The organism is Arthrobacter sp. P1_C12_2 (assembly GCF_056406415.1).
Genome location: NZ_JBFUAF010000001.1, coordinates 170,069 through 224,517, shown reverse-complemented (window position 1 = coordinate 224,517; position 54,449 = coordinate 170,069). Strand labels below are relative to the sequence as shown.

Below are 54,449 nucleotides of genomic sequence, written 5' to 3'. Positions count from 1 at the left end.
CATTATGACCGAGGAATCGTCGCACCCTTGCACATCGGTATTCTCTATCATTTCGACGCCGAGCCCTGAAAGCCGTTTCATTACCGCGTGTCGGCCGGCGCCGGAGAGGCTGTCGGCAATGGCTCCGCGGGAAAGGAGATGTACCTGTAGCTGCGGATACTTTTCCGCGATTTCGGCAGCAACCTCGATACCCGTCAGGCCAGCTCCGATGATGCTGACGGTTGAGCCTGGCTCCAGTTGCGAAATCCTGGCCTGCAAACGGTTCGCGTCGTCGGGATCCTTCAACCCGTACGCGCCGGTCGGAATCTTCCCCGGTGCCTGGGTACTGCCCACGGAGTACAGCAAGACATCGTAGTCGAGCGGTGCGCGGCCGCCTGATATGTGCACGGTGCGGTTTTCAGGGTCGATACGCGACGCAGTGCCTTCGACGATGTCCGCACGCTCATGCAGAAGCGACCGCATCGGAACCCGGGCTGATTCCCGACTTCCTGCCGCGACCTCGTGAAGGCGAATCCTTTCCACGAAATCGGAAATCGGGTTGATGACGGTAACGCTGATGGAGTCAGACAGTCGCGGACTTCCTGCGAGCCTGTTCGCGGCCATGACTCCGGCATACCCGGCGCCGATAATAACCACACGACAACGTACTGACACGGTAACTCCTATCGCTAAACGAACGTTTGAACATAGGACACCGCAGAGGCCCGAAATGTGACACACCCAAGAAGGCCGGCGGCACGTTGACCGGCGGGAGCGAAACGAGTGTTGCGGCGGGGGACCTGGCCTATGGGACGGGCGGAATGAGGCTGCGGGTGATGCCGTCATCTGGCGGGGCGGCTCACTGCCTCAACTCCTGCGCGGCCCGTTCGGCGAGGACGGCGATGGCCAGGGAGAAGCGGCCAGGTAACGGAGAAAGTGCCAGACGGAGCCAGATGGCGTCCGAGTACGCATCGAACCGGCCCGGACTGACGTGCAGTTCGTCGGCGGTGGCCAGCACCTGCGTGTGAGCCGTCAGGTATCGTGCGAGGGTTATGCGGTTATTTCGTAGATGAAGCTCCAGATGAACGTCCAGGCCGGCCAGATCCCGGGCGGCCTCGTGTCGGGCCGTACTGTCGAAGTCCAGCAATGCGGGCAGGACGTCGCCGTCAGAAACGATGATTTGCCTGTCGTAAAGGTCTCCGTGGGCCCATACGAGCGGATCAGGTGCCGTCCGAAGCAGGTTCGTGGCCACTTGTTCTGCAGCGGTGCGCAAGGCATCGCGCTGAGACGATAAGCCGGGGACGTTTTCATTGTGCCGCAACCAGTCGTCCACCCGTCGCCGCACCTTTGTGGCTTCCCACTCTGGTGAACGGAGCGGGAGGCTGTCGAGAACGCTTTGTGCCGCTGGACCATAGGAGCCGTTAAGTTCTGCGACCCAGGCGCGCGACCATTTCTCCCACGCCCTGGCGAACGCTTCATCGCAGCCGGCGCCCTGCTCCCGGCCCAGCTCGTTCAGAGTCGGTCCCGCGATGGCGCTGAAAACGATGACGTCCTCCTGGGAGCTCTGACGGAGGATTCTGGGTGTTGTGAAGTTGCCGGCGTCCAGTAGGACGTCCACTTGTGCGCAGCGCTCGGCCGGTACGACGGCGCCGCCGGGCCCGAAGATCTTTATGTAGTGGCCATCAGCCCGGACGACCGCCTGGGTGTAGGGCCAATACGAAATCAATTCCCCCTTCTGCGCCTCCCCCCGCAAGGCGGGCAGTCCCGGATCGTCCAACGGGATAAGCTCGAACTGCCCGTGGCGCAGATGCGCTCCCCGGACGCCGGGCCGTCCCGGTGTCAGAACCTCCAGTACAAATTCTCCTGGCGTCTTGTCTGGCCACGCCCGCTGAACCAGCCAGGATGTGCCGGTATCGTCGTCGACAGACGTCGGAACGGGGGAGGGCCAGTCCATGGAATCAATTCCAGGATCCATGCCCCTCCTCCCCATACGCAGGCTCTTCCGGCGCAAGCCGCTTCGTGCGTCCAGCTTGAACTACAACGATGAGGCACGGATGAAACGGTCATGAAGAAACTTTCATCGATGCCTTCTTCCCCATCCACTCCTCAATCGGGTGACTGACGTTTGATGGAAGCTGAAATTCGATCCTCCATTGCTCGAACGCCGCCTACCGCCGCTGGACCCATCTGCTGTCTTGCACGGTTCACAGCGTCGCGGACTTCGCGACGCACCACGCGTTCATTCTGACTCGACGACTTTTCCCTGGTTTCTCGTGCTAAATCGAGCAGAGCCTGCGGAGCGTAATGATTGACGCTCATGTCCGTGAGCAGGGGTAACTGCACCCTCAGATCCTGCTCGATGGCAGTGCGAAGGGGGCCCAAGCGAAGCAATTGGGTGAGGAAATCCGGACTCAAAACGGGCGACGGAGGCGCATGGGGGCCAAGGCGTTCCCGGAGGTGGTCCTTCATTTTCATTGCTGTTCCATCGAACGTCAGCCACCATGCCAGGTAGCCCATGGGTGATGGCCCAATCGTCCGACGGTACTCGATGACGCCGACTGAGTTTTCAACGTCGTGGGCAACCAGACGGGACCGCGTCCCTTGCTCGGCTCCGTAGTCACCCCGTTGACGCCTTCTCTCGTGAGTCTCATTCCACAGTTCCTGAACTGCGCCCCGAAGTTCGATCGATGCGGCATCGGAGTACTCCAGGAGACTTTTGGTCTCGATAGAGAATTCGTCGGCAAGGTAGTCGCTGACGTCCTGCAACGGCTGTTCGCGTCCACAGATGTGCCTTTGCCAGTCCAGGAATTCAGTCTCCGGCCGGCCCGAGAGCACGAAGGCCGAGTAGAGGAAGGGGACTCTTCCCGTCCAGGCCGACGTTCTGTTGTGACCATAGGCAACGGCCAGGTTGAGGTGTCTTTCAACCTCTTCTACGACTCCTTCCGTTACGAAGAGAAGCAACCCGGCGTCTGCCGCTGCTCGCATCAAAATCGTAAAGTGGCGCTCTTCCGGATCGTCTACCAGGGTCTCCCCGATAAGCGGCAGGATCGCGGTGGTGTCCATCCATATGTCGCCTTCGCTGAAGACGTTGAGCATGACTTTCTGGACGTCCGGGGTTTGTTTCAGGAACGCGAAAAGCGTGTATGCGTCAGCTAGTCGCCGAAGATGGGACTGCGTTTGAGGCGAGGGCTGCTCCAATACATGCATTATCGCCGCGGCCGCGGCATCAGAGCTGAGCTCCGTGATGCCTCCACCTGCGGTAATTTTGTCCGCTATGGCTACAGGGCTGAGCTGGAACGGTTCGCCTGTTTCCACGGCTTCGGCGAAAGACTCCCCTCGTTCCAGGAGTGTTTCATCCAACGCAGTCCGTAGCTCCCGAGAAATCTCTGTCAACTGCGCCTCATCCAGTTCCTTCGGTACTTCGAGGGCCCGAACCGCCACAACGAGTTCCGCATCTAGAGCAGCTTCATCGAGAAGGAACTTGGCTGTCTGATCATTTATCTTTTTGGCCTCCTCAAAACTGAGATGGTAAGTGTCCTCAGACACGGACGCTGATTTGTGTTGTTTAACGGGCCCCTTCCGAGACAGGCGGTTCAAGGTGCTCAGGGTCAGAGCATCGATCTGCCCTCGCTTCCCCACGGGCATGCGGAGGGCGACTCCGTCCTGGATCTCGCGCAGGCTGAGTCTGTTGTCTGTGCTCGAATCGTGAAGCGCCGCCAGGACCAATGAATCGAAGCAGCTCTTGGTAAGACTCTGATCGGTTGCCTGATCCTCGCCGTCGAGTGCCAAGTGCAGCACCGCGACCTTACTCTCATCCGCCGTCAGGGTCGATGTTCTGTCGATGACCCCGCGTTTGGACAGGAGCGGATCGACAAATCTCCTAGCCAGCTCTTCACTTGCCACGCGTCGTTGAGGATAAGACTGCACACGGTCCACAAACCACGACCGGTCCCGGATATCTACGGTTATATTCCGATCACGCCGGGACTCTTCCCTGAGTTCATCGGCAGCCGGGCCAATCACCTGGTTGGTCAGGTAGATCACGGTGCTGACCGAAGGAAAGTTCCTCTTGAGGGTGTCCAGCGTGCTGGTAATTTTCGTCCTCCAACGCGCCGTGACAGAGTATTGAAATGCAACTCTTGGCACACCGTCAATCGTGAACATTTCGGCGTCTCTGCCCTTGTCTCCGTTCGGAGCTGCCATTGTCCGCAGGGCTGGATATTCGACCGCTAAGAACTCCGACGCGAATTTTTCGAATATCTCCCAGTCCCCAGGGCCAATTCGTTCTAGGGCGAGAGACAATCGCGCGTTCGGCATGACAGAATCATAACCACCACAAACCTTCTTTGAACATCGCTGCTGGGTTTGAAACCTGATTGGTGGTGGGGGGAGCGGCGGGCCGGTTTCGGTTCTAGCTCACACCCCCGGTTGGCTGCTCTGGTCCTTATATCCGCTCGGAACCACATGTCAACAGGCGCCGTTGACTTTCCTGTCTCGTGCGAGGACGATGACGAGTGAAAGTCAATGATGGGGGGATAACTCAGAGACTGACCTGCCAAAAATACGCATGTGTGCCGATTGTTCCCGCATTAAATTTTGACTCTGCGGTGGAATATCGCTGGGCGCGAAGCTCATGCTTCAGCATCTGTTAAACAACTCCGAATCTGGGGATCAACGGAGATAAAATGATTAAGATTTCTTTTAAGCCGGTTGCAGACGCGCCCGGTGCTTTTACATCTGAACCTATCGAATCCCGCCAAAGAGATCGAATTCGTGCAATGGTGCACGGTCAAACAGCACTACTAACAGCCGAACGCAATGCAGAAGGCAACACTCCAGGTCTCGGGGTCCCAAGGACAGCGAAATCTGGGTTTGACGCAGTTGCGTTGAGTCTGTCGGGTATATGGGACGCGGCTAAGGACCTCACCGGTCGCGCTTGGGACGCAATTAGCGATGTGCCGACTAATGAGGGCGGCGGCGGTGGCGGTGGCGGCGGTGGCGGCGGTGCCCGCATGTTTACTCCGCGCTTCTAGACACTAATGGACGACGGCGGGACGTCCCGCCGTCGTCCGCTCCGTAGCAGAGTTCACACCGACCCCTGGCCTGTTCATGCGCCCCGGCGTTCGTGTTGGCTATGGCCGGAAGGGCCCTGTTTCTACGGCGCCGGCCGCCGTAGGCTATGGGCATCCATCACATCGAGGAGGCACTCATGCGCACGGCAACACCCAAGACGCAGGTTGATCAGATCCGCCATCTTTCAGAGAATCTCGTGTCTCAGCTCACCGAAGGCAGGGAGTGGGCCACTCCCGGGGTCGAGGCGGCATTGAAAAGAGTGGTGGCCGGGCTAGATGCCGGGATTGAATCGGCGTCCCCGAGGATCCAGGCCGGACTACGGCGGCTCGCTGACGATCTCGCCGGTGAAGTGGAAACTTTGGCTCCCCGTGTTCAAGAGGGCCTGAAGCGGGTTGCACCGCAACTTGTCCCGGCACGCGCCCGGGCTAAGTCGCGGCGGACGGCGTCCGGGAAGGCCTGGGTGATTGCCGGCGTGGCGGCCATTGCGGTGACCGCGGGAGTCGCGGCCTGGCTCTCTTTCCGCCGTGCGGATAACGAGCCGGTGCCGTCCGGGGATGCGCAGCGTTCCAGCAGCGCGGACCCCGACCTGCGCGCCCCCTCCACCGAGGTCCAGCCCTGAGGCAATCAGGCGGCATAGGCTCGCCGGTCAAGCTCGGTGGAGAGCGATGCTTGGCAGGGATGTTTAGGGCAGACTGGTGGCGTGAGCGGAATCCGGTGGGTGCTGCACGTCGATCTCGACCAGTTCATCGCGGCGGTCGAGGTGCTCCGGCGGCCGGAGCTTGCCGGCAAGCCGATCATTGTCGGCGGTCGGGGCGACCCCACGGAACGGGCTGTGGTGTCGACCGCATCCTACGAAGCCAGGGCGTTCGGCGTGGGCTCCGGAATGCCCTTACGCATTGCGGCCCGGAAAGTGCCCGACGCTGTGATCCTGCCCGTCGACCATGAAGCTTACCTCGCGGCCTCTGAAACGGTGATGGCTACCCTGCGCGCGCAGCCCGGCGCCACCGTGCAGGTGCTGGGTTGGGATGAAGCCTTTGTAGGCACTGAGACAGAAAACCCGGAAGCCTACGCCCGGCAGGTGCAGGCCGCTGTCCTGGAGCGAACGCGGCTGCATTGCAGCGTGGGCGTCGGCGACACCCTGGTCCGAGCCAAGGTCGCCACCGGTTTCGGCAAGCCGGCCGGCGTCTTCCGTCTCACTGCCGGGAACTGGCTCGACGTCATGGGCAGTCGGCCCACCAAGGACCTGTGGGGCGTGGGAACCAAAGTGTCGGGCCGGCTGGCCAAACTCGGCATCAACACGGTCGCCGAGCTCGCCGCGTCCGACCCCCAAGACCTGGTCCCGGAGTTCGGCCCCAAGATGGGTCCTTGGTACGCGGAGCTCGGACGCGGGGACGGCGCCAGCGTTGTGGACGATACCCCGTGGGTTGCCCGCGGGCATAGCCGGGAGACCACCTTCCAGCGCGACCTGACCGAGCCTGCCCAGGTGGACGACGCCGTGAGGGAGCTGACAGCGCGTGTCCTTGAGGATGTTGTGGCCGAAGGGCGGCCCGTGGTTGGGCTGACCCTCAAGGTTCGGTATGCGCCGTTCTTCACCACGACCCACGCAAAGAAGATTCCCGAGACATTCGACCGGAACGAAATCCTCGCGCGGACTTTGGACCTCGCAGCCGGAATTGAAGCGGGCCGTCCGATCCGACTCCTAGGCCTTCGGGCCGAAATGGCAATGCCCGACGATGCCCGAAAGGGACATACGCCGACGCGCGGCGGTTGGTGAGGGCGCTGCCTTCCTGTGGGGGTAACGGCGCGCTAGTGGCCGGCGGGTTGGAATAGCTCCACCACGTTGCCGGACGGATCTTCGAGCAGGATCTGCTGTCCGCCTGGGCCGGTGACGATGTCGTTTCGGAACGTGAGGCCGGCGGCGCGCAGCCGGTGCACTTCGGCCGCGATATCGCCCACGATGAGGTGGATGCGATTCCATCCTCCCGGCGCGGGGACCGTGCCGTCCGGCATTGGCCGGCCTGCCGAACTGCTCGGCCCGCTCAGGAGGAGCCTCAGCTGGCCGCGGGTGACGTCGGCGAACGCCGGTGCGGCGCTCATCCTGAGGGTGAACCCGAGGTGCTTTGTGTAGAAGTCGATCGCCGCATCGACGTCGGCCACCATGTATCGGACGCTGACCAGCTCCGTAAGGTCGTTGGGCATTTCTAGCTCCTTTCCGAACTCGTTTGGGAGTATTCGATTGCGTAAAGCAGGAACTGGATCCGGGTGTTCAGTTCCTCTGCTGTGCGAACAAACGCCGGATAACTGTCCTGACTGGCTGCCTCGGCCGCCGGATCAGGGATGCTCCAATTTACCGTCGCCGGCGCCTCCGGGAAGCCCGGGCACACAACGGCGGGCATCTGTGCAATCGTCTTCGGAAAAGACTTCCCGTGTCCATTAGTGTCATGTACCATTGCACATATGATGTGACACAGCCCACAGGGGTTGTGTTTACCTAGTCCACACAGGGAAGATCGCTATGACCCTTTCAGAAATCGCGAACGGCAAGCTCGCCCCCCGTACCGGCATCAGGCTGGACAATATCTCAAAGCGTTATGGCGACCACGTCGTCCTTGACGATGTCTCCCTGCACGTCGAGCCCGGGACGGTAACAGCGCTCATTGGCCCCTCCGGCGCAGGAAAGAGCACATTCCTTCGGTGCATCAACCTCTTGGAGCGGCCTGACTCCGGCACCATTCAGGTGGGCGACCACACCATTCAGCCGGGCAACGATGTCAACGCCCGGGACCTCGCCGCGCTGCGGCGCACGGTCGGCATGGTTTTTCAGTCCTTCAACCTCTTTCCGCACATGTCCACGCTGAAGAACATCAGCTTTCCGCAGCAGAAGGTTCTCGGCCGCAGCAAGGAAGAGGCCGATGAGCGTTCGATGCAGTTGCTTGAGCGGGTGGGCCTGAAGGAGAAGGCGGGCCAGCACCCCGGCCGGTGCTCGGGAGGTCAGCAGCAGCGGATTGCCATCGCGCGGGCTCTGGCCCTGGACCCGGACATCATGCTCTTCGATGAACCGACTTCAGCCCTCGACCCCGAGGTGGGGCTAGAGGTCCTGGCCGTGATGCGCGAGTTGGCAGCAGATGGGATGACGATGATCGTTGTAACCCACGAGATGCAGTTCGCCCGTGACGTCTCGGACACGCTTGTCGTGATGGCCGACTGCAAGATCATTGAGCAAGGCGATCCGCGGGCCATCATGAGCGATCCTCAGGAGGCCCGTACCCGCCGCTTCCTGCGCGCCGTGCTGGAGCGCTGACATGGATGCTCTCTCCGCCGTCCTGCAGGGGCTGCCCCTGACCCTAGGGCTGACGCTGTCGGCATTCGCCATCGGCCTTGCCGGTGCCGTTCCCCTCGCCGTCGGCCTGTCATCATCAAATTTGCCGGTGAAGCTGGCCTCCCGGCTCTTCGTTGACCTTGTCCGGGGAGTACCGATCATCGTGTGGCTGTTCCTGCTCAAGTTCGGCATCCAAATCGGCACCTTCAAGTTCAACCCGATCGGTGCGGCCATCGCAGGCCTCAGTATCGTCTCCATGGCCTACCTCGCCGAGATCCTTCGGGGCGGTCTGCAGTCTGTCCCCCGCGGCCAGGGCGAGGCGTCACACGCCCTGGGTCTGGCCCCGGCCGCCACATTCCTCGGCGTGCTGGCCCCACAAGCTTTCCGCACCGTATCCCCGTCCATCGCGACCTACCTGACCGGCCTGCTGAAGGACTCCTCGATCGCCTCGACGATCATCGTCACCGAGATGGTGTTCCAGTCCCAGGCTTTCGCACGGCAGCACCCCACGGTCGAGGGGATCCTGCCGTACATCATCGTGGGCGTCCTCTACATCGTGCTAAGCCTTCCGGTCGCCTATCTGTCCCGTCGACTCGACTCCCGCATGAGGAAGGCCATCTACGCATGACTTGGCTTACAGAATGGGTGGACTACCTCCCCCAGATGATGTCCGGCCTCGGCGTCAGTCTCCTGATCGCAGGCATCTCAATCCTCTTCGGTTATCCGCTGGGTCTGGGTCTCAGCCTGATGGTGACCGCCAAGAACCTTGCCGTCCGTACTCTCGGACTAGCCGTAGTCGAGATTGGCCGCGGCGCACCTGCCCTCGTGATCCTCTACCTCTTCTACTACGGCCTGCCGAAGTTCGGGATCGCATTCGAGAGCATCACAGCTGCATGTCTCGCCCTCACCTGGAACTCGGCAGCGTACTCGAGCGAGATCATGCGAGCGGGCCTCCAATCCGTCGCCCGCGGACAGCAGGAGGCCTCTAGCGCCCTGGGCCTGTCGCAGCGCGACACCTTCTTCCGGGTCATCATGCCGCAGGGCATGCGGTCAGCGATCCCCGGACTGATGGGCGTCGCGATCCAAGTATTCCAAGGCACGTCGCTCGCTTACGGCATCGCCGTCCCCGAATTGATGAAGACGGCGTACAACATCGGTAGCCAAGACTTCAACTACCTGCAAATCTTCACCCTCGCTGGCCTCTGCTATGCCGCCATCTCGATGCCGGCCACGTGGATCACCGTCCACTTCGAAAAGCGCATGGGCCGCCACACCTGACCGTTTCACCCCAGCTAGTCCGCACCATCCCCAACACACCCAGGAGGAACCATGAAAACACACCACCTCAAGAGCGCCGGCATCCTGACAGCCACCGCGATCACCCTCGGCCTCGGATTGACGGCGTGCGGCGGATCCACGGATGCGAGCACAGCGTCGTGCACACCCAAGCATTCAGGAATCCAGACGGTCGCCCCGGGGAAGCTCACGGTGGGCGTCATCGATATCCCGCCGTTCAGCAGCTACAACAGCGGCAAGCCCAACGGCATCGACATCGCGATCGTCAACAAGATCGCCAAGGACGAGTGCCTCGAACCGGCCTACCAGCAGGCCACGTATGCGGATGCCGTCCAGTCCATTTCCGGTGGCAACATCGACCTGGCCATCGGCACGATCGACGCAACCGAGAAGCGCCTCAAGGCCGTTGACTTTTCCGCCTCCACCTATCTGGACGGCATGGGCATCGTCTCGAAGACCGGCGCAACCACCGTTGCGGACCTCGAGAAGATGAACAAGGTGGGCACGATCGACGGCTACTTGTGGGTTGAGGACCTCAAAAAGATCCTGGGCGACAAGCTTGTCACCTACCCAAGCAGTGTTGAGCTCAAGGCCGACTTCGACGCCGGCCGCCTCGACGCGGACGTCGACGCCTATGGCGTGCAGGTGCTTCAGTTCAAGGATGCCGCTGGCGTCAAGGTGGCGCTTGCGAATGAGAATCCGGACCCTCGGGTAGGGGCAATCGCCAACGCACCCGAGGCCGCTTTCCCGATGACCAAGGGCAACAAGAGCCTGGGCGAAGCACTCGACGCCGGCATCACCGCACAGCGCGCGGACGGCACCATCACCAAACTCTTGACCGACGCCGGCCTGTCCGAGGGGCTAGGGAAGGTTGCCTCGACGCAGTACGTCGTTCCCGCAAGCTGACCCCTCGACCGACCCCGAGTGCCGGGCTTCTGCCCGGCACCACATTTAGACCACCTGTGCAATGTCACATGGTAAACTGGGCTGTGAGGCATCTCACGGCATCACAATGACGGCGCCGCGCGTGCCCCACGAAAGGACATCATCATGACCGAAACCCGCAAGCCCTGGCACGGCGTACTCGTCGCCACAGCGTTGCCGTTCAATGACGACCTGAGCATCGACTACGACGCCTATGGCGAGCACGTTCGGTTCCTGGCCAGTGCAGGCTGCGACGGCGTGGCCCCCAACGGCTCCCTGGGTGAATACCAGACCCTGAGCGAGGAAGAGCGCGCCCGCGTCATCACGACGGCGGTCGAGGCGGCGCCCGAAGGCTTCACCGTCATGGCTGGAGTGGGCGCCTACGGGGGGCTGCAGACGCTAAAGTGGGCGGAGCAGGCCGCCGAGGCCGGAGCCGGCGCGCTGATGTTGCTCCCTCCCAACGCCTACCGGGCCAACGACGACGAGGTTGTGGACCACTACCGCCGCGCTGCCGCCGTCGGGCTGCCCATCGTTGCGTACAACAACCCCATCGACACCAAAGTGGACCTGACCCCGCAGCTTATTGCCCGTCTTCACGGCGAAGGCCTCATTGTTGGCGTCAAGGAATTCACCGGCGATGTGCGCCGCGCCTACGAGATCAAGGAGCTCGCACCCGAGGTCGATTTGCTTATCGGTACGGACGACACCGTAGTCGAGATGGGCCTGGCCGGTGCCGTCGGTTGGGTGTCCGGCTACCCCAACGCAATTCCGGAGTCCACCCTCGAGCTCTACCGGCTCTCCACCTCAGGCGACCTCTCGGATCTGGAGCGCGCCCGTGAGATCTACCGTGATCTGCACTCCCTGCTGCGTTGGGACAGCAAGACGGAATTCGTCCAGTCCATCAAGCTGTCCATGGACGTCGTCGGCCTGCGCGGTGGCGTCTGCCGCCCGCCGCGCGGACCGCTCACCGCTGCAGTGCGCGACGCCGTCATCCGCGACACCGAGGCGGCCCTCGCCAAGGGCTACAAATAGCCTCAGGTCGAAGCCAGATTCCAGGCCAAGCCTGCCTTCCCGGTGCGGCGCCGCGCGCCGCACCGGGACCCGACACCACAGGAATCAAAGGAGAACCCGATGAGAACCAACCGCATTTTCCACGCCGTGGACTCGCATACCGAGGGCATGCCCACGCGCGTCATCACGGGCGGCATCGGGAAGATCCCCGGCGCCACCATGGCGGAGCGCCGCCTGTGGTTCATGGAGCACAGCGATTGGATCCGCACCCTCCTCATGACCGAGCCGCGCGGCCACGCTTCCATGAGCGGGGCCATCCTCCAACCGCCCACACGGCCGGATGCGGACTTCGGCGTTCTGTTCATTGAAGTGTCCGGGCTCTTGCCCATGTGCGGGCACGGAACCATTGGCGTCGCCACCGTGCTCGTGGAGACCGGAATGGTCGAGGTGGTCGAGCCGGTGACGACGGTGCGACTGGACACGCCGGCTGGCCTTGTGATCGCCGAAGTAGCCGTCGAAGACGGGAGGGCGGCGTCTGTCACGCTGCGCAACGTCCCTTCCTTCGTGGACCGGCTCGATGCCACGGTGGAAGTCCCCGGCTTCGGCACCGTAGCCTATGACCTGGCCTTCGGCGGGAACTTCTACGCGATCGTAGACCTCGACAGCCTGGGACTGCCCTTTGAACGCTCGCGCAAGGATGACATCCTCAAGGCCGGCCTCGCGATCATGGAGGCCATTAACACCGCGGACGAGCCCGCGCACCCCGAGCGTGCCGACATCCGCGGATGCCACCACGTCTACCTCAAGGCCCCAGGCTCCACCGCCGAGCACTCCCGCCACGCCATGGCCATCCATCCGGGCTGGTTCGACCGGTCTCCGTGCGGCACCGGCACCAGCGCCAGGATGGCTCAGCTGCACGCCCGCGGCGAGCTCGCCCTGGGCGCCGACTTCGTCAACGAGTCCTACATCGGTTCGCGCTTCACCGGCAGACTCATCGAAGAGACCCAGGTGGCCGGCCGCCCGGCAGTCGTCCCAACTGTGACAGGCAGTGCTTGGCTGACCGGCACGGCGCAGTACTTCCTCGATCCCAGCGATCCCTTCCCCGCGGGGTTTCTGCTGTGAGCCTTCCCTACTTTGACGCTGCGGCCGTGCGCACGGCCGCCCCGTGGACGACAGCGATCGCGGCCTTGGAGCGTGCCCTCCGGAACGGCGTGAATCCGGAGGAAGACAGCCCGAGGCTCTTCAGCCCTGCCCCGGGCGGGGAGTTTCTCCTCATGCCAGCGGTCGGCCGCATCTACAGTGGCATCAAGGCCCTCACCGTTGCCCCGGGCAACCCCGCGCGCGGGCTGGAGAAGATCCAAGGCGTCTACCTCCTCGTCGACTCCGACACCCTGGCGCCGCTGGCTGTGATGGACGGCAACGAACTCACCGCAGTCCGCACGCCTGCCACCACACTCCTGGCCGTCAAGCACGTCCTGGTGGCCGCGCCCGGCGGCGCTCCCGAGACTCCCCGTGTGCTCGTGTTCGGCGCCGGAACCCAGGCGCTGAACCATATTCGCGCCGCGTACGCGGTCATCCCTGATGCAAAGTTTTCAGTCGTCGGCCAGCGCCCCGAACGCGTGCAGACGCTCACAGCGCAGCTGGCCACAGAGGACATCGAAGTCCGCCCAGGAACCGTCGCGGAGGTGCCCGCGGCGGACATCGTGCTCTGCACGACTTCCTCGCGCACTCCGCTCTTCGACGGCAACCTGGTGGCCCCCGGAGCCGTGGTCGCCGCGGTGGGTCAGCACGGACTGGACGCGCGCGAGGTCGACGCCGCACTCGTGCGCCGCAGCGACGTCGTGGTGGAAGGACGTGCCTCGGCCTGGCGCGAGGCCGGAGACCTCATCCCGGCCCGAACCGTCCAGGAGTGGGAAGCCATCCGTCCCGCCAACCTTCAAGATCTGGTCACTGGACGGTTCAATCGCACGCCCGGCCGCCCCTGTCTGTACACCGGTGTTGGCATGGCATGGGAAGACCTCGTCACGGCCGCCGTCGTGTATGAAGGAGGCACCACGCCATGAAGACCGCACAAGGAGCTCACACTGTGTTTGCCAACAACGAAGTCCCGATAGCACCGCTCGGCCGCCAGTACAGCCTGCGCGAGTCCGTCACAGAGTCTCTGCGCACCGCCATCATCGCCGGCACGCTCAAGGAGGGCACCCTGTACTCGGCGCCCGCCCTCGCCGCGGCCTTCGGTGTCTCAGCCACGCCCGTGCGGGAAGCCATGATGGACCTGACCCGTGAAGGCCTGGTCGAGACGATGAAGAACAAGGGATTCCGCATCACCAGCATGAGCGACCGTGAGCTCGACGAGATCACAGAGATCCGGCTGCTCCTTGAGCCTCCCGTGATGGCAGACATTGCCGGGACCATCCCGCCCTCAGGCATCACCGCACTTCGCTCGATGGCAGAGGCCATCGTCAGCGCCGCGCGCGAAGGGGACCTGGCCAAGTACCTGGCCGCTGACCGCGATTTCCACGCAGAGCTCCTCCGTTACGCCGGCAACAACCAGCTCGTTGAGCTCGCGACAAGTCTTCGCGCGCGAACCCGGATGTACGGCCTCAAGACGCTGAACGAGAGCAACCGCCTGACCGACTCGGCCCAAGAACACCACGAACTGCTTGACCTCATTGAAGCAGGCGACGGAGCTGCAGCATGCGAGTTCATGCGCCGCCATATCGGCCACGCCCGCGGCATCTGGGCAACAGGCGGGCACGAAGAACCACACCAGGAGCAACAGCCATGAACGCAGCCAGCGACGTACTCGTCATTGGCGCAGGAGTCATCGGCGCGGCCACCGCGTACTTCGCCACGCAACAAGGCCTGACCGTCACAGTCCTGGACGAGGGCCTGCCCGCCAGCGGCACTTCCTCCGCATGCGAGGGGAACATCCTTGTCTCGGACAAGGAACTCGGCCCCGAACTCGAACTCACACGCTACTCCCTCGGGGTATGGCATGAAGACCTAGGCGAACACAAGAAGCTCTGGGAATTTGAGTCCAAAGGCGGGATCATCGTGGCCTCCCGCGAAAGCAGCCTCGCATCCCTTCACCGCATCATGACCATCCAGGCCGGCTACGGCGTCGCCGTCGAGGAGCTCGACCGCGACGCGCTCCGTGAAGCCGAACCACACATTTCCCCCGAGGCCCTCGGCGGCGCCAGCTACCCTGAGGACTGCCAGGTCCAGCCGATGCTCGTCGCGGCCCACCTCGTCCGACTCGCAGCCAAGGCCGGTGCCCGCTTCCTGGCCGAGACGCCCGTGACGGGTTTCCTGCGCAGCGGCGACCGCGTCACCGGCGTGCGGACCCCTCGAGGCGACTTCGCCGCCGGTGCCGTCGTGAACTGCACCGGCACCTGGGCAGGCGAACTCGCCGCACTGGCCGGCGTCAACGTTCCGGTGCTGCCCAGACGGGGGTTCGTCTTGGTCACCGAGCCGCTCCCGCCGATGGTCCACCACAAGGTCTACGCGGCGGAATACATTGACAACGTCGGCAGCTCAGACACCGGGCTGCAGGCCTCGCCGGTGGTCGAGAGCACCCCCGGAGGAACCATCCTGATCGGCTCGACGCGGGAGCGCGTGGGTTTCGACCGCTCGGTGAGCACCAGCGCACTGCGCCTGCTTGCCCGCAACGCGACCGCCCTCTTCCCCTTTCTCGAGGACGTCAAGGCCATCCGCCACTACCACGGCTTCCGCCCATACTGCCCGGACCACCTGCCGGTGATCGGCCACGACGAGCGCGCCCCCGGGCTATGGCACGCCGCCGGGCACGAGGGCGCCGGCATCGGCCTTTCCGCCGGAACCGGCAAGCTCCTGGCCCAAGCCCTCGCCGGCCAGTCCCCGGATCTGGACCTTTCCCCCTTCGCACCGGCCCGCTTCGGCTCGCCGGCCGAGCCCACCCCCACACGCCACCAGGAGACGACCGCATGAGCACCCAGGCACAGGGCGCGGCAGAGACGCCCGGCGGGTCCACCAAGGCACTAACCCTCAGCTTCGACGGCCACCCGATCAAGGCTGTACCTGGCCAAAGCGTCGGCGCCGCCCTGACGGCCCACGGAATCACCGCATGGCGGAGCACGCGCAAGGGAGCGAAGCCCCGCGGGCTATTCTGCGGAATCGGCGTGTGCTTCGACTGCCTGGTCACTGTAAACGGAGCGGCCAACCAGCGAGCGTGCCTTGTTGAAGTAAGCGATGGCATGCAGATTGACGGCTCGTACCCTCAATCTGAGGGAGGCCGGCAGTGAGCCCCGGCGAGGCCGGCAGCACCATGAAGGCTGAAGTAGCAGTCGTGGGCGCCGGACCCGCCGGCCTGGCCGCGGCCGTCGCGGCCGCCGAGGCGGGGGCCCTGGTGGCAGTTGTGGACGCCGGCGCCCAGCCGGGCGGGCAGTTCTGGCGCCATCGCCCCGAGACCGTAGTGCCGGAGCCAGACGGGGCCGGGCACCACAACTGGCGCAACTACGTTGACCTTCGTGCCCGCTTCGACACGGCGCGCCGTCGTGGGCAAATCACCTACTTTCCTGGCCTCCAGGTCTGGATGYCGGAGAAGACCGACACCGGCTTCACTCTGCGCACGACACCAACTGTGGCCGGGGCAAGATCCGAAGGCGCGGCCGGCAACGACCCAGCAGGCGCTGGCGCCGGGCGGACCGTCATCGCGCGCCGACTGGTGCTGTGCCCCGGAGGCTACGACCGGCAGCTGCCGGTCCCCGGCTGGGAGCTGCCCGGGGTCATGGCCGCCGGAGGCATCCAGGCCTTCCTAAAAGGAAACGGAACACTGCCAGGGCGCAGATTCGTCGTCGCCGGCACCGGTCCGTTCCTGCTCCCGGTGGCGGCCGGAATCGCGGAGGCCGGTGGCCAGGTCCTTGCAGTGCTCGAGTCTTCCTCCCCGACAGCATGGCTGCCCCATCTGCGCGCGGCCGCCGGCGTTCCCGAGAAAGCCCTTGAGGGGGCCCAGTACGCAGCAGTATTCGCCCGGCACAGGATCCCGTACCGGACCCGCAGCATCGTCACCGAGATCCTCGGCGAGGACCGTGCCTCAGGCGTGCGAACGGCCAGGGTCGATGCCGAGGGCCGGGTCCGCCCCGGCACCGAAGGCATCTACGATGACGTCGACGTGGTCGGCTTCGGCTGGGGCTTCACTCCCCAGATGGAACTGCCCGTAGCCCTCGGAGCCGAAACCAGGCTCGACGCCGACGGCTCCCTTATCGGCATCGTCGATGAGCGTCAGGAGTCCAGCATCCCCGGCCTGTTCCTGGCGGGGGAGGTCACCGGCGTCGGAGGGGCATCCCTGGCAGTCATTGAAGGTCTCACGGCAGGCGCGGCGGCAGCCCGGGAGCCCGGCCCGGGGGCCAACGCCGAACCGTCCCGCGCCGCACGGCATCGGCGCTTCGCCGAGGCCATGCACCAGGCCCACCCGGTGCCCGCCGCTTGGCAGGAATGGCTCACACCCGAGACGACCGTGTGCCGGTGTGAGGAGGTCACAGCCGGCCAGATCACGGAGGCCCGCGAAACCCTTGAGGCCCGCGACAGCCGCAGCCTAAAATCCTTCACCCGTGCCGGCATGGGCTGGTGCCAGGGCAGGGTCTGCGGCTTCGCAGCGGCCTGCCTCGGGGCCGGGCCAGGTGCTTCGGCTTCCGCCCAGTCCCTGAACGACGCCGCCAAGAGGCCGCTCGGCGCGCCCGTCAGCATCGGTGAACTCGCCTCCCTCGAAATTGCAGACAGCTGAAACCCAGACCACTGACCCGTCCCGGAAGGACACCGCACATGACCGCGATCGCCCCCGCCATAGCAGCGCCCACCACTGATGCCGAACTTGAGGTGTTCCTCGCCGCCGCGCATCTGGCCGCCGCGCCGCTCGCAGCCTTGCGCCCGGCCGAGCGCGCCACCCTGCTCGACTGCGTGGCGGACGCCCTCGACGCAGCGGCAGACCAGCTGATCCCCGTGGCCGAACGCGAGACCAACCTGCCCGAGGCCCGTCTCCGGGGCGAGCTAAAGCGCACCACCTTCCAACTGCGCCTCTTCGGAGAGGTGCTCCGAGATGGCGCCTACCTGGACGCCCGCGTCGACCACGCCGACGCCGACTGGCCCATGGGCGCACCGCGGCCAGACCTGCGCCGCATGCTGGTGCCCCTGGGCCCGGTCGTCGTGTTCGCAGCCAGCAACTTTCCCTTCGCGTTCTCGGTGGCAGGCGGCGACACCGCCTCCGCCCTTGCCGCGGGCAGTCCTGTGCTGCTCAAGGCCCATTCCGGGCACCCGGGTCTCTCCCGGATGACGGGTGAGGTGGTCACAACCGCCCTCGGCGCGGCCGGAGCACCAGAGGGCGCCTTCGCTCTTATCACCGGTACGGCCGCGGGCTCTGCGGCGCTGCAGGACCCCCGGGTCAAAGCCGGAGCCTTCACCGGCTCCATCCCCGGCGGACGGGCACTCTTCGACATCGCAAGTTCCCGGCCCGAACCGATCCCCTTCTTCGGCGAGCTGGGCAGCAACAACCCGGCATTCGTCACCGAGGCCGCAGCCGCGGAACGTTGTGCGGAGATCGCCGAAGGGTTCCTTGGGTCCTTCACCCTGGGGGCCGGGCAGTTCTGCACCAAGCCGGGCATGCTGTTCGTCCCGGCCGGCTCGGGCGTCGTGGAGGCGCTGCGGAATGCCACCCTGCCGCCTGCCGCGCTACTGCTCAACGAACGGATCCAGTCCGGTTACACCGCGGTGCTCGCTGGCTTGCAGGCCAATCCCCGCATCGACGTCCTGGCCCAGGGCCCGGCGCCTCTGGCCGCCGCTCCCAGCCCTACCCTCCTGCTTACAACGGCCGCGGACGTGCTTGCTGCGCCGCAAACGCTGCAGATCGAATGCTTCGGCCCGGCGGCCGTCGTTGTGGCATACGACGACGAGTCCCAACTCCCGGAACTTGCCGAGACCTTCGAGGGACAGCTGACCGCTACGATTCAGGGCACGGAATCGTGCAATGTCGCAGACCTGGTCGAGGTCCTCGCCCGCAAGGCGGGGCGCGTGGTCTGGAACCAGTGGCCCACAGGCGTCTCGGTCACCTACGCCCAGCAGCACGGTGGTCCCTACCCGGCGACGACCGCTGTTGGCAGTACTTCTGTCGGCTCGGCCGCGATCGAACGCTTCCTCCGACCCGTCGCGTACCAGGGCTTCCCGCAGCACCTGCTGCCCGAAGCCCTGCGTGAGAAAAACCCACTCGGACTGCCGCGCCTCGTAGACGGGCACCGGAACGGGTAGCCACACCAAGCCGTCAGCCGCCATGGAAGGCGGAGTGCGCAACCTTGAGTGGAGTGCCACCTGCAGGGATACCCCGCGGGGCGCCCGAATTGCCGAACACCGGGCTTCCTCTGCGCGAGCAACACGAAAGGAACTGAAATGAGGGTTGTTTCAAACTGGCTGCACGCGGCCGCCTCGCAGCTTGCGCGCTGGCGACGCCCGCAGTTGAGCCCGGGACAAGACATCCTTAGCGGACGCCTCGATGGCGAGGACCCCTTCTGGTGGATACTCGCCGGCGGGATACACGTTCCGGGATTCGGCGCCTATGCAGCGAAGCAGCCGGGGACCGGAGTGTCCCGTCCCACCAAAAGGTAAGCCATGCAGTGAGAGCTGGCTGATCGCCTTGCGTCGAGGGCTCACAGGCCCGGCTTGAGGCTCTCTACGTTGCTTTGAAAGCCCTGTGCACGGCACCTAAAGCTATTGAGCACCGGGTTTAACCAGATCAAAACGAAAAATTCGCTACAACAACAAGCACGCCACAAATGTGGGGAGGGACTCCTGTACCTCGCATTGAGGTGGAGATGGGAAAACAAACTCGCATGACTTCAACAGACGCCACCGCCACCCGTTCCATGCCCGCACCCCTTGAGCCGGACCCCCGCCTGCCCCGGCTGGCAAACATCCCGGCATTCGCCGCGTACATGAGCCAGGGATGGGGCACCCCGGACCGGACGCCGCCCGTCGTGGCCGGTGCTGCAGCAGCGGCCGGGGAGCACCGGGCCAGGGCCTCCGAGGCGTTCCGGGGGCAGACCCTGGTCATCGGCGCCGGAACGGCCCCCGTGCGCAGCAATGACACATATTACGACTTCCGCCCGGACTCCGATTTTTACTGGCTGACCGGTGCCCCCGTCGACGGCGCGGTCTTGGTCATGGCGCCGTCGGCCGCCGGGCACGACTCCGTGCTCTACATCCCGGCGCCTTTTTATGCCGACAACCCCGAGTTCTTCACAAATGCCGCCCACGGGGAGATGTGGGTTGGCTCGGCACCCGACTTTTCCGACTGGGCCGAAGCCTTGGCGCTGCCCGTGAAGCCGCTGGCCGAGCTGGACGCCGGCATCACCGCAGCCATGCGGCACGGGTCCGCCACCTTGGGCGCCGGCATCCTGCCTGCCGGGCTTGCCGCCCGCCACGGCATCGACGCCGGTGCCGTGCTGGGCAGGGTGCTCTCCACCTTGCGCATGGTGAAGGACCCCTGGGAGATCGCCCAGTTGCGCGAGGCCGTGGACCACACGGTTGATGGTTTTGCCGCTGTGCTGGCCGAGGTGCCCACCGCCATTTCCGGCCGCGGCGAACGCTGGCTGCAGGGCACCTTTGACCGGCACGCCCGTGCCTACGGCAACGGCGTCGGCTACGCCACCATTGTGGGCAGCGGAAAGCACGCCCCGACGCTGCACTGGGTACGGTGCGACGGCCCCGTCCTGGAGGACCAGGTACTGCTGCTGGACATGGGCGTGGAAACCAACAGTTTCTACACCGCCGACGTCACGCGCACGTTCCCGGGTTCGGGTGCATTCAGCCCCGTCCAGCGCCAGGTGCACGACCTCGTGGAAAAGTCGCACAGGGCCGGACTTGCCCAAGTGGGGCCGGGCAAGTACTTCGCCGACTTCCACCAGGCCTGCATGGAGGTCATCGCCAACGGCCTGCACGACTGGGGCCTGCTGCCGGTCTCCGTGGACGAGGCACTGTCCCCGAACGGCCAGCACCACCGCCGCTACCTGGTGTGCGGAGTGGGCCACCACCTGGGCTTGGATTGCCACGACTGTGCGCAATCCAGCTATGAAAGCTACCAGGGTGCTCCCATGGTGCCGGGCATGGTGCTGACGGTGGAGCCGGGGCTGTACTTCCACGAACACGACCTCACCGTTCCGCCGGAACTGCGCGGAATCGGTGTCCGGCTGGAGGACGACATTGTGGTTACCTCCTCAGGCTCTGACGTCATCTCCGACGCCCTGCCGCTAGATGCCACAGGCATTGAAGAATGGATGAAGTTGGCACAGCAAACCTCAGGTCCACGGTAACTCCACGAACGCTAGGCTCGGGAGGCGCCGGGGCCGGACTCCAGTAGCCCGCCGCCGGCCCAGCGCCTCAGCGCGAGTTTTTCGGCGTCGTCGAACTCCATGAGGGCCAGCCGGCAGAGCTCTTCCACGTTTCTTGTCCACGCGGCGGCGAGTTCCGCGGCCGTCATCTCGTCCGTGAGCGAACCGCCGGCGTACACCACGCCTTGGATCACGAAGTTGACTGCTGAGCGGGACACCGGCTGCCCGGCGGCAACGCAGTCGTCCCGGACAGTGCGGGACAGCTCGCTTCGATTGACCGGCTGCTCACAGAGCCTGGCGGCCAGGGCCTCGATCAGTTGACGGAACTGGGCCGCGGAGAGCGCGGGCACGTCAGTGACCCGGGCGACCCGTTCGGCGATGCCGGGCTCGATCTCAGCTCCGGCGGGCAAATCGTCGTCGGAGAACCTCTGCGCATCCCAGACCCAGCCACCCCGCGCAGCTGAATATTCAACACCGTGGCCGATCTGGGCCACCCAGGTCCCGAACTTGCCGCAGCCGCCCCAGTCCGTTTTCAGGGAGGGGTCGGCCGTGAGTGCCCGGTGAGCCACCATGGCCCCGACAACTGGACCCGGGGCAGTCCGGACAAAGTCGCAGACCTCTTGGGCCGCGCCGGAAAGAGTCGTGGCTGTGGACTTCGCCTTCACTGCCCCTTCTGCCCGCGGCGTATGGACGGATGCCACCGCATGGACCGACTCGGCCGCGGTCCCGTTGAGGATTGCCACGAAGTCGTGGGACTCCACCACGCTGTCGGCCATCTCCCGGTACGCAAACGCCACGGCACCGGCAGCGATGACGGTGGTCATGCGGTCCGCCGCCCGGAACCGCTGGACCAGCGACGTGAAGTCCGCGTCCGCCGACGCGACGAAGAACTCCTCAATATGTGCCGCGCCGGACAGGGCATCCATTGCGTCCAGCACCAAGTTGATGTCGGTGCTGGACTTGCCCCGCTGGGTCAGGGAGGGGCAGTCGATCACGCGGAAGCCCGCACGCGTCCAGTACGGCCGGTACTTGGAGTAGATCACCGGATTGAGATAGCAATTGCGGATCAGGAAGCGCCGGGATTCCTCGCCGCCGCCGCCATCGGCCAGCGCCTCCGTCCAGTGCTTGGGGTCCTCGGCAAATCTCTTGGCGGCCGCCGGGTCCAAGGCCATCAGGCCCGTATACACGTTGTCGAAGTCCACGAACATCGCGGCACGGATGCCCGGCCGCCGGGACTGGGGGAGAGGATCACTCATCGGCTCAGTGTGCCAGCAAGAGGGGGGACGTACCAGATGTGACCTTCACTTTGGTGACGTTTCTGGATCAGCCTTCGGCCGGCACCGGTTCCCGGTCCTCGGCGAACCCGGTCAGGGCCGCCGCCAGGTCTCCTGCCGCCGCCACAACCTTCTCAGCCGGCACTCCGGCTGACAGGGCGGCAATGATCTGCACGTCGCACGCGGCTTTCGCCTGATCAAGGGCCCACTCAGCGGCCTCGACCTCGCCGACACGGGTAATCACCGCGACGAGCAGCGCCTCGCGCAGGGCCAGCAGGTCAGCCGCCTCCCGTTCGGACCCGGGCGAGGCCGGCTCGGGTTCTACGTATACGGTCGAATCGACCTGGGCGATAGACAAAGGGGGAGTGATTGAATCGCTGAACGTATCCACGGGGGCTGCCTTCTAAGACTGTCCTAGCAATGCTCCCGGTCGCTGTGCGGAATAAGGTCTCAGAGGACCACCAGACTGAACAAGTCTGTCTACTAAGAAAGAGACTACAGCAACCAGGTTCTACTCGGTGTGAGCATTTTGTGATACTTCCTTACACGACACGTCGTCTGTTTGCGGAAGGGGAGTCGCATGCCAAACTCGGTCAGGGCCAGGGCCAGGGCCAGGGCCAGGGCCAGGGCCAGGGCCAGGGCCAGGGCGGTATCGGTAGTGAGCACAGGGATGGTGGACATCCGCAGGCAGCCGGTGCCGCCAGCCGCCTCACAGCCGCCGGCGGGGCGTTCACAGGGCTGTCGGGTAGAGGGCGGACGTGAATGCCGTCAGGCCGTCAAGGGATTCCCGGATGGCCGGGGCAGCGAAGTGGAGCGGATTCCACACGCCGAAGAGGGTGAATACGAGCGCTTTCCCGCGGCGGCTGATGGGCATGGCATGGAGCCCGAAATTCGGGTCGTCGGATAACACGCACACGCCTTTGTCTGCGGCGGCCAGGGCCTGGCCGACGATTGCGGAGCGGACCTCGAACCCGGCGGTGTAGGTGAGTCGCTCCATTCCCACGGCGTCATCGAACATCCTGCGGACGCCGAAATCCGGGGTCATGGTGATGAGTGGCCACTGGACAAGTTCCTGAAGGCTAACCGTTTCCTTGGAGGCGAGTGGATGGGTGCTACTGCACTGGGCCCAGAGAAAAGCCTGTCCGACGACGACCGATGCCAGCTCGGACGGCGGCGGCTTGGTCCCGAGAGCAAAGTCCGCATCGCCGGCCTTCAGGGCGGCATAGACGAACTCGGGTGTGGCTTCCACGACGTTAGTAACTTTGCCCTCCGCGCCTTGGGAGACGATGAACGGCGCGACGATGTCGGTCACGGTGGCCGAGGCTGCGGCAACGGTGAGCCGATCGACCGATCCGTCGGCCATCGCCCTGGCCGAGGACCGGACTTGGTCCGCACGGGAAACCAGATCCTGGGCTATGGGGAGGAACGCAGCCCCGGCCGCTGTTAGTGACAGCTTTTTGCCGGATCTGTCGAACAGCGTGAGTCCGATGTCCGCCTCCAGAGCCCGGAGTTGCCTGGACAAAGACGGTTGCGCCACGAGCATGGAACGCGCGGCAGCGCTGATGGAGCGTTCCTGCGCGATGCTCACGAAATACGAAAGATGCCTGAGATCCATCCATGCCTCCAAGTTATGGGGATTACTCACTATAGGCATTTCTCAGGCATATGTCGGCGTGGCTAGACTAATCGAACTTTCCTCGTCAGACACAAAGGAGTTTCTGTTGGCAATTCTTGCTCGGCACCCGGCACGGACTGTGCTTGTCACGGCCGCAGCCGCCGTCGTTGCCCTTAGCGCGGCGGGATGCAGCCCTTCAGCACCCAAAGCTTCTTCCGGCCCCGCCGTATTCTCTGTGGCCGCATCTGGCGCCATCACCACGTGGGATCCGGTTCGGTCGTTTTCCACCGAGGCCCTCTACATGGGCAACATCTACGAACCCCTGCTGTGGAAAAACCCTGAAGGTTCCGCCGAAGCATATACGCCTGCTATAGCCGAGTCCTGGAGCGTGAGTGGCGACGGAAAATCCTGGACATTCAAGATCCGCTCGGGCGCCACCTTCCACGACGGCGAGCCGATCAATGCCGCGGCGGTCAAAGCCAGCATCGACGCCGCCAAGGACCACGCGGCCGCATCCTTCATTTGGGCGCCGGTGGAGAGCGTTGCCGCCCCTGACGACTCCACCGTCACCATGCACCTGAAATACTCCGCGCCGATGGACCTCGTCGCCTCCTCGACCTACGGCGCCTGGATTGTTTCCCCGAAGGCCCTGGCCGCATCCGCCAAGAATGACAAGTACTTCGAGGCCGGGATCGACGCAGGCTCCGGCCCGTACACCATCGGCTCCTACAAGCCGGGCGCCGAAGTGGTGCTGAAGAAGTACGACGGCTACTGGAACCAGAAGGCTGCATCGCACTTCGACGTCGTTGACATCTCTATCACCCCGGATGCCGTCACGGCCCAGCAGATGCTGACCGCCGGTGAGGTGGATTACGCGACCAACATCCCGCTCGAAAACGTCAAGACCCTGGCCGAGAACCCTAAGTTCAAGGTCAAGGACTTCAACTCGCCGTTCAACTTCCTTGCGATGTTCAACACCAAGCGCCCTCCCCTGGATAATCCTGAGGTCCGCCGCGCCCTCAGCTATGCCATTCCGTACCAGGAAATCATCGACGTCGGAGGCCAAGGCTTCGGCACGCAGGCCCACGGTCCCGCCCCACGCGGCATCTTCCCCTTCAGCGAGGATGTCCCGCAGTACACCCAGGACCTGGAAAAAGCCAAGCAAATGCTGGCTGCCGCCGGCCACGCCGACGGCATGAACCTCAAGCTCAGCTACGCCTCCGAGAATTCCGCGGAAGCACGATTCGTGCCGCTGATCAAGGACGCCTTCGCCAAAATCGGTGTGAAGCTGGACGTGAAAGCCGCGCTCTTCAACCAGCAATGGGACAGCGCAAAGGCTGATCCTCAGAACGCCCAAGACATCTTCTTGCTGTATTACTGGCCCACCTACAGCGATGCCGGCAGCGATAACCTCACGTCCCTGTTCCATTCCAGCGAGAAGCCGTTTTTCAACCTCAGCTACTGGAACTCCCCGGCGTACGACAAGCTGGTGGACGAAGCCGCAACCCTGACTGGAACAGACAAGGATGCAGCTCAGCGCAAGTACCAGGAAGCGATGGCCCTGCTGGTCAAGGACGCCCCTGCCGCCTTCCTCTACGACGCCCGCGCAGTCTCAGTCCTGCCGGCCGGGTTGGAAGTTCCCACTTTCAACGAAAACTACCCGTTCACGGTCTTCTTCGCCCCCATCAAACGCGCCGCCTAAGCGCCAGGACGCAGGCAGGGCCCGGGCTGCACCAACAAAGCCCGGGCCCTTGTCCTGCCCGCCCATCCCGCCACACCAATCAAGAAAAGGAGAACCATGTTGCGTTTCGTCGCCMGGCGGCTCATCACCTCGGTGCTGGTTCTCGCYGTGCTTACCGCGATCGTCTTCATCCTTGCCCGCATCGTTCCCAGCGACCCGGCCGTCATCTACGCCGGCCCGAAGGCGCCCCCAGCCGAGCTGGACAGGGTCCGGGAGCACCTCGGCTTTAACCGTCCGGTCCTGGAACAGTACTTCGACTACGTCGCCAAGCTGATCACCGGGGACTGGGGCCAGTCCCTGGCCACGAAACGCCCGGTTCTCGACGAACTGGCTGCACGCCTGCCAGCCACCCTCGAACTCATCGGCGCTGCCATGGTTTTTGCCGTGTCGGCAGGAATCATCCTCGGTGTCGTTGCCGCCCGCCGCCCTGGCAAGATCCTGGACGGAACCGTGCGCTTCCTGTCTATCGGAGGGATTTCCGTCCCCGCCTTCTGGCTGGGGCTTCTGCTCCAACTGGTATTCGTCGGCGGCCTTGGGCTGCTGCCCGCGACCGGACAGTTCAGCAACACCATAAAGTACTCAGACCCCATCACCCATGTGACCGGCCTGCCCCTGTTTGACAGCCTGATCACAGGGAACGCAGCAGCCTTCACCGACGGGCTCCAGCACCTGATCCTGCCGGCCCTGACGTTGGCGGCGTATCCCCTTGGGCTGATTGCACGCATGACCAGGGCTTCGATGCTCGAGGTAATGAGCCAGGACTACATCTTCACCGCAACCGCCTACGGTCTGCGGGAGGGCGCCATAAGGTGGCGAATGGCGTTGCGGAACGCATTGCCCCCTGTGCTGACCATCGTCGGCATGGCCTGCGCCTACGCGCTGACCGGCACCTTTTTCGTTGAGGCCGTCTTCAATTGGCCGGGCATCGGGCAATTCGCCACATCATCGATGCTCGCCGTCGACTACCCCGCCATCATGGCCATCACGTTGCTGGGGGCCACCGGGTATCTGCTGGCCAATTTCATCGTTGACATACTCCAGGCCCGAATCGATCCCAGAGTGAGCGCATCATGATCCCGATCACCCCAGCCGCGCCGACCGGCCAAGCACCTTCCCCGGCCCCGAACGGCCCGGGCCCGGCCCAGAGCGCACCGGGCCCGGCCCAACTGCTCCTCCGGGCCCTGCAACGGGACCGTCTGGCAGCCTTCGGTGCCGCCATCATCCTCCTGGTCCTGGTCCTGGCCCTGTTCGGCCAATGGCTGGCACCGTACCCCGAGCAGGGGATGGGAGCTACGAACGCTTCGGCACGGAACCTGGCCCCCGATGCGGCGCACTGGCTGGGCACGGACCAGCTCGGACGCGACGTCCTGAGCCGCGTCATCATGGGAGCCAACCCGGCCCTGACAATATCTGTTCTGGTGGTCACTGCCGCGGCCTTGATTGGGATACCCCTCGGCGCCATCGCGGGCTACCGCGGCGGCTGGATTGACGAAGCACTGATGCGGGTCACTGAGGTCTTCCAGGCCTTTCCTCCGCTGCTTCTGGCCATGGTGACGGTCTCCATCCTGGGCCCCAGCCTGACCAACGCCGGGATTGCCCTTGCCGTCAGCTGGTGGCCCTGGTACGCCCGGCTGGTCCGGGCCGAGGCGAGGTCGCTGCGGGAACGTCCGTACGTCGAAGCTGCCCGGGCCATGGGCATCCCTCCCGCCCTGATTGTCGGCCGGCACATCTTGCGCAACTGTCTGACACCGATTCTCGTCCAAGCCACGGTGGACATCGGGAGCGTGATTCTCGCCGCCGGTTCACTGGCATTCATCGGTCTCGGGACCCAGCCGCCACTGCCGGACTGGGGACTCATGGTCGCCGAAGGGCGCGGGCTGATCTTCAGTGCCTGGTGGATATCCACGTTCCCCGGACTCGCCATCTTCCTCGCCGTCCTCGGCTTCAACCTCCTCGGCGATTCACTGCGCGATCTCCTCGACCCCCGGCAGGTAAAGCGATGACCCAATTACTCAGCATCCGCGATCTCAAAGTCGAATTCTCGGACCGCGGCACTGTCACCAACCAACCCGTCCGGGGCATTGACCTGGACGTTTCCGCCGGCGAAATCCTCGGCCTCGTGGGCGAGACCGGCTGCGGCAAATCCCTTACGGGCCTCGCCGCCCTCGGCATCCTTCCCCGTGGCGCACGGCGGACCGGTCAAGTCAGCATCACCGCGGACCCCGCCGCGCGCGACGACGGCAACGGCTCGGTGGCCATTGTGTTCCAAAACCCGGGAACTGCATTCAACCCGGTCTTCACCCTGGGCCGGCAACTCGGGGATGTGCTGCACCGCCACCGGCGGATGCCTGGTGCGGAACGCAAGGCTGAAGTCCTGCATCATCTCGCTCTGGTCGGCCTGCCGGACCCCAAACGGGTCTACGGCAGCTATCCGCACGAACTCTCGGGCGGCATGCTGCAACGCGCCATGATCGCCATGGCCTTGTTGCGCCAACCGCGACTGTTGATTTTGGATGAACCAACCACAGCCCTCGATGTCACAGTGGCCCGGCAGATCCTGATCCTGATCGACGAGCTGCGGCGGAAATTCGGCTTCGGCGTACTCCTCATCAGCCACAACCTCGGCGTCATCCGGGATGTGTGCGACCGGGTGGCAGTTCTCTACGCAGGCAGGGTCATCGAATCAGGGACCGTGAACCAAGTCATGGACAACCCCCGCCACCCCTACACCCGAGGACTGCTCGACGCCCTCCCCTCCGGTCGGAACGTCAGTGAGCGACTGAACGCCATCCCCGGCACCGTGCCCGGAAACCTCCTGTCCATCACCGGGTGCGCTTTCCGGAACCGCTGCGCTCACGCGGTCGCCGACTGCGCGCTCATCGACCCCGTACTCACAGCGGCCGGGCCACAGCAGTCCGTGGCCTGCATCCGGGAAGGCGAACTATGACGGCTGTCCTAAGCCTTGAAAATATTGTCAAAACCTTCCACCACCGGGGAGGCGCTGTCACCGCCGTCGACGACGTCTCATTGAGCATCGAAGAAGGCACCGTCTTCGGCCTTGTCGGGGAATCCGGGTCCGGCAAGAGCACGCTCGCCCGTTGCGCCATGCACCTGATGCGGCCGACATCGGGACGGGTGCTGTTCAAAGGAAACGACGTGGGCACGCTCGGACCCCGGGCACTGCGGCAGATGCGCTCGCGTATGGGCATCGTCCTGCAGAACCCGGTTGCCGCCCTGAATCCCCGCATGAGCATAGGTGCTTCCGTGGCTGAACCACTTCGGGCCCACACCGCGCTGAAAGGGACAGCCCTCCAACGGCACATCGACGAACTCCTCGAGGAAGTCGGACTAGGCAGCGAACACGCCGACCGCCTGCCGCATCAGCTGTCGGGCGGCCAGTGCCAACGGGTCGGTATCGCCCGGGCCCTCGCTACGTCACCGCGGCTGGTCATCCTCGACGAACCGACCAGCGCCCTGGACGTTTCCGTGCAGGCACAAATCCTGAACCTGCTACAGGACCTGCGCCACCGCAAGAACCTCACCTACTTGCTCATCTCCCACGACCTTGACGTTGTCCGGTACCTAAGCGACGACGTCGCCGTCATGAAAACCGGACAAATCGTCGAAACCGGACCTGCCGGCCGGATCTTCACCGATCCGCAAAAGGACTACACACGGACGCTCATTGCCGCGACCCCGGGCAGAGGCCTAACGGCGGCCGCGCACGCCCCCGCAGCAGCTGCCGCAAGCCTGACCGGGGAAGGCACACACGAGGAATGGTAGACACAACAATGAACGGATCTCTTCTCGCAGGCCTCGGCAGAAATGACCGGTACGCAGGGCAGGGTTTCAACAAGCCCGTAACCCTGGAGAACTGGCAGGAGGCGCCCTTCAGCCGCTGGGGTTTTTCCCACGTCAGCGAACTCATCACCACGGCGCCGATACATCGAGCCGGTTCCGGCGAGCCGCCCGTCCGCTTTCCGGAATCCACAGTAGGGGATCTGGACGGGTGGTCCGAACTCGATGACTTCCTGCGGGAGACCCACACGGACGCCTTCGTCGTGTTGCACCGGGGTTCGCTGGTCTATGAACGCTATTTCGGGGCCTTCGACTCGCAGGACCGGCACATTTTGATGTCGGTCTCCAAGTCCATCTGCGCGCTGACCGTCGGAGTTCTGGTCGGCCGCGGCCTGATCGATCCGCAGGAGAGTGTCAGCCGCTACGTTCCCTTGCTCAAGGGCAGCGCCTACGGAGACGCGTCCGTGCAGCAGGTTCTGGATATGACTGCGGCGGTCCGCTACAGCGAAGACTACGTTGATCCTGCCTCCGAAGTGCAGCAACAGGACAGGGTTGCTGGTTGGCGGCCCCGGCTGGAAGCAGACCCGGCGGACACGTATGAATTCCTTACGCTGCTCAAGCGCGCAGGAGAACATGGCCGGTCCTTCCAGTACTGCTCAGCAGGGACCGATGTGTTGGCGTGGATTGTTGAAAACGTCACCGGGACGAGGTACTCCGACGTCGTTTCCCAGGAGCTGTGGTCCCGCCTCGGATGTGAGGAGGACGCCCTGATTACGACCGACGCCGGAGGGTTTGCCTTCGCAAACGGCGGTATCGCTTGCACCGCACGGGATCTGGCCCGGATCGGTCAACTCATGCTCGACAACGGCGAAGCAGGCGGGAAACCAGTAGTCCCGTCCTCGTGGATCAGCGACACCATGCGGGGCGGCGACCCACTCGTGGCAAGAGGCTCTGCCTACCAGAAGACCCACCCGAACGGGTCGTATCGGAACCAGTGGTGGATTCCAGGTGACCCCCGAGGCACCGTGTATGCCGCAGGAATTCACGGACAATTCGTCTGGGTCGATCCGCCAACGCAAACCGTGATCACGAAATTTTCGTCGTGCCCCGAACCGGTGTCTTTGGCAAGCAGCCGCGCGCATGCCGAGGGGTTCCGGCGCGTTGTGGACCTCTTGGAGTCGGCATAGCGTTCCAGCACTCCGCCGACGCCGACCCTTCACAATGTAACCGAACGGTGTCACAATGGATCGACGCGGAGGGAGCCATGGACACCATCGACACTGCAGCTGACGCTGGCCGAAATGTCAGAGAGCTGCGCAAACGCCGGGGTCTGACACAGGAACAACTCGCTGCCGAGGCGGGGGTCTCGCGCAAGTTCGTTGCCGAATTCGAGGCCGGCCACGACCGCGCCGAGCTAGGCAAAGCCCTGCTGCTCATGCACGCTGCCGGGTGGTCGCTCCACGCAACCGCCGAACCGGAACCTGCACCGTCACCCGTGCAAGCGCTCATTGACGAAGCTGCAGGGATGATTCGTCGCGAACTGGGCAGGGGAGACCCGGAATTCGCCCTCCGTATCATCGGGAACACCGTCACTGCGATCGTCAGATGCGAGCACACGGGGCGACTTCGCAGGCCCCCGTCTCTGAAGGACGCGAAGTGGGACAAGCTCTTTGCGGCATCCATCGCTTACGCGCTCCGCAAGGCGGGGGCTGCCCTGCCCGCGTGGACGAACACGGCCCCGCTGGCCGCTGAATGGTTCCCCTACGACTTCAGAATCACCACCGAGGCCTACCTCGCCCTCACGAAACGTCAGACCCCGCCGGAACTCGCCCGGACACGCATCTTCTTGCGGGAAAAATCGCTGACCGGCGCTTGACCGACAACCACGAATTCGACCTGCCCACCATCAGGAGGCTCTTGGCGGAGCTGGGCGCAGGCTCGCAGCCGAAGGCATTCTGGGCGACATCCGGTTGGTGGGTGGTGCGGCCGTGATGTTCGCAGGCTCCCACAGGCGCACCACGGCCGACATCGACGCTTCCTACACACCCAAATCGGATGTGGACAGGGTCGTGGCGAAGATGGCAAAAGACATGTCACTGCCCGCGGGCTGGCTGAACGACAACGCGAAGGCATTCATCCCGGCCGGCGCCCGCTGGACCGAAATTGACGTGGGGGAGGGGCTGGATGCCAGCATCGCGACCGACGACACCCTTCTGGCGATGAAGGTCGCAGCTGAACGGGACCGGGACATCCCAGACATTGGCTACCTGGCCAGGAAGCTGGGGCTGGACCGGCCAGAAGAGGTGGTGGATATGGCCTTCGGCCAATACGGCGAACTGTCGATCCCGCTGTCCAGTAACCGGGCGGACTACATCATTGTCGTTGAAGAAGCCTTGGCGGCCACTGCCGGCGAGGGCGACTGAGGGATTGATCCGCGGGACTCATTTTGGGGAGTGATACACAACGACGACGGCGGGAGGTGGCTCCCGCCGTCGTCGTTTGGCCTTGCTGCCTGCTAGGAATCCGGGCCTTAGGCGCCGTGGTTGAGGCTCAGGGTGAAGGTGTTCGGGCCGCTGGCGTGGACCGCGATGTTGCTCTTGGCGGTGTTGTGGCGCTCCGAGAGCTCGTGGACCAGCGCGTCCAGCTCGTGGTGCATGGTGGAGCGGTCCCAGAGCTTGTGGGTTACAGAGTTGGCAGTTTCAAACGTCATTGTTCAGTGCTTCCATTCATGAATCCGGATGTCCGGCTGCCGCACCGATGCGGAGCCGCCGTGGGGCCAAACCAGGAACGCCTGAGACCTTGGGCAGCTCTGCGAGCTCACCGGTTTGGCCTCATTGCGTCCACCAGGATGGGTGCCCGCCATTTACTGCGGACGCAGAGCGTCGCAAGAAAATCGTCAGGCAGCATCGGCAGGAACGTCGCAGTCCCTGCCTTGCCCTTCCATAGTGCACAGCGCCGCGCGGGCGGCTCAAGCCAGATGGCCAAAAATTGTGCGTGAGACTCATCACAGCCGCCGGGCGGGAACGTCGACGGCGACGCTCGAGTCCAGCGTGGACGGTCCAGTGCCGACTAGTGGCGGGCCCGCTTCGGCCGAAAGCGCGGCAGGAGCGTGTGCATGCGGCTCAGGCCCCGGGCGGGAGCGCGAGTGACCGGCACCGGCCCGCCGGGCTCCGGTCCGGCTGCGGCAGCGGCCCGTCCGTACCGGGCGGCCAGYGGCGCGGCGCTGAGACCGTGGGCCAGAACGCTGAGCAGTACTGTGGCCGCGATGACGGCCACAGCCTGATCGGACACTGGTCCGAGGGCTTCCAACGCCAGCAGCGCGAACACGAGGGAAGCCAGGCCCCGCGGCCCGAACCAGCCCACGAACAGGACGGTGGACCGGTCGAGGCCGGCACCAATCAAGGCCAGCGCTACCGGCAGCATGCGCACCACCGTGAGGCTGAGCACGGCATACGCGATGGTCAGGGGGAGGGAGTGCGCCAGCATGATCGGCACGGTGATGGCTCCGAAAGCCAGCCACACGAGCAGCGACACCAGGCCGCTCATCTGCTCAACGAAGGCCAGTTCGGCCGGCGCCCTTTCCCCGGCGCAGGTGCCGAACGCCAGCCCGGCGCAGAATGCAGCGACAAATCCGTTGCCGCCCACGGCGAGAGCGCCACTGTAGGCGAGAAGGCTCAGGGCAAGGACGCCGATGCCGGCGAAGTCCTCGGCTGCGGTCCCGCGCCGGCGGCCCAGCTGCAGCAGCCATCCGCCCGCGGCGCCAGCCGCTGTGCCGACACCTGCGCCGACGAGCAGCTCCACGGCCGCGCTGCCTGGGCCTTCGGCGCTCTCCAGACCTGCCGCGGCGGCCGCGCCGGCGATCGCCAACATGACGACCGGGGTGGCGATGCCGTCGTTGAGGCCGCTCTCGACCGTGATCAGCTGGCGGATCCTCGACGGCACCGCCGGATTCGTCACCACGGGGATTCCGAGTGCGGCGTCGGTGGGGGCCAGCGCCGCACCGACGAGGAGGGCCAGCCAGAACCCGAACTGGGGAAAGAACCAGGCGGCCAGGACCCACCCGAACACAATCGTCAGCGGCAGGCCGACTCCCAGCAGCCGCACATAGCGGCCCACGTCCCGGCGCAATTGCTGGAGCGGCAGGCGGGCGGCGTCGGAGAAGAGCACCCACACCAGGGTGACCTCGACAACCGGGGTGATGCTCGCCAGGGGCGACGGGCCATGGACCAGCCCGGACCAAGCCATTGCTGCGCCGAGAGCGGTGAACACAATAGGAGCGGTCAGGTCCGCCTGCTGCAGCTGCGCCGAAACCAGCGCCCACGCGAACAGGACGGCGGTGATGAGGACGACGACCGTCAGCTCCATGACGGATCTGCGCTCGCTTCCGTGGGCGCCGCCTCGAACGCGTCGGAACCGGCCATGCTCAATTTTAGGCCGGGTTGGCCTTTCAGGGCCGGTGTCCAAAGTCCCTACGGCAGGGAATGGGCCGCCGGAGGATCAGGTGTCGGCTCTGACCGCCCGGGGGCCCGCGACCGAGCCGCGGCGGATCAGCTCGGCCGTGAACACCGGTGCGGCCGCTGGTGCCTTCCGGTCTTCGATCTGCCGGATGAGGGCCGACGCGGCCGCAACGCCCATGTCATAGACCGGCTGCGCGATGACCGTGAGCGGGGGAGTGGTGAGGCGGGTCCAGGCGAAGTCGTCATACATGAGGAAGGAAACATCTTCGGGAATTGAGAGGCCGAGCTCGTGGATGGCTTCAACTACGCTGAGGCCGATCAACCCGTCGGAGGCGATGATCGCCGTCGCCGGGTCCGGACGCTGCACCAGTTCGCGGGTGATCTTCTTGATCGACTCGTCGTCGCCGGCGTTGAGGCGGATCAGATCGACGGGCAGGTCCACACCCGCGTCATCGAACGCGCGCTTCATGCCGTCGCGCCGGTCCGAGATCTGGGACGAATCCAGCTGCTGGCCGTCCTGGTACGGCCCGGCTGTTTTGAGCGTGGAGACGAATGCGATCCTCCGGTGGCCGGACCTGAGCAGGTAGCTCGTGGACTCATACGAGATGTCCTCCATGTCCACAGCCACGGTATCGACGTCGAGCCCCGGCGCCTTGCGGTCCAGGAGCACCAGCGGCCGGCCGGATTCGTGAACGCGCCGCAAATGTTGCGTCTCGACGGATGACGCCGGCGCCACGATCAGGCCGTCAACGCGCTTGTCCAGGAGCACCCTGACAGCATCGATTTCCGCCTCGGTATCCTCATCCGTGTTGATCAGGATGACATGGAATCCACTGCGCTTTGCGGTGTCCGTAATGCCCCGTGTTGCCAGGCCGAAATGGGGGTTTTCGATGTCACCGACCACCACCCCGATAGTGTGCGATTTTCCCGTGTTCATGCTGCGGGCGAGCTCGTTGGGCCGGTACTCCAGCTCTTCGGCAGCGGCCAGCACCCGCTCACGCACGTCGTCGCTCACGGCACCGTAGTTGCCCAGGGCGCGGGCCGCCTGGGCCTTGGAAACCTGGGCGGCTCTTGCGACGTCGGCGACAGTGACATCGCGGCGCCGGGAAGCATCACTATTCATTACGGCCTTTCGTAGCGGACCCTTGACGCCTCATGTGGCTTCGATTACATTTCTAGCAATCGATGTGAGTCCGGTCTCAATCCTAGGGACTGAGACCGGACTCAGCAAGACTCCCGTCGACAAAGTCCGCATCACGGGGGCCCACGACCCACCTAGTCCGCCCCTCACTCCCACGATTGGAAACGCTGTGAAAACAGGAAACATAATGCGCCCCGGGGCGCTCATCGCCGTTGCTGTTGCCGCGGTCCTGGCACTGTCCGGCTGCGGCGGCAGCTCGTCCGCCTCGTCGGCGCCGGCGGACAACCCCTACGGCCTGATTGAGCCCGGCACCATTCGCGTTGCCAGCCTGGGGGACTCGAAGCCCTATGCCTTCGCCGATGCACAGGGCAACTTCACCGGCTTCGACGTCGAACTCTTCAAGGACGTCRCCCACCGCGCCGGAGTCGACAAGGTCGTCTTCACCGGGCAGGACTTCTCCGGGCTCCTCGCAGCCGTCTCCAACGGCCAGTTCGACGCCGGCGTTGCGGCGATCGGCATCACTGACAAGCGCAAACAAACCGTCGATTTCTCCGACGGCTACCTAGCCGGCTACCTGACCGTCATCACCACGAAGACCTCAGGCATCACCAGTGCCGACGGCCTCGGCGGCAAGCGCCTCGGCGTCGTGCAGGGGACGCTGCAGGAGGCCTACGCCGTCAAGAACTTCACCTCCGCGAACCTGGTGCGCTTCCCGGACAACAACACCGCAATCTCCGCAGTGAACAGCGGATCCGTCGATGCGCACTTCCTGGATTACGAGGCCGCCAAGGCCTATCAGGAACAGTATGGACTGGTCAGCGCCGCGGACATCCCGTCATTCGATGCTCCCGCCGGCTTCGCCGTGGCAAAGGGCAAGACCGCCTTCGCCGACGCCCTCAACAAGGGCCTGGCCGCTGCCATGGAGGACGGCACGTGGAAGAAGCTGTACCAGAAGTGGTTCCCCGGCTCCCCGATGCCCGAGCAGTACCTGCCCAAGGCCGAGCAGACGGCAAGCCCGACGCCCAGCAAGTAAACAGCCCCGCAAGCACCCGCAAGCACACCTCTGGCACCCAGCCCGGCTGCCGCCTGACCGGGCGGGCCGCACTGCGCGGCCCGCCCGGGAACCACAAGCTACCTACGTCTGAGAGCAACCATGGACTGGTTAAGCACCATCACCCGCACTTTCTTCGACTTCGGCGCAATGGCCGAGGTCCTGCCCCAGCTTCTGGGAGTCGGTCTCCTCAACACCCTCATCATCTCCATTGCAGCAACGATCATCGGCGTCGCCCTCGGCATGGTGGTCGCGGTGATGGGGATTTCCCCCTCGCGGTGGCTCCGAGTTCCCGCCCGGATCTACACGGACCTGTTCCGCGGACTCCCGGCCATCCTCACCATCCTGCTGATCGGCCAGGGCTTCGCCCGCTTCAGCCAGTCGATCTTCGGCCCCTCGCCCTACCCCTTGGGAATCATCGCCCTGAGCCTGATCGCCAGCGCCTACATCGGTGAAATCTTCCGCGCCGGCATCCAGAGCGTCGACAAAGGCCAGGGCGAGGCCTGCCGTGCACTGGGCATGAGCTACGCAAAATCCATGGCCCTCGTGGTGGTCCCGCAAGGCGTCCGCAGGGTCCTGCCGGCACTGGTGAACCAGTTCATCGCGATCGTCAAGGACTCCTCGCTGGTCTACTTCCTGGGCCTGCTGGTCACCGAACGCGAACTCTTCCGCGTGGGCCAGGACGCCGCGGTCCTCTCCGGCAACCTCTCACCCCTGGTCATGGCAGGCATCTTCTACCTGCTGATCACGGTTCCCCTGACCCATCTGGTCAACTACTTCGACAACCGCTTCCGCACCGGCCGCCGCCGCCCCGCCGCGCCCAGCAGCGGGCTGAAGGAAGTCAAAGAACTCGCCGCGGCCTCACCGCTGACCACCCGGAGTAACACATGAGCCTCGCCAGCAACACCGCCAGCACCAGCACCAGCGCCACCAGAAACACAGCCCCGGACATCGAGACCTTCCACGGCTCCAGCCTGGAACTGAAAATCCTCACCATGGCCTACGGCGACATCGACGTGCTGCGCAACGTCAGCCTCAGCGTCGCCCCGGGCACCACCACCTGCATCATCGGGCCCTCCGGCTCCGGCAAGTCCACCCTCCTTCGCGGGGTCAACCGGCTGCACGAACCCAAGAGCGGGGACGTGCTCCTCGCCGGCGAGAGCGCGCTGGGGGTCAAACCGGACATCCTGCGCAGCCGCATCGGCATGGTTTTCCAGCACTTCAACCTCTTTCCGGACCACACGGCCCTCGAGAACGTGGCCCTGGCACTCTGGAGCGTCAAGGGCATGCCCAAGGCCGAAGCCCGGGAACGCGCCCGGCGCCGCCTCGCCGAGGTCGGCCTCGCCGAACGCGCCGATCACCGGCCCCGGGACCTCTCCGGCGGACAGCAGCAGCGCGTCGCGATCGCCCGCGCCCTGGCCATGGAACCGGAGGTCATGCTCTTTGACGAGGCCACCAGCGCCCTTGATCCGGAACTGGTCAAGGGCGTGCTGAACCTCATGGCGGGCCTGGGGCGCCGCGGCATGACCATGCTGGTGGTCACCCATGAGATGGGCTTCGCCCGCAAAGTTGCCGACCAGGTTGTCTTCATGGACGAGGGCGAAGTTGTCGAGTCCGGCACGCCGGCCGAACTCTTCGACAACCCCCAAAGCGAACGCCTGCAGCGCTTCCTCTCGGAAGTGCTCTGATGGAGACCCTGAAGGGAAACACTGCACCGGCCCCCATCCGGACCGCCGTCGTCGGCTTCGGAATCTCGGGCAAGGTCTTCCACGCACCGCTGATTTCGGCGGATCCCGGCTACTCGCTGGACGTCATCGTCACGGCGGATCCGGACCGCGTCGCAGAGGCGGCAAGGCTCTACCCGGACACCCGGATCGTCCCGACGCCGGAGGCCCTGTTCGCCCTCACCGGGGACCTTGACCTGGTGGTCCTCGGCACGCCGCCTGTCACGCATTTCGACTTGGCGGCCGCTGCCATCGCCCACGGCCTGCACGTGGTGGTGGACAAACCGTTCGTCACGACGTCGGCCCACGGTGCCGAACTCATCGCGCGGGCGGCCGGCGCCGGCGTGCAGCTGACGGTATTTCAGAACCGGCGCTGGGATGCCGACTTCCTGACGCTACAAAAGCTCGTCCGGGAAGGAGCCCTGGGTGAGGTCCGCAGCTTCGAATCGCGCTTTGAGTGGTGGAGGCCGGAGGGCTTCGGGAACTGGCGGGACACCGCCGCGGTGTCCGACGGCGGGGGCATCCTCAACGACCTCGGCGCCCATCTGATCGACCAGGCCATCCAGCTGTTCGGGCCTGTGGCGCGCAGCTACGGGGAGACCGCGAACCACGGCCGGTCCGGAGCCGACACCGAGGCCTTCGTGTCCCTGCTCCACGAATCCGGCGTCCGGTCACGGCTCTGGATGAACGGCATGGCACCCCAAGTTGGCCCGCGCTACCACGTCCTGGGCTCCGAGACTGGCTACACGAAATGGGGCCTAGACAGCCAGGAACCGGCGCTCGCGGCCGGCATGCGGCCCACGGCCCCGGGCTACGGCGTCGAACCCCAAACCCACTGGGGGTCCTTGGACATCGACGGCGACCTGCAGCCAATCGCGCCTGAAACCGGCGCCTATCCGCTGTTCTATGCACAGCTCGCTTCTGCCCTCCGTGGCGGCGGCCCGCCTCCGGTCACTGCCTCGGAGTCCCTTGAAGTCCTGAAGATCATCGAAGAAATCCACGCCCTCGCCTGAATTCCGGCTCCGCGCGTGCACCATCAATTCCTGAGAAAGAGAGTTCATATGTCCTCCGCAGTTTCCGCCAAGCGTGTCGCCGTCATCGGCGGCGGGATCCTGGGCGTTTCCACCGCCGTCCACCTGCTCCGCCACGGCGCCTCGGTTGTGCTGCTGACCGAACGTGGCCTCGCCAGCCAAGCCACCGGCCGCTCGCTCTCCTGGCTGAACTCCGCCGGAGAACGGTCCACCCCGTACCACCAGCTCCGGGTCGCCGGCGTGGACCGCTACCGCACCCTCTTTGCCGCGGACTCCGGCCGGGACTGGCTGCAGTTCGGCGGCGGCCTCATGTGGAACGCCACCGGACAGGAAGCCGCCACGGAAGCCCGCCACGGCTACGAGAAATCCATTGGCTATGACTCCAAGCTCCTGGCCCCTGGACAGATTTCCGCAACCACCCCCGGGATCGATCCGGACGCCGTGCCGGAGAACGCCATCTTCAATCCCGGTGAGGGCTGGGTCAGCCTGCCCCATCTGGTGGACTTCCTGATGGAGGAATTCCACTCCCTGGGCGGCGAACTCGTCCTCAACGCCGGCAAGGCGTCGGTTACTGTCGACGGCGGCCGGGCCACCGGCGTCGAGACGGCCGCAGGCGTTACCTACGCGGTAAACGCCGTGCTGGTGGCCTGCGGTGCCGCAACGCCCGCCGTCGTCGCACCCCTCGGCGTCGATATCCCCAACGGTTCCCCGGTCTCCATGCTGGTGCTGACCAAACCCGTGGACCACGAGCTGAAGGCCGTGCTGAACACCCCGCGGGCCGCCGTCCGGCCCAACCCCGGAAACACCCTTGCCCTGGACCACGACTGGTATGAAGGCCACATCACCGAACACGCCGACGGCTTCTTCAGCATCCCCGATGAAGTGGTCCAGGAACTCGCCGATGAGGCATCCAAGCTGATCGCCGGCAACCCCGATCTCAAACCGGCGTCCTGGAAGATCGGCTACAAACCCATCCCGGGCGACGGCGAGCCGGTCCTCGGTGAACTTGGCCAGGTGCCCGGCTGCTTCGTGGCCTTCACGCACTCGGGCGCCACGCTCGGCCTCATCGCGGGCGAACTTCTCGCGGGCGAGATCATGACCGGCACGAGGCACCCGATGCTGGCCACCTTCCGGCCGGGACGCTTCTCGTAGCCTGAGCTGGAACCAGAGCCTGAGCTGGTGGGGAGAGTCCGGTCCAGCCAGGCAATGATCGCCCGACCAATGCCCCGTTTGATGCGTCAACACGCATCAAACGGGGCATTGTCAGGTCAGGAAGATCAGCTGGGCTCTCCGGTGTACGCAGCTTTCGAGGTGATTTCCGGCGTTTCCGATGATTCGGGGGCGGCGGCCTGCCACGCGGTGCCCAGTACAGCGGTCAAAGCCATGGCGGCCAACGCCGACTTAAGTCCGGTTCGGCCGGTGGCCAGCGGGGCGATGGGGCGGTAGACGATCATCAGGGTCCTCCTTGGGGCGGGTGTTCCTGTAATCACTTTCCTGCGCGGGGATTACAGGGAGCTTTGGGAATCCTTTGCCCCCGCTGTGCACGTCGCCGCGATTCCCTGGCCGGCGCTCGGGGGCTACGGGCTACGGGCTGGGGGAGGGGCTGGGACTGGGGGACCCGGTCCCGGATGGGCTGGCGGTGCTCCCGGGTTGCGTGGGTGATGGGGTGCCGGAGGCAGTCCCGGATCCGGGCGTCGCGGGCATGTATGACTGGTATTCAGGCAGCGTGGAGTCGAGGACCGGGAGCTGCACCTCGGCCGACGTGCCTGTGGAGTCCTCGCTCACCCGGACCGTGACCATGGATCCGGGGGATCCCTCGGTTGGGTCCAGCATCATGGCCGGTGGTTGGGCCAGGGAGGTTTCACCGTTGGCCTTGACCGGAATCGACACCTTCGGCCCGGAAGCGCCCGAAATGGTGACGACCGCGTCCTTAGCGGACGTGTTGAAAACGGTGCCCATGATCCGTCCGGGTTGTTCCGCCCCGTGGGAGAGGATGAGCATGTCCGCGAGCTTGATCGGACCGACCACGGTGTTGATCCCGTTGGTCGCCGACGTGATTTTTGCGGTTTCTGCGGGATTGTCGGAGGAGCAGCCGGTTCCCGTCAGAAGTAGCACCCCCAGCGTGAGGGCGGCCATCGCAGATCTGATTCCTGCCAGCAGGGTTGTGGGCGCCACGGCCGGCTCCTCTCGGCAGAAAGCTGTCCGGTCACCTCCGATTATCGTCCGGGTCGGCGCCAAAATCGAGACAACGTGTAAAGAGGTCAGGGAGCAGAAAACTCTTGACGCGCAGCCGTCGCGGAGTCATATTTAACACATCGGTTAATTAGCAGAAGTGTTAAATACGAAGGGCGCATCTCGATGCCAACCGATCGGCTCAGCCTCATCTTCTCGGCGCTCGCCGACCCCACCCGCCGGGCTATCCTGGCCCGGCTGGCGGAGGGCGAAGCCACCGTGAACCAGTTGGCCGAGCCCTTCGACATCAGCCTTCCGGCGGTCTCCCGCCATCTCAAGGTCCTGGAAGCCGCCGGGCTGATCACCCGGAGCCGGAATGCGCAGTGGCGCTCCTCGAAACTCGAGGCCGCGCCCCTGCGCGAGGTTGCCGACTACATGGAAGAGTACAGGCGCTTCTGGGATGCCAGCTTCAGCCGTCTCGATGCGCATTTGCGAAAGATCCAGCAAGTTCCCAAGAATCAGGAGCCAGGCAATGAACACGCAGCAGAACACCCGTGAGTCCCACACCCTCACCATGACCAGGGAGTTCGATGCTCCCCGCGAACTGGTCTTCGATGCCTTCACCGATCCGGACCAGCTCGCCGCCTGGTTCGGCCCCGTGGGCGTGGACTCGCCCCGGGACCGGATCGTGGTCGAACCCCGTGTCGGTGGCGCGTGGCGGCTGGTCATGGTCTACGAGGAGGACGGCGTCGCCAAGGAGGGGCCGATCGATGCCGTGATCTCCGTGTACGACCCGCCGTCGCTCCTGGTGGCCACCCAGCGGGCGGCGCCCGACGACGGCGGTACCCGCCGGCCCGAAATGCGGCTTGAGTTCGAGGATCTCGGGGGCCGGACCCGGCTGCACCTCACCCAAGGCCCATTCGCCAGCGCCGAATGGCTGGAAATGACCCGCGAGGGCTGGAGCACCTCCTTCACCAAGCTCGACAAGCTTCTGGCTTAGACGCGGATGAACCCCGGAGGAGGAATTGCTTACTGATTTGCGGCTAGGAATGCCCCTATTTCCCGCAAATAGGAGATTATGGAGTCATGCCGAAAATTCGCATATCCGAAGCAGCACGTTTTCTCGGGGTCAGTGACGACACCGTCCGGCGCTGGACCGAGAACGGGATCCTGACCCCGGTCAAGGATGACTCCGGCCGGCTGGCCGTGGACGGCCTGGAACTTGCCCACCTCGCCCGCGACCAGGCCCAGCTTCCCGAAGACCCCACCAAGGTGGGCCGCTCTGCCCGCAACCGGTTCGTCGGTCTGGTCACCGGCATCACCGCAGACAAAGTCATGGCACAGGTTGAACTGCAGTGCGGGCCCTTCCGCGTCGTGTCCCTGATGAGCAGCGAGGCCGTCCGTGAACTGGGTCTGGAGCTTGGATCCGTCGCGACAGCCGTGGTCAAAGCCACCACTGTCATCATCGAAACGCCCCACGGAAAGAGCATCATATGAGGATGCCCCGCAAGCGCGTCACCGCAATGCTGCTTGCCAGCGCCCTGGCAGCGGGCCTGGCCGGCTGCGCCGCGGCCCCCTCCGGTGCAGCCGGAACCGCCAGCGCTGGGGCCAGCGAGACCGCCAAGCTGTCCGGAGCGATCACCGTCTTCGCGGCGGCCTCGCTGAAGTCGACCTTCACCAAGCTGGCCAGCGACTTCGAGGCGAAGAACGCCGGCACCAAGATCACGCTGAACTTTGCAGGGTCCTCGGATCTGGTCACGCAGATCACCCAGGGCGCCCCGGGCGACGTCTTTGCCTCCGCCGACACCAAGAACATGACCAAGCTGACCGATGCGAAACTGATCGACGGTGCCCCGGTCAACTTCGCCACAAACGTCCTGGAGATCGCGGTTCCGCCGTCCAATCCGGCATCGATCAGCACTTTCGCCGACCTCGCCAGGCCCGGCGTGAAGGTGGTGGTCTGCGCACCGCAGGTTCCCTGCGGCGCCGCGACGGTTACCGTCGAAAAAGCCGCCGGCACCACCCTGGCGCCGGTCAGCGAGGAATCGTCCGTCACGGATGTCCTGGGCAAGGTCACCTCCGGTGAGGCCGACGCCGGATTGGTCTATGTCACGGACGTCAAGACCGCCGGCGACAAGGTCAAAGGCATCCCCTTCGCCGAGTCGGACCAGGCCGTGAACACCTATCCGATCGCCACGGTCGGCACGAGTAAGAACAAGGAGCTCGCCGCTGCCTTCATCGCCACGGTCACCGGCAGCGAGGGCAAGAAAGTCCTGAGCGACGCCGGATTCGGCAGCCCGTAAACCACATGCACAGACGCAGCGGCACCGGGTACACCGGCATCCCGGCATGGATTTACGCCATCGCGGCGGCAGGGGCAGTCTTCGTCCTGCTGCCGCTGGTGGCGATGGTGGCCAGGGTCAACTGGTCCCAGTTCATCCCGCTGATCACCTCCGAATCCTCCCTGACCGCCCTGGGCCTGAGCCTGCGTACCTCCGCGGCGAGCACCGCCTCCTGCATCGTCCTCGGCGTGCCCCTGGCACTCATCCTTGCCCGGAGCCCCTTCCCCGGCCAGCGGCTGCTCCGGGCCTTCGTCCTGCTGCCCCTGGTCCTGCCTCCCGTGGTGGGAGGCATCGCCCTGCTCTACACGTTCGGCCGCCAGGGACTCCTGGGCAAGAGCCTCGAGCTGGCTGGAATCCAGATCGCCTTCTCCACCACCGCCGTCGTCCTCGCGCAGACCTACGTTGCCCTGCCGTTCCTGGTGGTCAGCCTCGAAGGGGCCTTGCGCACCGCCGGCAACAAATACGAGGCGGTCGCCGCGACGCTCGGGGCACGCCCGAGCACCGTGCTGCGCCGGGTGACCCTCCCGCTGGTGCTGCCCGGCCTGGCCTCCGGCGCCGTCCTGTCCTTCGCCCGCAGCCTGGGAGAATTCGGCGCCACCCTGACCTTCGCCGGCAGCCTGCAGGGCGTCACCCGCACCCTCCCGCTGGAGATCTATTTGCAACGCGAAACCGACGCCGACGCCGCCGTCGCGCTCTCTCTCCTGCTGGTCGCTGTGGCGGTGGCCGTCGTCGGGCTTTCCTACCGGCGCCCGCGCCTTGGCGTGGCACCGGAAGGGGCATTCCGGTGACGTTTCAGCTGGATGCAACTCTTGCCGCACGGGGCTTCGAGGTCTCCCTCAGCCTCGGGCCGGCCGAGACCGTCGCCATCCTCGGGCCCAACGGGGCCGGTAAATCGACGCTCCTCTCGATCATCTCCGGCCTGCTGCGCCCGGACGCGGGCAAGGCCACGATCGGCGAAAAAGTCCTCTTCGACCTGAGCGCGGACAACAGCATCTGGCGCGCCCCGCACACCAGAGGCACCGCCCTGCTGGCCCAGGAAGCCCTCCTGTTTCCCCACCTCAGCGCACTGGACAACGTCGCGTTCGGGCCCCGCAGCGCCGGCGCGTCCAGCGCGGCGGCCAGGACAACCGCGATGCACTGGCTCACCGAGGTCGACGCCGACTCCCTCGCCTCGCGGCGCCCCGGGCAGCTCTCGGGCGGACAGGCCCAGCGTGTGGCCGTTGCCCGTGCCCTCGCCGCCGATCCGGACCTGCTGCTCCTCGACGAGCCCATGGCCGCGCTCGACATCCATGCGGCACCACTGCTCCGCCGGCTCCTCAAACGCGTTCTCGCCGGCCGCCGGGCCATCATCATCACCCACGACATCCTTGACGCCCTCATGCTGGCCGACAGGGTGATCGTCCTCGAGGAGGGCCGGATCACCGAACAGGGCCCCACCCGCGAAGTCCTCGAAAAACCGCGCAGCCGGTTCGCCGCCGGCCTGTCCGGGCTGAACCTTGTGGCCGGCACCGTCAGCGAGGCCGGCGTCACCACCGCCCAGGGCATGGTCGTCGCGGGCCACCGGGACGGCCCCATCGAGCCCGGGCAGGACGGTGTAGGGGTCTTTCCGCCTTCGGCGGTGTCGGTGTTCCTCACCGAGGAGCACGGCAGTCCGCGAAACTCGTTCCAGGTGGTAATCACGGACCTGGAGCCGCACGGCGACCAGATCCGTGTCCGTGCAGGACGACTCTCCGCCGACATCACCCCGGCCGCGTCAGCCGATCTCGGCCTCACCCCCGGAATGACCGTCTACTTCGTTATCAAGGCCGCCGCCATCGCCATCTACCCGGCCTAGAAAGCCCCCGGGAAGCGGTCCGAACGCGGTATCGCGGTGGAGGGCCGGCCTACCGGCGTTCCGGTCGGCGGGGTAGTCTCGGTGCCGGGCGCTGCCGGCGCTGACCGATTCTGGGAGGAAAGGGAAAGCTATGACTGGGAAGTATGTGGCGACGTCGACCGTCACCATCAAGGCGCCCGCAAGCGGCGTATGGTCCGTGATCACCGACCCTGGCGCCGTCAAGGAGTTCATGTTCGGCACTGATGTCGTGACGGACTGGACGGTGGGCGGACCCATTGTGTGGCGCGGCGTTTGGGACGGCAAGGAGTACGAGGACAGGGGCAGCGTCCTGGAGTTTGAACCCGACCGGCGGCTCGTCGTCACGCACTTCAGCCCGCTGAGCGGCCAGGAGGATGTGCCCGAGAACTATCACACGCTCACCTGGACGCTCGAGGACCAGTCCGGCGCCACGCAGCTGACGCTCTCGCAGGACAACAACGCCACTGCCGAGGAAGCCGCGCACTCGAAGGGCATGTGGGACAGCCTTGTGACGAGCGTGAAGGGGATCGCCGAGCGGGACTAGCCCGTTCCGGCGGCGCGGGTCCGGTTCGGCGGTGGCCGCTACGGCAGCCGCGACGGGCGCAGCAGCGTGGGGATGCCGGCCTGCCCGGGGTCGAGCGGCACGGGGCTGACCAGCACGGCCGGCCCGCGACTCAAAAAGCCGTTCGAGAGCGGCTGGCAGCGCACGCCTCCGCGCCCGCGCATGGCGGCGTGCGCGCCCGGGGCAAGCATCCGGTCCATCCAGGCGCAGGGGTGGGCTGGCCGTCCGGCCCGGAGCCGGGCCACGTCCCCCCTCGATTCGAGCGCGAAGTCTTCGCCGAGCAGGGGAGCGAGGTGGGCGCCCCTGAGGACGACATTGCGCCGGGTCAGGAGCGGGTCAAAGGGCTCGGCTCCCAGCTCCCCGGCCATCGCCTCGAGGGCTTCGATCGAGACGAGGGTGACGGCGGCGTCCATGTGCGCGGCCTTGCCGAAGAACCGGTCGCCGACGATGCCCTTGCCCGCCACCACTTCGACTCTGTCCGCGTCCACTGTGGGGACTTGGGCTGCACCATCGCGTGCGCGGCCAAAGTAGGCGTGGGCCGGCGAGACGAGGAGGTGCAGGACCTCGACGTCGTACCTGTAGCTTGCCATCATGCCCTAAAACTATCCTCCATCCCGGCGTCCGGGCACCTCGACGGTCCCGGGGGTGGCGTCGCTTGCGGCCGCGGCGCGCGAATTCGCCGGAAACCCGCGGGCTCGCCGTAACCTTCCGGCGAATTGGTGGGTCTCCGGCGAACTCGGCGGGGATTGACACCCCTGAACGGCCGGACTATTCTACAACCAAATGGTTGTAGATCAGCTCCGGGCCCAGCTCAATGACGAGGAACTCGACCGCCTGTTCCAGGCGTTCGCCGACACGACCCGCCGGGACATCGTGCGCCGGGTGACAGTGGGCGAGTACTCGGTCTCCGGGCTCGCTGCCCTCTACGCCATGAGTTTCGCGGCCGTCCAGAAGCATGTGGCGGTGCTGGAACGCGCTTCCCTTGTCTCCAAGGAGAAGCGGGGAAGGGAGCAGATTGTGCGGGCCAACCACGACGGACTGCAGCGGGCCCGCCGGCTGCTGGACGACTACGAGGTCATCTGGCGGCAGCGGGCCGACCGGATCGCAGACCTGCTCGCCGAAACAGCCACCACAGAACCTGACAAGACACAGACAGGCAACCGACCAACCAAAAACACGCAAAGCAACAAATCTGAAGGATAGGAAGGGTTCGTCATGACGGTTATCAGTTCAGTCAAGAATCTTGAGGCGCTGAGCCTCAGCGTGGTCGCCGAGTTCGACGCCGGAGTTGGGCGCGTCTGGCAAATCTGGGAAGACCCGCGCCTGCTCGAGCGCTGGTGGGGGCCGCCCACGTGGCCGGCCACCTTCGAGAAGCACGAATTCGTCCCGGGCGGCGAGGCCAGCTACTACATGACGGGACCCGAGGGGGAGAAGGCCCGCGGCTGGTGGCGGTTCGTGACCATCGACGCCCCGCACCGCCTGGAGTTCGATGACGGCTTCGCGGACGACAATGGTGACCCTGTGGCCGACATGGGCATCATCCACGGTCTTGTGACGCTGGAGCCAATCGGCGGCCGCACCCGAATGACCATCCTGTCCACGTTCGAGGCGGAGGAACAGATGGAGAAGATCGTCGCCATGGGCATGGAAGAAGGCATGCGGGAGGCGCTGGGCCAGGTCGACGCGATTCTCGTCGAGTCCGTCAACGCCTGACCTGCAACGCAAGCGGACGACGGCGGGAATCTCCCGCCGTCGTCCGCAAAGCCCTGTTCAGTCCTCCATTCGCGGCGGTAATATGCCCTGTGGCATTCACGCACGGTTACGCGGCGAACGGCGACCTCCGCATGTACTACGAGGTCCATGGCCATGCCCTGGCCGACCAGCCCCCGTTGCTGCTGATCCCCGGCGGAGGCTCGACCATCGAGACCAGCTTCGCCGGCCTCATCCCTGTGCTGCTGGCCGAGAGCCGCCAGGTGATCGCCGTCGATGAAGAAGGCCACGGCAGGACCGCGGCCACTGGCCGGCCGCTCACCGCCGAAGGCTCCGCCGGGGACGTCAAGGCGGTGCTGGATGAGCTCGGCGTGGACTCCGTGGATGTGCTCGGGTTCAGCGCCGGGGGCCACACCGCGCTGGCGCTCGCCATGAGGCATCCCTCCATGGTGAAGTGCCTGATTGCAGCCTCCACGTTCGTCAGCCGCGACGCCGTGGGCGATGAGTTCTGGGAGGGGATGGCGAAGGCCACCCTCGATGACATGCCGGAGGTGTACAAGGACGCGGATCGCCGGCTGAATCCGGAGCCCGGACACCTCGAGCGGATGTTCGAGCTGGACCGTCAACGGATCCTGACCTTCCCCGGCTGGCCGGACGAGGACCTGCGCCGCATCACGGCCCGCACCCTGGTGCTGAGCGCCGACCGCGACGTCGTCAGTGCTGAACACGCCGTGCACATGTCCCGCGTCATCCCGGGAGCACGGCTGATGATCGTGCCCGGCAGCCACGGTGATTACCTCGGCGAGCTGGGCGCCAGCGGCGGCGACCTGCGGGCAATGCGCACCGCCGTTCCGTACCTGCTGCGGTTCCTGGAGGAATAGGGGCGGTTAGTGCGCCGCCGGCGTCGGGGTCTCTGCCGCCGTCGCGGTCTCTTCTGGAGTGGACGTCCAGCGCTGCCGATGCAGCCGCTCAAAGCCGTCCAGGAGCAGATCGAGGGCGAACTCGAATTCGAACTGGTCATCGCACCCCGGACCCACCGCGGAGTCCTTGTGCGCCGAGGCGGTGGCGACCTTGAGGATGTTCGGATACCGCTCGGCCATCGACTGGAACATGGCCGCCTGGTCCTCCGGGGGAAGGGCGGCGAGCCCCGCGGTGCTCCCGCCGGCGGAGTCGTCGAACAGCTCCTGGGTGAACCCCCACATGCGGCTGCCGAGGGCATGCATGACGTGATGGGTGAGATCGACGGAGAAGCCTCCGGCCAGGAACATGCCGATGAACGAGTCCATGTAGCCAAGGACCGCGGGCGTCTTGTTGGTGCGGGATTCCAGCACCTGCCGGGCCCACGGGTGCCGCCGCAGTGCCGTCCGCGCCGAGAGCACACGCAGGCGCACGGCGGTCTTCCAGCCGGCATCGGGGACGGGAGGGTCGATCTCGCTGACAAGGGCGTCCACCATGCCGTCAAGGAGTTCCTCCTTGTTGGCCACATGCTTGTAGAGCGCCATCGGCACGACGCCGAGTTCCTGCGCCAGCCGGCGCATGCTCAGCGCCTCGATCCCCACCTGATCGGCCAGCGCGACGGCGGCAGCCAGTACGCGGTCCCGGCTCAACGGGATCCGGCGCGTGCGCTCCGCTTGCTGGGTCATCCGGCCACCTTTCCCTAACGGTTCGCTATTGACAAGTGTACGCCGTACACCTAGCGTGATCGCATTAGGTGTACGCCGTACACCCGGCCCGTATCACCGCCGTCAGCCATTCCAGCCAAGGACCACGCCGTGACAACACGAGCCAGCAGCGCCCCCGTCCCCCGTGTCCGCCGTCGCCGCCAGTGGCCCGTGCCCGCCGGCTTGATCCTTCTCAGCCTCATCCCGGTGATCGCGGGCGCGGCGCGGCTGACGGAACTGACCGGCGGTGCCGCCATCACTGCCCAGAACGCCCGGTTCTTTGCCTCGCCCGTGCCCGTGGTGACGCACATTCTCAGCGTCACCACCTACAGCCTGCTCGGCGCGTTCCAGTTCCTCCCCGCACTGCGGGGCCGCCGCGGCTGGCACCGCATCGCCGGCCGCATCCTGGCGCCGGCGGGCCTGCTCGCTGCCCTGTCCGGCCTGTGGATGGCGGTCTTCTATCCGCTGCCACCCGGGGACGGGCCGGCGCTCATGGTCCTGCGGCTGGTCTTCGGCTCGGCCATGGCTGCGAGCATCGTCCTGGGTGTCGCCGCGATTGTGCGCCGCGACTTTGTGCGGCACGGCGCGTGGATGACCCGCGGCTACGCGATCGGGGTCGCCGCCGGAACGCAGGCGCTGACGGGTCTGCCCTGGATTCTGCTGGTGGGTCCGCCCGACGAGCCGACCCGGGCAGTGCTCCTGGGGGCAGCCTGGGTGATCAACGTTGCGGTGGCCGAGTACGTCATCCGCGGGCGCGCCAGGCGGTCCGTGCGGGTGCCGCGGCCTGCTGGGCGGACGGCCGCGGCGGGTGCTGTTACACCGGGCTAGGTACCCGCCGTCGCCCATACCCGCAGTCGAAGTCGCCGGAAGCGGGCCGGCTCGCCGGAATGTTCCGGCGAAGCGGAGAGTTTCCGGCGAGTTCGAGGCTGGGCGGCTAGACTCACGCGCATGACAATTGTGGACGATCAGGGACGCCCGGAGCCTCCCCTTGCAGGAGACGAAGCCGCGACCCTCCTGGGCTTCCTGGACTTTCAGCGGGCCACGCTGGCGTGGAAGTGCGCTGGACTGGACGCCGCCGGCTTCGGGGCCACTACCGCGGCCTCATCGATGACACTGGGCGGGCTGCTGAAACACATGGCCTATGTGGAGAGCGCATGGTTTTCCCATTCCCTGCACGCGCAGGACCGGGAGGCCCCGTTCGACACCGTGGATTGGAAGGCCACCCCGGACTGGGAGTGGGATACCGCCGCCGGGGACACCCCGGAGCAGCTGCGCACCCTGTGGCAGGGCGCCGTGGACCGGTCCCGGGTCCGCGTCGCGGACGCCCTGGCCGGCGGCGGCCTGGGCCAACTGGCCAAGCGCCCGTGGCCGGACGGTTCGGCACCGAGCCTGCGCTGGATCCTGTGCCACATGATCGAGGAGTATGCCCGGCACAACGGCCACGCCGACCTCCTCCGCGAAGCCGTGGACGGCCAAACGGGGGAGTAGCCGCGGGGCTTAGGCGCGGCGGCATTGCTCGACGGCACGCGACCGACGACGACCGCTGGCGGGTAGCCGGCCGTCTAAGCGCCCCTCCAACCACCCGTTGCGCTATCAGTCGTGGCGGTTATGGACGCCGAATGACGACCAGGACTGATAGCGCAACCAAGTATGAAAAGGCCGTCCGTGGGCAATCTAGTCAGGGCGGAATCTAGTAGGCCTTGACCCGCTGTTCGACGACGAGGTGGACCAGGGCGAATACGCCGTCCCGGTCGATGGCGGCCAAGGCGGCCTCCAGGGCGGCCGGCACGTCCTTGTCCTCGGTGACCGTGATGCCGAAACCGCCGAACGCCCGTGCCATCATGCCGAAGTCGGGGTTCTTCAGCTGCGTCCCCGATACCCGGGATGGGTAGTGGCGTTCCTGGTGGGTGCGGATGGTGCCGTACTCCTGGTTGTCCATCACGATGATGAGCGGCGTGGCTCCGTACTGGGCGGCCGTGGCGAGCTCCTGCCCGTTCATGAGGAACTCCCCGTCGCCGGCGACGGTGACCACTCGGCGCTCCGGGCTGGCCAGCGAGGCGGCGATGGCCGAGGGCACGGAGTACCCCATGGAGCCGTTCCGGGCGCTGATCATCGAGGCGTAGCGTCGGGTGGGGAAGTACCGGTGCGCCCAGTTGGTGTGCTCGCCCGCCCCGAACGTCACCATGGCGTCCTCCGGCAGCAGCGGCACGAGGTTCGCCATCAGGGTGTCCATCTTCGCGGGCCCGTCGCCGGGGGCCGACGGCGGCAGGCTGGCGAAGGACTGCTGCTCGGCGCGCATCCGGGCCGTCCACGCCTTCCATTCCTCCTTGACCGGGAGGTCAATGTTCACCAGATCCCGGACGAAAGCCTCCGGCTTGGCCAGGATCTGGCGGGAGACCGGGCCGGAGCGGCCGCGCAGCGAGGGATCGATGCTGACCAGGAAGTTCTTCTTGTTCCAGTCCTGTCGGCAGACAAAGCCGTCCGTGATCACGTCCCCCGGGACCGTCCCGACGAAAACGAGCAGATCGGTTTCCTCAAGGAGATCGTACGTGGGCCGGGGCCGGCCGTAGCCGATCGGTCCTACATAGCTGGGGGAGTCGAAGGAGACGGTCCCCTGCGTGCGCCATTCCGCCGCGGCCGGGATATGGTGCTTTTCGAGCCACCGGGTGAGCTCCCCGGCTGCTTCCTGCGTCCAGTCGTTCCCGCCGGTGACAAAGAGCGGCTTCTTGGCCTGTGCCAGGGCTTCGGCGAGGGCGCCGGCATCAGTGCTGCTCATGCCGCCCGCGGCCACCGGGATGGGCGGGTGCAGGGCCGGATCAATCTGGACGCGGATGATGTCTTCAGGCAGGCCCACCACCACTGGCCCGGGACGGCCGCTCATGGCCGCGAACATTGCCTCCGCGACGATTTCGGAGGCCCGCTCGGGGTGGTCCAGGACCATCACGCGTTTAGCGCCCGTGTCGAACCACGCCTTGATGTCGAACTCCTGGAACGCCTCACGGTCCCGGTGCGCGAACGGAATCAGCCCGACAAAGAGCAGCATCGGCGTGGAGTCCTGCCAGGCGGTGTGCAGGCCTACGTGGGCGTTCGCAGCCCCGGGTCCCCGGGTGACCATGGCGACGCCGGGGCGCTGGTTCATCTTGCCGTCGGCCTCGGCCATGTAAGCGGCGCCGCCCTCGTGCCGGCAGACGACGGTCTCGATCTCAGAGCCGTGCAGCCCGTCGAGGACGTCCAGGAAGCTTTCCCCCGGGACAACAAACGTGCGTTCCACCCCGTGCGCCATGAGCGAATCAACAATCACGTGGCCGGCGGACTTGAGGGTCCTGCTGCCGTTGAGGTTGTCCAGGATGGCCGCTGGGGCCGTCTGCAGGGGTTTGGTGGTGTCGCCTTCAACTGGGTGCGTGTCGGTTGCGGTCATGGTGGGTGCAGACTCCGTTTTCATCACTACTTGTCTTCTTGGGTTGGGGGGGGCATGGCATGTCCGCTGAATCCAGCGGAACGGTTGGTGCTGCCTAGTCTGTTTCCGGTCCGGTACAGAAGAAGCAGCCGTCTTCGCAACTGTCGTTCGACGCCGGCGGCTTGCCTGTGTTTGCGGCTGGCGGGTCGAGTTCCTGCAGCGTGCTAGTTCGGCCGGGACTCAGCGGGTTTCGTGGCTTCATGGAGGCTTTCACGTTGTGTGTCGGGTTGTGGGACTAGTCGGCAAAGAGATGTTCGATTAGCGAATTGGAGTCCGGTTGGCCAGCACGGGCGCGGCGCCCGTGAAGCCGTCGCGGGTTTCGGCGATGCCGTGGATCTGTTTCCGGCAGGCGTACCAGCCGCCTACCATCAGCGCGCAGGCCACCAGGGTCACCAGCAACGTGAGCGGGGAGTCGATGAAGACCATGACGAGCACGCCGAGCAGGAATACCAGGGAGAGGTACCCGGTGTAGGGGGCTCCGAACATCCGGAAAGAGGGGCGCTCAAGCCAGCCTTTGTCTGCCCACCGTTTGAGCTGGATCTGGCAGAGCACGATGGTGGCCCAGGTGACGACGATGCCTACGGCGGCGACGTTCAGGACGATCTCGAACGCCTGGCCGGGGACCAGGTAGTTCAGCGGGACCCCGAGGAGGGAGACGCCGGCGGTGATGGCGATGCCGCCGTAGGGGACGCCGGCCTTGTTCATCCGCTGGGCGAACTTCGGGGCCGATCCGGCCACTGACATGGAACGCAGGATGCGGCCGGTGGAGTAGAGACCGGCGTTCAGCGAGGACAGGGCGGCCGTGAGGACCACGAGGTTCATGATGACGTCCACGCCCTGGATACCGATGGATCCGAAGAACGTCACAAACGGGCTGACGCCTTTTTCATACGAGGTGTAGGGCAGCAGCAGGGCGAGCAGAATGACCGAGCCGACGTAGAAGACGGCGATCCGGAAGACCACGGAGTTGATGGCCTTGGGCATGATCCTTTCGGGGTTTTCGGTTTCGCCGGCGGCGGTACCGATCAGTTCGATCGAGGCGTAGGCGAACAGCACGCCCTGCATGAGGATGATCATGGGCAGCAGGCCGTTGGGGAAGAGGCCGCCATTGTCGGCGATGAGACTGAATCCGACTTCCTGGCCTTCCACGGGGGTGCCGAACATGACGAAGTAGGTGCCGACCAACAGGAACGCGACGAGGGCCGCGACCTTGATCAGGGCGAACCAGAACTCGAGCTCGCCGAACACCTTGACGGAGACGAGGTTGAGGCAGAGGACCACGACGAGGGCGATCAGCGCCCACGCCCACTGCGGTACGGCCCCCATCCAGGGGATGTATTTACCGAAGAAGTTCATGTAGAGGGCCGCGGCGGTGATGTCCACGATGGTGGTGGTGGCCCAGTTGATCCAATAGAACCAGCCGGAGATGAACGCGGCTTTCTCTCCGTAGAATTCGCGGGCGTAGGACACGAACGATCCTGACGAGGGCCGGTGCAGCACCAGTTCGCCCAGGGCGCGCAGGATCAGGAACGCGAAGAAGCCGCAGATAGCGTAGGCGATGACCAGTGACGGGCCGGCCGCGTTGAGCCGGCCGCCGGCGCCCAGGAACAGGCCGGTTCCGATGGCCCCGCCGATCGCGATCATCTGGATCTGCCGGGGCTTCAGGCTCTTGTGATAGCCCGAGTCCTCCGCGTGGATCAGGGCATCCGAAGCGTGGGCGTGGCCGCCATCGGCCTGGTACAAGCCAACCTCGTCATTGGGGTTGTTGGACATGGGTGTTCCTTTCGATCTGTCAGAGATCTAAATGGGGTTCTGGAGGGAGATTGTGGGGACAGCCGGGCGTCAGATCAGAAAATCGACCACCCGGTCCGGTCGGACAGGTCAGCGAGAGCCGCCGTGCCTGCCA

Annotated in this window: 60 protein-coding genes (2 of these 60 running past the window's edge); 42 read left to right on the top strand and 18 right to left on the bottom strand. The window is 65.5% G+C overall.

The genetic code is table 11. From position 1 onward, the window contains the following. The 3 genes from AC1DZQ_RS01085 to AC1DZQ_RS01075 form a co-directional block, all read right to left on the bottom strand. Positions 1 to 636 carry the 5' portion of an NAD(P)/FAD-dependent oxidoreductase gene (locus AC1DZQ_RS01085; RefSeq protein WP_476961733.1) on the bottom strand. 516 nt of this gene lie to the left of the window's left edge, so the window shows 636 of its 1,152 coding nt (coding positions 1-636); it begins with the start codon at positions 634 to 636; its stop codon lies off the left edge, out of view. Between the two features lie 202 nt (positions 637 to 838). Beyond that, positions 839 to 1,933, bottom strand: coding sequence for a phosphotransferase (locus tag AC1DZQ_RS01080; protein WP_476961732.1), 1,095 nt, complete (start codon positions 1,931 to 1,933; stop codon positions 839 to 841). A gap of 152 nt (positions 1,934 to 2,085) precedes the next feature. Next, positions 2,086 to 4,296, bottom strand: a complete 2,211-nt coding sequence (locus tag AC1DZQ_RS01075; RefSeq protein ID WP_476961731.1) for a hypothetical protein — start codon at positions 4,294 to 4,296, stop codon at positions 2,086 to 2,088. A 368-nt stretch (positions 4,297 to 4,664) separates the two neighbouring features. On the opposite strand from AC1DZQ_RS01075, the gene AC1DZQ_RS01070 reads away from it, so the two are divergent. The 3 genes from AC1DZQ_RS01070 (at position 4,665) to AC1DZQ_RS01060 (ending at position 6,826) form a co-directional block, all read left to right on the top strand. Then, on the top strand, positions 4,665 to 5,012 hold the full coding sequence (locus tag AC1DZQ_RS01070) for a hypothetical protein (protein WP_476961730.1): 348 nt from the start codon (positions 4,665 to 4,667) through the stop codon (positions 5,010 to 5,012). 176 nt (positions 5,013 to 5,188) lie between these two features. Beyond that, entirely contained in the window at positions 5,189 to 5,671 is a 483-nt protein-coding gene (locus tag AC1DZQ_RS01065; protein ID WP_476961729.1) for a hypothetical protein, read from the top strand. Positions 5,672 to 5,752: 81 nt separating this feature from the next. After that, positions 5,753 to 6,826, top strand: coding sequence for a DNA polymerase IV (locus AC1DZQ_RS01060; protein WP_476961728.1), 1,074 nt, complete (start codon positions 5,753 to 5,755; stop codon positions 6,824 to 6,826). A 32-nt stretch (positions 6,827 to 6,858) separates the two neighbouring features. On the opposite strand, the gene AC1DZQ_RS01055 is transcribed toward AC1DZQ_RS01060, so the two are convergent. Then, positions 6,859 to 7,251, bottom strand: a complete 393-nt coding sequence (locus AC1DZQ_RS01055) for a VOC family protein (RefSeq protein ID WP_476961727.1) — start codon at positions 7,249 to 7,251, stop codon at positions 6,859 to 6,861. Positions 7,252 to 7,567: 316 nt separating this feature from the next. Between AC1DZQ_RS01055 and AC1DZQ_RS01050 the strand changes: the two genes are divergently transcribed. The 14 genes from AC1DZQ_RS01050 (at position 7,568) to AC1DZQ_RS00985 (ending at position 20,937) form a co-directional block, all read left to right on the top strand. Then, positions 7,568 to 8,353, top strand: coding sequence for an amino acid ABC transporter ATP-binding protein (locus AC1DZQ_RS01050; protein WP_476961726.1), 786 nt, complete (start codon positions 7,568 to 7,570; stop codon positions 8,351 to 8,353). A gap of 1 nt (position 8,354) precedes the next feature. Next, positions 8,355 to 8,999: an amino acid ABC transporter permease gene (locus AC1DZQ_RS01045; protein WP_476961725.1), complete on the top strand. Its 645-nt coding sequence runs from the start codon at positions 8,355 to 8,357 to the stop codon at positions 8,997 to 8,999. Beyond that, positions 8,996 to 9,649 (top strand): amino acid ABC transporter permease, encoded by a 654-nt coding sequence (locus tag AC1DZQ_RS01040; RefSeq protein WP_476961724.1) that lies wholly within the window; start codon positions 8,996 to 8,998, stop codon positions 9,647 to 9,649. The genes AC1DZQ_RS01045 and AC1DZQ_RS01040 overlap by 4 nt, the downstream gene beginning before the upstream one ends. 51 nt (positions 9,650 to 9,700) lie before the next feature. Continuing rightward, positions 9,701 to 10,573 (top strand): substrate-binding periplasmic protein, encoded by an 873-nt coding sequence (locus AC1DZQ_RS01035; RefSeq protein WP_476961723.1) that lies wholly within the window; start codon positions 9,701 to 9,703, stop codon positions 10,571 to 10,573. A 144-nt stretch (positions 10,574 to 10,717) separates the two neighbouring features. Next, complete coding sequence (locus AC1DZQ_RS01030) at positions 10,718 to 11,623, top strand: dihydrodipicolinate synthase family protein (RefSeq protein ID WP_476961722.1); 906 nt, start codon at positions 10,718 to 10,720, stop codon at positions 11,621 to 11,623. Between the two features lie 99 nt (positions 11,624 to 11,722). Continuing rightward, positions 11,723 to 12,724 carry a proline racemase family protein gene (locus AC1DZQ_RS01025; protein ID WP_476961721.1) on the top strand — a complete coding sequence of 334 codons (1,002 nt, stop codon included), beginning with the start codon at positions 11,723 to 11,725 and terminating at the stop codon, positions 12,722 to 12,724. Then, on the top strand, positions 12,721 to 13,665 hold the full coding sequence (locus AC1DZQ_RS01020) for an ornithine cyclodeaminase family protein (RefSeq protein WP_476961720.1): 945 nt from the start codon (positions 12,721 to 12,723) through the stop codon (positions 13,663 to 13,665). The genes AC1DZQ_RS01025 and AC1DZQ_RS01020 overlap by 4 nt, the downstream gene beginning before the upstream one ends. Continuing rightward, positions 13,662 to 14,390 (top strand): GntR family transcriptional regulator, encoded by a 729-nt coding sequence (locus AC1DZQ_RS01015; RefSeq protein ID WP_476961719.1) that lies wholly within the window; start codon positions 13,662 to 13,664, stop codon positions 14,388 to 14,390. Before AC1DZQ_RS01020 ends, AC1DZQ_RS01015 begins: the two co-directional genes overlap by 4 nt. After that, positions 14,387 to 15,571 carry an NAD(P)/FAD-dependent oxidoreductase gene (locus tag AC1DZQ_RS01010; RefSeq protein ID WP_476961718.1) on the top strand — a complete coding sequence of 395 codons (1,185 nt, stop codon included), beginning with the start codon at positions 14,387 to 14,389 and terminating at the stop codon, positions 15,569 to 15,571. The genes AC1DZQ_RS01015 and AC1DZQ_RS01010 overlap by 4 nt, the downstream gene beginning before the upstream one ends. After that, positions 15,568 to 15,885: a (2Fe-2S)-binding protein gene (locus AC1DZQ_RS01005; protein WP_476961717.1), complete on the top strand. Its 318-nt coding sequence runs from the start codon at positions 15,568 to 15,570 to the stop codon at positions 15,883 to 15,885. The genes AC1DZQ_RS01010 and AC1DZQ_RS01005 overlap by 4 nt, the downstream gene beginning before the upstream one ends. After that, a complete protein-coding gene (locus AC1DZQ_RS01000; protein ID WP_476961716.1) occupies positions 15,882 to 17,366 on the top strand; it encodes an FAD/NAD(P)-dependent oxidoreductase in 1,485 nt (494 codons plus the stop codon). The genes AC1DZQ_RS01005 and AC1DZQ_RS01000 overlap by 4 nt, the downstream gene beginning before the upstream one ends. Positions 17,367 to 17,404: 38 nt before the next feature. After that, positions 17,405 to 18,880, top strand: coding sequence for an aldehyde dehydrogenase (NADP(+)) (locus AC1DZQ_RS00995; protein WP_476961715.1), 1,476 nt, complete (start codon positions 17,405 to 17,407; stop codon positions 18,878 to 18,880). A gap of 138 nt (positions 18,881 to 19,018) precedes the next feature. Then, positions 19,019 to 19,234 carry a hypothetical protein gene (locus AC1DZQ_RS00990; protein WP_476961714.1) on the top strand — a complete coding sequence of 72 codons (216 nt, stop codon included), beginning with the start codon at positions 19,019 to 19,021 and terminating at the stop codon, positions 19,232 to 19,234. Positions 19,235 to 19,458: 224 nt separating this feature from the next. Then, positions 19,459 to 20,937 carry an aminopeptidase P family protein gene (locus AC1DZQ_RS00985; RefSeq protein ID WP_476961713.1) on the top strand — a complete coding sequence of 493 codons (1,479 nt, stop codon included), beginning with the start codon at positions 19,459 to 19,461 and terminating at the stop codon, positions 20,935 to 20,937. Positions 20,938 to 20,948: 11 nt separating this feature from the next. Here the strand turns inward: AC1DZQ_RS00985 and AC1DZQ_RS00980 are convergent, their stop codons facing one another. The 4 genes from AC1DZQ_RS00980 to AC1DZQ_RS00965 all read right to left on the bottom strand — a co-directional run bounded on the left by AC1DZQ_RS00980 (position 20,949) and on the right by AC1DZQ_RS00965 (position 23,844). Beyond that, positions 20,949 to 22,211, bottom strand: coding sequence for an NYN domain-containing protein (locus AC1DZQ_RS00980; RefSeq protein ID WP_476961712.1), 1,263 nt, complete (start codon positions 22,209 to 22,211; stop codon positions 20,949 to 20,951). Between the two features lie 67 nt (positions 22,212 to 22,278). Next, positions 22,279 to 22,620, bottom strand: coding sequence for a hypothetical protein (locus AC1DZQ_RS00975; RefSeq protein WP_476961711.1), 342 nt, complete (start codon positions 22,618 to 22,620; stop codon positions 22,279 to 22,281). A 104-nt stretch (positions 22,621 to 22,724) separates the two neighbouring features. After that, complete coding sequence (locus tag AC1DZQ_RS00970) at positions 22,725 to 22,910, bottom strand: hypothetical protein (RefSeq protein ID WP_476961710.1); 186 nt, start codon at positions 22,908 to 22,910, stop codon at positions 22,725 to 22,727. Positions 22,911 to 22,959: 49 nt separating this feature from the next. Then, positions 22,960 to 23,844, bottom strand: a complete 885-nt coding sequence (locus AC1DZQ_RS00965; RefSeq protein WP_476961709.1) for a LysR family transcriptional regulator — start codon at positions 23,842 to 23,844, stop codon at positions 22,960 to 22,962. Between the two features lie 106 nt (positions 23,845 to 23,950). Between AC1DZQ_RS00965 and AC1DZQ_RS00960 the strand changes: the two genes are divergently transcribed. The 8 genes from AC1DZQ_RS00960 (at position 23,951) to AC1DZQ_RS00925 (ending at position 31,806) form a co-directional block, all read left to right on the top strand. Beyond that, positions 23,951 to 25,546 (top strand): ABC transporter substrate-binding protein, encoded by a 1,596-nt coding sequence (locus AC1DZQ_RS00960; protein WP_476961708.1) that lies wholly within the window; start codon positions 23,951 to 23,953, stop codon positions 25,544 to 25,546. 96 nt (positions 25,547 to 25,642) lie between these two features. Further along, entirely contained in the window at positions 25,643 to 26,659 is a 1,017-nt protein-coding gene (locus AC1DZQ_RS00955) for an ABC transporter permease (protein WP_476961707.1), read from the top strand. After that, complete coding sequence (locus tag AC1DZQ_RS00950; protein ID WP_476961706.1) at positions 26,656 to 27,588, top strand: ABC transporter permease; 933 nt, start codon at positions 26,656 to 26,658, stop codon at positions 27,586 to 27,588. Before AC1DZQ_RS00955 ends, AC1DZQ_RS00950 begins: the two co-directional genes overlap by 4 nt. Beyond that, a complete protein-coding gene (locus AC1DZQ_RS00945; protein ID WP_476961705.1) occupies positions 27,585 to 28,532 on the top strand; it encodes an ABC transporter ATP-binding protein in 948 nt (315 codons plus the stop codon). Before AC1DZQ_RS00950 ends, AC1DZQ_RS00945 begins: the two co-directional genes overlap by 4 nt. Continuing rightward, positions 28,529 to 29,368 (top strand): ATP-binding cassette domain-containing protein, encoded by an 840-nt coding sequence (locus AC1DZQ_RS00940; protein ID WP_476961704.1) that lies wholly within the window; start codon positions 28,529 to 28,531, stop codon positions 29,366 to 29,368. Before AC1DZQ_RS00945 ends, AC1DZQ_RS00940 begins: the two co-directional genes overlap by 4 nt. Before the next feature lie 8 nt (positions 29,369 to 29,376). After that, complete coding sequence (locus AC1DZQ_RS00935) at positions 29,377 to 30,570, top strand: serine hydrolase domain-containing protein (RefSeq protein ID WP_476961703.1); 1,194 nt, start codon at positions 29,377 to 29,379, stop codon at positions 30,568 to 30,570. 77 nt (positions 30,571 to 30,647) lie between these two features. After that, positions 30,648 to 31,259, top strand: coding sequence for a helix-turn-helix domain-containing protein (locus AC1DZQ_RS00930; protein WP_476961702.1), 612 nt, complete (start codon positions 30,648 to 30,650; stop codon positions 31,257 to 31,259). A 97-nt stretch (positions 31,260 to 31,356) separates the two neighbouring features. Then, the gene (locus AC1DZQ_RS00925) at positions 31,357 to 31,806 is read left to right on the top strand and encodes a DUF6036 family nucleotidyltransferase (RefSeq protein ID WP_476961701.1); all 450 of its coding nucleotides are present in this window, start codon (positions 31,357 to 31,359) and stop codon (positions 31,804 to 31,806) included. A 107-nt stretch (positions 31,807 to 31,913) separates the two neighbouring features. Here the strand turns inward: AC1DZQ_RS00925 and AC1DZQ_RS00920 are convergent, their stop codons facing one another. The 3 genes from AC1DZQ_RS00920 to AC1DZQ_RS00910 all read right to left on the bottom strand — a co-directional run bounded on the left by AC1DZQ_RS00920 (position 31,914) and on the right by AC1DZQ_RS00910 (position 34,963). Further along, complete coding sequence (locus tag AC1DZQ_RS00920) at positions 31,914 to 32,093, bottom strand: hypothetical protein (protein ID WP_018775517.1); 180 nt, start codon at positions 32,091 to 32,093, stop codon at positions 31,914 to 31,916. Positions 32,094 to 32,452: 359 nt separating this feature from the next. Next, a complete protein-coding gene (locus AC1DZQ_RS00915) occupies positions 32,453 to 33,748 on the bottom strand; it encodes a cation:proton antiporter domain-containing protein (RefSeq protein WP_476961700.1) in 1,296 nt (431 codons plus the stop codon). A gap of 132 nt (positions 33,749 to 33,880) precedes the next feature. After that, on the bottom strand, positions 33,881 to 34,963 hold the full coding sequence (locus tag AC1DZQ_RS00910; protein ID WP_476961699.1) for a LacI family DNA-binding transcriptional regulator: 1,083 nt from the start codon (positions 34,961 to 34,963) through the stop codon (positions 33,881 to 33,883). 205 nt (positions 34,964 to 35,168) lie between these two features. Here AC1DZQ_RS00910 and AC1DZQ_RS00905 point away from each other — a divergent pair, with 205 nt between their 5' ends. From AC1DZQ_RS00905 to AC1DZQ_RS00885, 5 genes are all read left to right on the top strand, one after another. Next, positions 35,169 to 36,014: an ABC transporter substrate-binding protein gene (locus tag AC1DZQ_RS00905; protein WP_476961698.1), complete on the top strand. Its 846-nt coding sequence runs from the start codon at positions 35,169 to 35,171 to the stop codon at positions 36,012 to 36,014. 120 nt (positions 36,015 to 36,134) lie between these two features. After that, the gene (locus tag AC1DZQ_RS00900; RefSeq protein ID WP_476961697.1) at positions 36,135 to 36,923 is read left to right on the top strand and encodes an amino acid ABC transporter permease; all 789 of its coding nucleotides are present in this window, start codon (positions 36,135 to 36,137) and stop codon (positions 36,921 to 36,923) included. After that, entirely contained in the window at positions 36,920 to 37,720 is an 801-nt protein-coding gene (locus AC1DZQ_RS00895) for an amino acid ABC transporter ATP-binding protein (RefSeq protein WP_476961696.1), read from the top strand. Before AC1DZQ_RS00900 ends, AC1DZQ_RS00895 begins: the two co-directional genes overlap by 4 nt. Beyond that, on the top strand, positions 37,720 to 38,769 hold the full coding sequence (locus AC1DZQ_RS00890) for a Gfo/Idh/MocA family protein (RefSeq protein WP_476961695.1): 1,050 nt from the start codon (positions 37,720 to 37,722) through the stop codon (positions 38,767 to 38,769). Before AC1DZQ_RS00895 ends, AC1DZQ_RS00890 begins: the two co-directional genes overlap by 1 nt. Positions 38,770 to 38,817: 48 nt before the next feature. After that, positions 38,818 to 39,939, top strand: coding sequence for an NAD(P)/FAD-dependent oxidoreductase (locus AC1DZQ_RS00885; RefSeq protein ID WP_476961694.1), 1,122 nt, complete (start codon positions 38,818 to 38,820; stop codon positions 39,937 to 39,939). 125 nt (positions 39,940 to 40,064) lie between these two features. Here AC1DZQ_RS00885 and AC1DZQ_RS00880 read toward each other — a convergent pair whose 3' ends face one another. Together AC1DZQ_RS00880 and AC1DZQ_RS00875 are read right to left on the bottom strand one after the other, a co-directional pair. Then, complete coding sequence (locus tag AC1DZQ_RS00880; RefSeq protein ID WP_476961693.1) at positions 40,065 to 40,241, bottom strand: hypothetical protein; 177 nt, start codon at positions 40,239 to 40,241, stop codon at positions 40,065 to 40,067. Between the two features lie 130 nt (positions 40,242 to 40,371). Further along, on the bottom strand, positions 40,372 to 40,962 hold the full coding sequence (locus tag AC1DZQ_RS00875) for a hypothetical protein (protein WP_476961692.1): 591 nt from the start codon (positions 40,960 to 40,962) through the stop codon (positions 40,372 to 40,374). 183 nt (positions 40,963 to 41,145) lie between these two features. Here AC1DZQ_RS00875 and AC1DZQ_RS00870 point away from each other — a divergent pair, with 183 nt between their 5' ends. The 7 genes from AC1DZQ_RS00870 (at position 41,146) to AC1DZQ_RS00840 (ending at position 45,697) form a co-directional block, all read left to right on the top strand. After that, positions 41,146 to 41,517: an ArsR/SmtB family transcription factor gene (locus AC1DZQ_RS00870; RefSeq protein ID WP_476961691.1), complete on the top strand. Its 372-nt coding sequence runs from the start codon at positions 41,146 to 41,148 to the stop codon at positions 41,515 to 41,517. Then, complete coding sequence (locus tag AC1DZQ_RS00865) at positions 41,492 to 41,959, top strand: SRPBCC family protein (RefSeq protein ID WP_476961690.1); 468 nt, start codon at positions 41,492 to 41,494, stop codon at positions 41,957 to 41,959. The genes AC1DZQ_RS00870 and AC1DZQ_RS00865 overlap by 26 nt, the downstream gene beginning before the upstream one ends. An 86-nt stretch (positions 41,960 to 42,045) precedes the next feature. Then, the gene (locus AC1DZQ_RS00860) at positions 42,046 to 42,456 is read left to right on the top strand and encodes a TOBE domain-containing protein (protein ID WP_476961689.1); all 411 of its coding nucleotides are present in this window, start codon (positions 42,046 to 42,048) and stop codon (positions 42,454 to 42,456) included. Continuing rightward, positions 42,453 to 43,262, top strand: a complete 810-nt coding sequence (modA, locus tag AC1DZQ_RS00855; RefSeq protein ID WP_476961688.1) for a molybdate ABC transporter substrate-binding protein — start codon at positions 42,453 to 42,455, stop codon at positions 43,260 to 43,262. Before AC1DZQ_RS00860 ends, modA begins: the two co-directional genes overlap by 4 nt. A gap of 5 nt (positions 43,263 to 43,267) precedes the next feature. Beyond that, positions 43,268 to 44,089 (top strand): ABC transporter permease, encoded by an 822-nt coding sequence (locus AC1DZQ_RS00850; protein WP_476961687.1) that lies wholly within the window; start codon positions 43,268 to 43,270, stop codon positions 44,087 to 44,089. Further along, positions 44,086 to 45,135: a sulfate/molybdate ABC transporter ATP-binding protein gene (locus AC1DZQ_RS00845; RefSeq protein WP_476961686.1), complete on the top strand. Its 1,050-nt coding sequence runs from the start codon at positions 44,086 to 44,088 to the stop codon at positions 45,133 to 45,135. Before AC1DZQ_RS00850 ends, AC1DZQ_RS00845 begins: the two co-directional genes overlap by 4 nt. A gap of 130 nt (positions 45,136 to 45,265) precedes the next feature. Continuing rightward, complete coding sequence (locus AC1DZQ_RS00840) at positions 45,266 to 45,697, top strand: SRPBCC domain-containing protein (RefSeq protein WP_476961685.1); 432 nt, start codon at positions 45,266 to 45,268, stop codon at positions 45,695 to 45,697. Positions 45,698 to 45,735: 38 nt separating this feature from the next. Here AC1DZQ_RS00840 and AC1DZQ_RS00835 read toward each other — a convergent pair whose 3' ends face one another. After that, positions 45,736 to 46,308: an MOSC domain-containing protein gene (locus tag AC1DZQ_RS00835; RefSeq protein ID WP_476961684.1), complete on the bottom strand. Its 573-nt coding sequence runs from the start codon at positions 46,306 to 46,308 to the stop codon at positions 45,736 to 45,738. Between the two features lie 190 nt (positions 46,309 to 46,498). Between AC1DZQ_RS00835 and AC1DZQ_RS00830 the strand changes: the two genes are divergently transcribed. The 3 genes from AC1DZQ_RS00830 (at position 46,499) to AC1DZQ_RS00820 (ending at position 48,306) form a co-directional block, all read left to right on the top strand. Then, positions 46,499 to 46,918 (top strand): ArsR/SmtB family transcription factor, encoded by a 420-nt coding sequence (locus AC1DZQ_RS00830; protein WP_476961683.1) that lies wholly within the window; start codon positions 46,499 to 46,501, stop codon positions 46,916 to 46,918. 12 nt (positions 46,919 to 46,930) lie between these two features. Further along, a complete protein-coding gene (locus AC1DZQ_RS00825; protein WP_476961682.1) occupies positions 46,931 to 47,428 on the top strand; it encodes an SRPBCC family protein in 498 nt (165 codons plus the stop codon). 89 nt (positions 47,429 to 47,517) lie between these two features. Next, entirely contained in the window at positions 47,518 to 48,306 is a 789-nt protein-coding gene (locus AC1DZQ_RS00820) for an alpha/beta fold hydrolase (protein WP_476961681.1), read from the top strand. A 6-nt stretch (positions 48,307 to 48,312) separates the two neighbouring features. Here the strand turns inward: AC1DZQ_RS00820 and AC1DZQ_RS00815 are convergent, their stop codons facing one another. Beyond that, positions 48,313 to 49,068, bottom strand: a complete 756-nt coding sequence (locus AC1DZQ_RS00815) for a TetR/AcrR family transcriptional regulator (protein WP_476961680.1) — start codon at positions 49,066 to 49,068, stop codon at positions 48,313 to 48,315. Between the two features lie 129 nt (positions 49,069 to 49,197). Between AC1DZQ_RS00815 and AC1DZQ_RS00810 the strand changes: the two genes are divergently transcribed. Then, positions 49,198 to 49,914 (top strand): DUF2306 domain-containing protein, encoded by a 717-nt coding sequence (locus AC1DZQ_RS00810; protein WP_476961679.1) that lies wholly within the window; start codon positions 49,198 to 49,200, stop codon positions 49,912 to 49,914. 120 nt (positions 49,915 to 50,034) lie between these two features. After that, positions 50,035 to 50,574 carry a DinB family protein gene (locus AC1DZQ_RS00805; RefSeq protein WP_476961678.1) on the top strand — a complete coding sequence of 180 codons (540 nt, stop codon included), beginning with the start codon at positions 50,035 to 50,037 and terminating at the stop codon, positions 50,572 to 50,574. Between the two features lie 202 nt (positions 50,575 to 50,776). Here the strand turns inward: AC1DZQ_RS00805 and AC1DZQ_RS00800 are convergent, their stop codons facing one another. From AC1DZQ_RS00800 to AC1DZQ_RS00790, 3 genes are all read right to left on the bottom strand, one after another. Continuing rightward, positions 50,777 to 52,504: a thiamine pyrophosphate-dependent enzyme gene (locus AC1DZQ_RS00800; protein ID WP_476961677.1), complete on the bottom strand. Its 1,728-nt coding sequence runs from the start codon at positions 52,502 to 52,504 to the stop codon at positions 50,777 to 50,779. Positions 52,505 to 52,801: 297 nt separating this feature from the next. Then, positions 52,802 to 54,316, bottom strand: coding sequence for an amino acid permease (locus AC1DZQ_RS00795; protein ID WP_476961676.1), 1,515 nt, complete (start codon positions 54,314 to 54,316; stop codon positions 52,802 to 52,804). 74 nt (positions 54,317 to 54,390) lie between these two features. Then, positions 54,391 to 54,449 carry the 3' end of a glutaminase gene (locus tag AC1DZQ_RS00790; protein ID WP_476961675.1) on the bottom strand. It continues 874 nt past the right edge of the window, so the window shows 59 of its 933 coding nt (coding positions 875-933); its start codon lies off the right edge, out of view; the stop codon is at positions 54,391 to 54,393.

What these genes read in the sequence shown, in the direction of transcription:
- AC1DZQ_RS01080 (WP_476961732.1), bottom strand. Translation starts at nt 1,933, where the DNA reads ATGGACTGGCCCTCCCCCGTTCCGACGTCTGTCGACGACGATACCGGC.
- AC1DZQ_RS01075 (WP_476961731.1), bottom strand. Translation starts at nt 4,296, where the DNA reads ATGCCGAACGCGCGATTGTCTCTCGCCCTAGAACGAATTGGCCCTGGG.
- AC1DZQ_RS01070 (WP_476961730.1), top strand. Translation starts at nt 4,665, where the DNA reads ATGATTAAGATTTCTTTTAAGCCGGTTGCAGACGCGCCCGGTGCTTTT.
- AC1DZQ_RS01065 (WP_476961729.1), top strand. Translation starts at nt 5,189, where the DNA reads ATGCGCACGGCAACACCCAAGACGCAGGTTGATCAGATCCGCCATCTT.
- AC1DZQ_RS01055 (WP_476961727.1), bottom strand. Translation starts at nt 7,251, where the DNA reads ATGCCCAACGACCTTACGGAGCTGGTCAGCGTCCGATACATGGTGGCC.
- AC1DZQ_RS01050 (WP_476961726.1), top strand. Translation starts at nt 7,568, where the DNA reads ATGACCCTTTCAGAAATCGCGAACGGCAAGCTCGCCCCCCGTACCGGC.
- AC1DZQ_RS01045 (WP_476961725.1), top strand. Translation starts at nt 8,355, where the DNA reads ATGGATGCTCTCTCCGCCGTCCTGCAGGGGCTGCCCCTGACCCTAGGG.
- AC1DZQ_RS01040 (WP_476961724.1), top strand. Translation starts at nt 8,996, where the DNA reads ATGACTTGGCTTACAGAATGGGTGGACTACCTCCCCCAGATGATGTCC.
- AC1DZQ_RS01035 (WP_476961723.1), top strand. Translation starts at nt 9,701, where the DNA reads ATGAAAACACACCACCTCAAGAGCGCCGGCATCCTGACAGCCACCGCG.
- AC1DZQ_RS01030 (WP_476961722.1), top strand. Translation starts at nt 10,718, where the DNA reads ATGACCGAAACCCGCAAGCCCTGGCACGGCGTACTCGTCGCCACAGCG.
- AC1DZQ_RS01025 (WP_476961721.1), top strand. Translation starts at nt 11,723, where the DNA reads ATGAGAACCAACCGCATTTTCCACGCCGTGGACTCGCATACCGAGGGC.
- AC1DZQ_RS01015 (WP_476961719.1), top strand. Translation starts at nt 13,662, where the DNA reads ATGAAGACCGCACAAGGAGCTCACACTGTGTTTGCCAACAACGAAGTC.
- AC1DZQ_RS01010 (WP_476961718.1), top strand. Translation starts at nt 14,387, where the DNA reads ATGAACGCAGCCAGCGACGTACTCGTCATTGGCGCAGGAGTCATCGGC.
- AC1DZQ_RS01005 (WP_476961717.1), top strand. Translation starts at nt 15,568, where the DNA reads ATGAGCACCCAGGCACAGGGCGCGGCAGAGACGCCCGGCGGGTCCACC.
- AC1DZQ_RS00995 (WP_476961715.1), top strand. Translation starts at nt 17,405, where the DNA reads ATGACCGCGATCGCCCCCGCCATAGCAGCGCCCACCACTGATGCCGAA.
- AC1DZQ_RS00990 (WP_476961714.1), top strand. Translation starts at nt 19,019, where the DNA reads ATGAGGGTTGTTTCAAACTGGCTGCACGCGGCCGCCTCGCAGCTTGCG.
- AC1DZQ_RS00985 (WP_476961713.1), top strand. Translation starts at nt 19,459, where the DNA reads ATGACTTCAACAGACGCCACCGCCACCCGTTCCATGCCCGCACCCCTT.
- AC1DZQ_RS00980 (WP_476961712.1), bottom strand. Translation starts at nt 22,211, where the DNA reads ATGAGTGATCCTCTCCCCCAGTCCCGGCGGCCGGGCATCCGTGCCGCG.
- AC1DZQ_RS00970 (WP_476961710.1), bottom strand. Translation starts at nt 22,910, where the DNA reads ATGTCCACCATCCCTGTGCTCACTACCGATACCGCCCTGGCCCTGGCC.
- AC1DZQ_RS00965 (WP_476961709.1), bottom strand. Translation starts at nt 23,844, where the DNA reads ATGGATCTCAGGCATCTTTCGTATTTCGTGAGCATCGCGCAGGAACGC.
- AC1DZQ_RS00950 (WP_476961706.1), top strand. Translation starts at nt 26,656, where the DNA reads ATGATCCCGATCACCCCAGCCGCGCCGACCGGCCAAGCACCTTCCCCG.
- AC1DZQ_RS00945 (WP_476961705.1), top strand. Translation starts at nt 27,585, where the DNA reads ATGACCCAATTACTCAGCATCCGCGATCTCAAAGTCGAATTCTCGGAC.
- AC1DZQ_RS00940 (WP_476961704.1), top strand. Translation starts at nt 28,529, where the DNA reads ATGACGGCTGTCCTAAGCCTTGAAAATATTGTCAAAACCTTCCACCAC.
- AC1DZQ_RS00935 (WP_476961703.1), top strand. Translation starts at nt 29,377, where the DNA reads ATGAACGGATCTCTTCTCGCAGGCCTCGGCAGAAATGACCGGTACGCA.
- AC1DZQ_RS00930 (WP_476961702.1), top strand. Translation starts at nt 30,648, where the DNA reads ATGGACACCATCGACACTGCAGCTGACGCTGGCCGAAATGTCAGAGAG.
- AC1DZQ_RS00920 (WP_018775517.1), bottom strand. Translation starts at nt 32,093, where the DNA reads ATGACGTTTGAAACTGCCAACTCTGTAACCCACAAGCTCTGGGACCGC.
- AC1DZQ_RS00910 (WP_476961699.1), bottom strand. Translation starts at nt 34,963, where the DNA reads ATGAATAGTGATGCTTCCCGGCGCCGCGATGTCACTGTCGCCGACGTC.
- AC1DZQ_RS00900 (WP_476961697.1), top strand. Translation starts at nt 36,135, where the DNA reads ATGGACTGGTTAAGCACCATCACCCGCACTTTCTTCGACTTCGGCGCA.
- AC1DZQ_RS00895 (WP_476961696.1), top strand. Translation starts at nt 36,920, where the DNA reads ATGAGCCTCGCCAGCAACACCGCCAGCACCAGCACCAGCGCCACCAGA.
- AC1DZQ_RS00890 (WP_476961695.1), top strand. Translation starts at nt 37,720, where the DNA reads ATGGAGACCCTGAAGGGAAACACTGCACCGGCCCCCATCCGGACCGCC.
- AC1DZQ_RS00885 (WP_476961694.1), top strand. Translation starts at nt 38,818, where the DNA reads ATGTCCTCCGCAGTTTCCGCCAAGCGTGTCGCCGTCATCGGCGGCGGG.
- AC1DZQ_RS00880 (WP_476961693.1), bottom strand. Translation starts at nt 40,241, where the DNA reads ATGATCGTCTACCGCCCCATCGCCCCGCTGGCCACCGGCCGAACCGGA.
- AC1DZQ_RS00870 (WP_476961691.1), top strand. Translation starts at nt 41,146, where the DNA reads ATGCCAACCGATCGGCTCAGCCTCATCTTCTCGGCGCTCGCCGACCCC.
- AC1DZQ_RS00865 (WP_476961690.1), top strand. Translation starts at nt 41,492, where the DNA reads ATGAACACGCAGCAGAACACCCGTGAGTCCCACACCCTCACCATGACC.
- AC1DZQ_RS00860 (WP_476961689.1), top strand. Translation starts at nt 42,046, where the DNA reads ATGCCGAAAATTCGCATATCCGAAGCAGCACGTTTTCTCGGGGTCAGT.
- modA (WP_476961688.1), top strand. Translation starts at nt 42,453, where the DNA reads ATGAGGATGCCCCGCAAGCGCGTCACCGCAATGCTGCTTGCCAGCGCC.
- AC1DZQ_RS00850 (WP_476961687.1), top strand. Translation starts at nt 43,268, where the DNA reads ATGCACAGACGCAGCGGCACCGGGTACACCGGCATCCCGGCATGGATT.
- AC1DZQ_RS00840 (WP_476961685.1), top strand. Translation starts at nt 45,266, where the DNA reads ATGACTGGGAAGTATGTGGCGACGTCGACCGTCACCATCAAGGCGCCC.
- AC1DZQ_RS00835 (WP_476961684.1), bottom strand. Translation starts at nt 46,308, where the DNA reads ATGATGGCAAGCTACAGGTACGACGTCGAGGTCCTGCACCTCCTCGTC.
- AC1DZQ_RS00830 (WP_476961683.1), top strand. Translation starts at nt 46,499, where the DNA reads ATGGTTGTAGATCAGCTCCGGGCCCAGCTCAATGACGAGGAACTCGAC.
- AC1DZQ_RS00825 (WP_476961682.1), top strand. Translation starts at nt 46,931, where the DNA reads ATGACGGTTATCAGTTCAGTCAAGAATCTTGAGGCGCTGAGCCTCAGC.
- AC1DZQ_RS00815 (WP_476961680.1), bottom strand. Translation starts at nt 49,068, where the DNA reads ATGACCCAGCAAGCGGAGCGCACGCGCCGGATCCCGTTGAGCCGGGAC.
- AC1DZQ_RS00805 (WP_476961678.1), top strand. Translation starts at nt 50,035, where the DNA reads ATGACAATTGTGGACGATCAGGGACGCCCGGAGCCTCCCCTTGCAGGA.
- AC1DZQ_RS00800 (WP_476961677.1), bottom strand. Translation starts at nt 52,504, where the DNA reads ATGACCGCAACCGACACGCACCCAGTTGAAGGCGACACCACCAAACCC.
- AC1DZQ_RS00795 (WP_476961676.1), bottom strand. Translation starts at nt 54,316, where the DNA reads ATGTCCAACAACCCCAATGACGAGGTTGGCTTGTACCAGGCCGATGGC.